This window comes from Novosphingobium sp. ST904 (assembly GCF_001298105.1).
Lineage (GTDB): Bacteria > Pseudomonadota > Alphaproteobacteria > Sphingomonadales > Sphingomonadaceae > Novosphingobium.
In genome coordinates this window covers 1-55,553 of record NZ_LGJH01000140.1, presented here as the reverse complement: position 1 = coordinate 55,553, position 55,553 = coordinate 1, and the positions used below count along the sequence as shown (strand labels likewise).

Below are 55,553 nucleotides of genomic sequence, written 5' to 3'. Positions count from 1 at the left end.
TTCCGCGGCCATCAAGGCCAGCAAGGACGGCAAGATCGAGATTCCCACGCTGGGCGGCGGCACCCTGACCTTCACGCAGGCCGGCCCTACCGTGACCGTGACCGCCGAGGACGGCACGCAGGCAAGCTTCGACGGCGATCCCGTGGCAGGCGGTTCCAGCATCGCGATCCCGGTCAACGGTGTGCTGAAGAAGCTCTGATCGGGCCCGCGCCTGTAAAAACCATTTTCCTACACCCCCCGGTCCGGCTTAATTGATCGGCCTTTCCCACCAGCAAGGAGAGGCAGATGCTCGATCGCAAGCCGATTTTCGACGAAGTTCGACAGTTGCTCGGCCGCGGGTTCACCGCCGCCGACGTCATCGCGCTGGACGCCGCGATCGACCGGGGACTGGGCGAGGAACCGCCCGCCGCCGCCGTTCCCACCCTCGGCGCGTCCGGCCGCGCGCTGATCCACAAATGGGAGGGTTGCGCCAGGCGCCGCGCCGATGGCCTTTTCGAAGCCTACCCCGATCCCGGCAGCAGGGACGGCAAGCCCTGGACCATCGGCTGGGGATCGACCGGCACCGATATCGGTCCGGGCACAGTCTGGACGCAGGCTCAGTGTGACGCCCGGTTCGAAAGCGAGATCGAGCGTTACGTCCGCCAGGTCCGCACGGCAATCGGCGGCGCGGCCACCACGCCCAACCAGTTCAATGCGCTGGTCTCTTTCCACTACAACACCGGGGCCATCGCCAAGGCCACGCTCACCCGCCTGCACAGGGAGGGCCGCTTCGCCGAAGCGGCGGCGCAGTTCGGGAAATGGATCTACAATGACGGCAAGGTGCTGGAAGGCCTGAAACGCAGGCGCGAGGACGAAGCGAAGCTTTACGCCCTCGCCTGAAGGATACCGCGCTTACTGGGCGATGGAGGGCACGCCGTCCTTGCGCACACCTTCGCCCACGTCGGCACGACTGCGGGGATTGGCCACGGCGGCGGCGATCAGGCGTTCCTGATCCTCGGCGGCAAGACGCTCCCACCCGGTGCGGCCGAGCTTTTCCATGGGGCGGAAGCGCACCTTGTACTGCATCCGCGGCGAGCCTTCGACCCAGTAACCAAGGTAGACGTAGGATAGCCCCATCTCGGTGGCACGCTGGATATGATCGAGGATGATGTAGGTCCCCAGCCCCTGCCGCGCTTCGTGATGGGGATCGTAGAAGCTGTAGATCATCGACAGACCGTCGCACTGGCGGTCGGTCAGGCAGGCGCCGACGAGACGGCCCGGCGTAACGCCGTCCACCGAAGGTTCGCGATACTCGATGACGTAGCTGGTGACGGGGGTATGTTCGACCATGTCCGCAAAGTCGACTTCGTCCATCGAGGTCATCCCGCCTTCGGGATGGCGCACCGAGAGATAGTTCTGGAGCAGTTCGAACTGTTCGCTGGTGGACCATGGCCGGCAGACCGTGGCGACCAGATCGCCGTTGCGCTTCATCAGGCGCTTCTGCGTGCTGGAGGCGACGAATTCATCCGCGACCACCCGCACCGAGACGCAAGCGTTGCAATCGAGGCAGGACGGACGATAGGCCACCGTCTGGCTGCGGCGGAAGCCGATGCGGCCCAGCGCGTCGTTCAGCGAATCGGCGTGAGGGCCCTTGAGTTCGGTGAACACTTTCCGTTCGCTGCGGCCCGGCAGATAGGGGCACGGGGCCGGGCTGGTCACGAAGAACCGGGGAAAACGAACGGGTGCCGTCACGGACGAAGGTTATCCTCTAGACTGATGGAAAGCCGCCCCTCCCGGGGGATTCTCCGCGTTAGCCCTGAATATGCATAGCCGATGGGGCTGTTGAAAGCGTTTTAACCACGAATCCGGTTCAGCCTCGCCTGAATCGTGACCAAGTGGGTTCCGTTTTCGTCAGGTTGTCCCGGATCGGTTCTTTCCAGCCTGAGACCGTTAGCAGATATGGCCCACACAGTTAACACTGCCGCTTGTCCGAAAAAAGCAAAAGGCGGCGGAGGGAATGCCCCTCCGCGCTTTTACGTTGATCCGGACGAATGCCGTTCGAGCCGATAACTACTCGGTCTCGACCTGCTTCACTTCGTAGCCTTCACGCCGCAGCCCCGCGACGAGCGCGTCGAGCTGCGCCTTGTCACGCGCCTCGCACTCGATCTCGGTCACCAGGCCCTTGGCGGGCAGGTGCGTGAAGATGCGCTGGTGGAACACCTCGATGATGTTGACGTTATGCTCGTGGAACACCTTGGCGACCTTGAACAGCGCGCCGGCACGGTCCTGAAGGCCGATCCGCAGGCGGGCAAGCCGGCCGGATCGGGCAAGGTCGCGCAGCAGCACGTTCGCCAGCAGACGGGTATCAATGTTGCCGCCCGACAGGACGATGCCCACCTTGCGGCCCGCGAACAGTTCGCGGTTGGCCATGACCGCCGCGAGCCCGGTGGCGCCGGCGCCTTCCACCAGCGTCTTCTCGATCTGGAGCAGGAGCGCCAGCGCGCTCTCGATGCCTGATTCGCTTACCAGCAGGAACTCGTCGAGCAGTTCGCGCAGCACCGACGAGGTGAACTGGCCGGGCGCGAAGACCGCGATACCTTCCGCCAGCGTATCGCCGCCGATCGGCAGGCTGGTGCCCTTGAGCAGGTTGTACATCGAGGGATAGAGCTGTGCCTCCACACCGACGAGGCGGATATCCGGCTTGATCGCGCGGGCGGCCGTACCCATCCCGGTGGCAAGGCCGCCGCCGCCGATCGGCAGCACCAGCGTATCGATTTCCGGGACGTCCTCCAGCATTTCAAGCGCGACGGTGCCCTGCCCTGCGGCGACGTGCGGATGGTCGAAGGGGTGGATGAAGGTCAGGCCGAGTTCGGTTTCCAGCTTGCGGGCATGGGCATAAGCCTCATCGAAGCTCTCACCCTCCAGGACCACTTTCCCGCCCACGCTCTCGGTCTGCATGACTTTCACGGTGGGGGTGGTGCGCGGCATCACGTGGTAACCGGCACGCCGAGCCGGGTGCCGTGATAGGACAGGCCCTGCGCATGGTTGCCAGCCGAGGCCGCGATCACGCCTCGCGATTTGCGCTCGTCGTCAAGCAGAAGAAGGGCATTGAGCGCGCCGCGTTCCTTGTAGGCGGCGGTGAACTGGAGGTTTTCGAACTTGAGCCAGATATCGGCGCCGGTGATCGCGCTGAGCGTCTTCGAATAGAGCGTCGGCGTGTGGACGACCTTGCCGATAATGCGCTCGGCCGCCGCACGAATGTCTTCGGCAGTCAGCAGGGCCTCTTGAGGCTCCGCGGCGATCTTGAGCAATGGCTGTTCCATGGCGCCGCGCCTAACGGAAAGCGGGACAAATGGAAAGCAAAGCGTTCGGAAAAATTCCCGGCCGCGATCAACCGGGTAATATTATTGTCCGGAATGCCGCTACCGAAGACATGCCCAGATCGCAACGCCGCTCGCCGTTGACGCCGTGCAGGCGCATGTTCCACCCCGGAACGAACAGATTCGATCCCGCTTGCGGTTTGCTTTCGTGCAAAAACCGCTAGAACCCTTGCCATGAGCGAAAAACGCAAGGTTTCCTTCATCGGGCTGGGTGTGATGGGCGGCGCGATCGCGCGGCATATCGCGCTGGCCGGGCACGAACTCACCATCTTCAACCGCTCGCCCGAGCGGGCGCGCAAGTGGTCCGAAGACAATCCGGGCCTTGCCCATCGCATTGCCGCCAACCCTGCCCATGCGGCGCAGGACGCCGACGTGGTGATAACCTGCGTGGGCAACGACGACGATCTCTCGGAAGTCGTGCTCGGCCCGAACGGCGTGTTCCGCATGCTCAAGAAAGGCGGCGTGTTCATCGATCACACCACCGTCTCGGCACGCATCGCCCGCCAGATCTCGGTCGAGGCGCGGGACCTGCGCATCCATTGCGTGGACGCACCGATGACCGGATCGCAGATCGGCGCCGAAAAGGGCACGCTCACCCTGATGTGCGGCGGCCGCGATGAAGCCGTCGAAGCCGCGCATCCGGTGATGGAGGCCTATTCCAGCCGCATCGTCCACGTCGGCAAGGCGGGCTCCGGCCAGATCGCCAAGATGGCCAACCAGATCTGCATCGCGGGCAATGTCGCCGCGCTGGCCGAAGCCGTGCGCTTCGCGCAGGCCTCCCATCTCGACATGGACAAGGTCTACGAGGCGATTTCCGGCGGCGCGGCGCAGTCCTGGCAGATGGACAATCGCTGGCACTCGATGAACGCCGACGATTTCGATTTCGGCTTCGCGATCGACTGGATGCGCAAGGATCTCGGCCTCAGCCTTGATGAGGGACGCGGGCTCGGCGTCTCGCTTCCCGTTGCCGCGCTGATCGACCAGTTCTTCGCCGACATCCAGGCACAGGGCGGCGGCCGCCTCGATACCAGCGCCATCATCAAGCGCCTCCCGAAGAAGGGCAGCAAGTGAATTCACGGAACGGCGCAGCCTTCGCGCTGCTGCTCGCCTCCACGGCCATCGCCGCATCCCCGGTGCTGGCCTCGAAAGCCCATGCCGACGTTCTCGTCGATAACGTCGATGGCGTCACGCCCGACGGCAAGGGCGGCGTGGAGCGCTTCGCAGGCTTCCTGATCGCCAATGACGGCCGCATCGCCGAAGTCTACCGCCATGGCGACAAGCGGCCCAAGAAGGTCGACTATCAGGTGGACGGCAAGGGCCGCGTGATCGTGCCCGGCATGATAGATGCGCACGGCCATGTCATGGGCACCGGCTTCGCGAAGATGACGCTGGACCTCTCGGCCACGAAATCGCTCGACGAGGCGCTTTCCCGCGTCGCCGCCTGGGCCGCGGCGCACCCGGATGCGCCGTGGATCCTCGGCAGCGGGTGGAACCAGGTGCAATGGGGCCTCGACCGCATGCCCACCGCCGCCGAACTCGACCGGGTGACGGGCGGCAGGCCCGCCTGGCTGACCCGCGTGGACGGCCATGCTGGCTGGGCCAACGGTGCCGCCATCTCGGCCGCCGGCATCACCGCGACGACAGCCACCCCGCCCGGCGGCGAAATCCTGCGCATCGCCGGGGGCAAGCAGCCCTCCGGCGTCTTCGTGGACGGCGCCATGCCGCTGATCGAGACGAAGCTGCCCAAGCCCCGCCCCGAGGACCGCGACACCGCCCTGGGCGAAGCGCAGCTTGCACTGCTCGCTCAGGGAGTCACCGCGATCGCGGACATGGGCACTTCGATCGAGGACTGGCAGGCCATGCGCCGTGCCGCCGATTCGGGGCACCTGCGCATCCGCATCGTCAGCTATGCCGACGGCATCGACAATATGGCGCTGATCGGCGGCCCCCGCCCCACGCCGTGGCTCTATGAAGACCGGCTGAAGATGAACGGGGTGAAGCTCTATCTCGACGGTGCGCTGGGTTCGCGAGGGGCCTGGCTCAAGCGGCCCTACGCCGATGCGCCGAACAACAAGGGCCTTCCGCGCCTGAACGAGACCCAGCTCGGCAATCTCATGAGCCGCGCGGCGATGGACCACTTCCAGGTCGCCGTTCACGCCATCGGCGACCAGGCCAACGCCACCGTGCTCGATTCGATCCAGGACCTGTCGGCGACCTACAAGGGCGACCGGCGCTGGCGCATCGAACATGCCCAGATCGTGGACCCTGCGGATATCGCCCGCTTCGGAAAATTCGGCACGATAGCTTCCATGCAACCCCAGCATGAAGCTTCGGACCGCACGATGGCGGAAGCCCGGCTCGGGCCTGACCGCCTTGCCGGCGCCTATGCGTGGAAATCGATCGCGGCAGCGGGGGCAACGCTGGCCTTCGGTTCCGACACGCCGGTGGAGCCTTCGCAGCCTTTCGTCGGCCTTGCCGTTGCCATCACCCGCCAGGGGGCAGACGGGCAGCCCTTCAACGGCTGGCAGCCGCAGGAAGCGCTCAGCCGCGAAGCCGCGCTCAATGCCTATACAACCGGGGCAGCCTACGCGATGTTCGCGGAGGATCGCCTGGGGCGCATCGCCAAGGGATACCGGGCCGATTTTCTGTTCGTCGATGCAGACCCGATGCTGGCCACGCCCGAGAAGCTTCGTGCTACCCGCGTGCTTGAAACGTGGATCGGCGGTCAGTTGGCATGGTCGGCGTCCAAGGACCGCGTGATCCCGGCCAAGGACGAGGCGGAAAAGTGAACCGCGCCGCGTAAGCCGGCAAGGGGATCGGATCCCCTTGCCTCAGGCGTTCAGGATATTGCCGGAGGTTCAGGCGACCGGCGTGCCGCTCTCGGCAGGGGCTTCTGCCTCTTCCGGGGTCTTTTCGCGCGCGTCGCGCTTTTCGGTGAACCACATGAACAGCAGCGTGCCTTCGTAGAGCGCCAGCAGCGGCACCGCGAGCAGGAGCTGCGAAACGACGTCCGGCGGGGTCGCCACGGCCGCGATGATGAAGATGGCGACAACGGCATAGCGACGCGCACTGACGCACTGCGCGCGGGTTATGATCCCGGCGCGGTTAAGCAGCATCAGCAGCACCGGCAGCAGGAAGCTGATGCCGAAGGCGAGGATGAACTGCATGACGAGCGCGAGATAATCGCCGGTGCCGGGCAGCGCTTCCAGCTTGAGGCCGCCCTTCTGCCCCTCGAAACCGAGGAAGAAGTGGAACGCGGTGGGCATGACCACGTAGTAGGCCAGCGCGGCGCCCATCGTGAAGAGGATCGGCGTCGCCACCAGGAACGGCAGGAACGCCTTCTTTTCCTTGGCGTAGAGGCCGGGCGCCACGAAAGCCCAGATCTGGTTGGCGATGACCGGGAAACTGACGAAGAAGGCCGCGAACAGCGCGATCTTCACCTCGACGAAGAAGGCTTCGTAGAGTTTGGTGTAGATCAGCTTGCCCTGCCCCGGCGGGAACGCTTCGGTCAGCGGCCGGACGAGGAACGAGAAGATGTCGCCGGAAAAGTAGAAGCAGATGCCGAACGCTACCGCAAAGGCGAGGAAAGCCCGCAGCAGACGGGCCCGCAGTTCGATCAGGTGATCGAGCAGTGGAGCCTGCGAATCGTCGATATCGGAAATGCGGAATGGCTGCATGGCGCGCTTCTATCAGGGGGGCGGCGGCGGGAGGTGGAATTCGGCCTTCCCGCTGGAAGAGACGGTTTCGGGCTTGGCGGGGTCGCCCTTGTCGGCCCCCGCATCCGTAACCGGGCCATCCGCAACCGGCTTGTCTTCGGCAAGCTGCGGGATCGAAGGCGAAGCAGTGGGAGCCTGCATGTCGTTGATATCCGGCAAGACCGGATTCGCCTTCATGATGGCTTCGTTCTGTTCACGCCACTTGCGTTCCATGTCCTCCAGTTCGGCCTCGCGCACCATGGCGTCGATGCCTGCACGGAAGTGGCCGGAAATCTTGCGCATCTTGCCGATCCAGCGGCCAGCCGTGCGCATTGCCAGGGGCATGTCCTTCGGCCCGATGACAACGACCGCCACGATGACGATCAGAAGCAGCTCTGAAGCACCTACGTCGAACATCGCGAGAGCGGGTCCGGCGCGTTCTTACGACTGCTCGGTCTTGTTCTCGGCATTCGCCGGAGCAACCGGAGCGTCGGGCTGCTGAGCCGTGATCTGCGGGGCCGGAGCGGACGGCGTCTTACTCGCCTCTTCCTCGTTCATGCCCTGCTTGAAGCTCTTGATGCCCTTGCCGAAGTCACCCATGATTTCCGACACGCGGCCGCGTCCGAACAGCACGAGCACGATCACCAGGACGATCATCCAGTGCCAGATCGAGAAGCTACCCATAACCTCAACTCCAAAAACCGTGCGACCGATTCCGATCGCATAGGGTCCATCTAGGCACTTTGGCGCGAACTTGCCAGTCCGTCATTGATCTGACCAAGTGCAGTCGCTCAGCGGTCATCTTCCGGGGAGAGGTCCACGTCGTCGCAGTCCTCTGCGGCATCGGCCGCCGCTTCCTCGTCCTCGCCGGGCACCTTGCCGGGGCGCAGCGCGGTTTCGATCATCTCGTCATCCACAGGATCGAGCAGGCCCGCCGCGCGCAGTTCCTCCAAGCCCGGCAGTTCCCGCAAGGAGCCGAGCCCGAAATGCGCCAGGAAATCCGGCGTCGTCGCGTAGATCACCGGACGCCCCGGCACCTCGCGGCGGCCGGCAACGCGCACCCAGCCCGCCTCCATCAGCACGTCGAGCGTGCCCTTGGCCGTCTGCACGCCGCGAATCGCCTCGATCTCGGCGCGGCTGACCGGCTCGTGATAGGCGACGATCGCCAGCACCTCGGTGGCGGCGCGGGAAAGGCGGCGCACGTCCTCCTTCTCGCGGCGCAGCAGATGGGCAAGATCGGGCGCGGTCTCGAAATGCCAGCGCTTGCCGCGTTCCACCAGGAGCACGCCGCGCCCCTGGTAATGCGCCTGAAGTTGGACGAGCGCGGAGCGGACCTCCGCCTGTCCGAGGTGGTTCGATATCTGCTCGACCGTCAGCGGCTGCTCGGCGGCGAACAGCGTCGCCTCCACCGCGCGGAGTAGGTCATCCATGGATTGTGTCATCTTACTTGCAGGCCTTGAGGCGAAGCGGCCCGAAGGTCCGTTCCTGCGCGATCTCGGCCCTGCCGGTACGCGCCAGTTCGAGCGCGGCCACGAAGCTGGAGGCCAGTGCGGAGCGGCGCAGTTGCGGGTTGGCCCAGCTTTCGCTCGCAGGGGGAAGGAAATCGCGCAGGTCCATCCACTCCAGCGATACGCCCAGCATCGAGGATACGCGGGCAATCGCGCTGTCCAGCGTCATGACCATGCGTTCGCGAACCATGTGGACCACCGGCTGGCTGCGCACCTTCACATCGCCATAAGCGCGCACGAGGTCATACCAAGAGCACTGCCAGGCCGACTTGCGCTCCACCCTGAGACCTTCCGGCGCGCCGCGCACGAAGACATCGCGGCCAAGGCGATCGCGCCCCATCAGGCGTGCTGCCGCCTCGCGCATCGCACCCAGGCGTTGCAGTCGCAGCTGCAGGCGCAAGGCCAGTTCTTCCGGCCCCGGATCGGCCTGCTCCTCTTTGGGGAGCAGCAGCGCGGACTTGAGGTAGGCAAGCCAGGCCGCCATCACCAGATAGTCCGCCGCCAGTTCCAGCCGCAGCGCTTCGGCCTGCTCGATATAATCGAGGTAGGCCGCGACCAGTTCGAGGATCGAGATACGGCGCAAGTCCACTTTCTGCCGCCGCGCAAGGTCGAGCAGCAGGTCGAGCGGCCCTTCCCAGCCGTCGATCTCCAGATAGAGCGCTTCCTTGCGGGCTTCGGCCCGTTCCTCTCCATCCCAACCGGCATCGGCACCGGAAACGTCGAGGGAAAGCTGCGAAGGCGCGTCCATGCTCAGGCCGCCTGCGCCAGCAAGGCATCGCGCCGGGCGAGAAGTTCGGCGTGAGTGCCCGTCGGCGTCGCACCGGCGACCGAGGCCAGCGCACGCTCCATCCGCTCTGCCGCCTGCACCGGCATAGCCGGCACGCGATTGGCGATGCCGACCATGTCGTCCATCTTCGCCCAGCAGTTGAGCGCCAGGTCGCAGCCCGCGGCGATCGCGCGCTCGGCCAGTTCGGGCACGCTGCCGGACAGCGCCTGCATGTCGAGGTCGTCGCTCATCAGCAGGCCGGTGAAGCCGATGCGCCCGCGAATGATCTCCCGGATCACCACGGGAGACAATGTCGCCGGATTTTCCGCATCCCAGGCCGTGTAGCGCACATGCGCGGTCATTCCGAACGCCGCGTCCTTCAGTATGCGGAACGGCGCGATGTCGCGTTCCAGTTCCTCTTCGCCGGCTTCGACGGTCGGCAGTTCCTTGTGACTGTCCGCCATGGCGCGGCCGTGGCCGGGGATATGCTTGACGCAGCCGACGATCCCGGCGCGGGCAAGGCCCTGGAGCGTGGCGCGACCGAACGCGGCGACGCGCATCGGGTCGGCGCCGAAGGAGCGGTCTCCCACGATGTCGTGCGCGCCGGGATGGCGCACGTCGAGCGGCGGATGGCAATCGGCGGTGACGCCCACTTCCGCAAGGTCGAGCCCCAGCGCTTCGGCATTGTCCCGCGCCGCCTCGATCGCACTGGCGGGGGCGAGGTCGTAAAGCCTGTCGAACACCTCGCCCGGCGGATAGGCGCACCATACCGGCGGCTTCATCCGCGCGACGCGGCCGCCTTCCTGGTCGATGGTGATGTAAAGCCGATCGCGCCCGTGGATGGTCCGCAGTTCATCGGTAAGCGCGCGAAGCTGCTCGCGGTCCTGCACGTTGCGGCCGAACAGGATGTAGCCGGCGGGGTCGGCATCGCGAAAGAACGCGCGCTCGTCGGCGCTGAGGGTCAGCCCGGAAAGGCCGAAGATGGCGGGTGTCATAAGCGCGCTTGGTCGCAGGATTCTGCGATTTTCGCAAGAATTCGGGCTTCGGGAAGTGTGGACAGGACAGGGAGAACCCCCTCCCCGGCGCCACCGCCATGGGGAAAGGGGGAGCCCGGAAAGCCAGGGGCTCCCTGCCTTTCCCTGCCTTACTGCTTCACCTGGCAGCTCAGCCCGGCCGATTTCATGCCGCTGCACAGCGCCCGCGCCGCAGCGAGATCGCCCGGTACGGCCTGAAGACGGTAGACCTTGCCGATGTCCGCCTGCCCTTCGACGATGCGGTGGCTGACGCCGGAGAGCGCGGGATATTGCACCTTGAGCGCATTCCAGCCGGCTTCGGCGGTGGGCTTGGAGGTATAGGCGCCGACCTGCACGCCTACACCGCTCACGACCGGTTCCGGCTTCGCCGCGGCGCTGGCAGCCGGCGAAGGCTTGGCGTCGGGCTTGGCGGCGGGCGAAGGCTGCGGGGCGGGCTGACCGTCGAAGCCCGGACCCGGCGCATCGCCCTGGCCGATCTGCGGGATGCGGCTCTGACCTTCGGCGACGGCGTAGCTCGTATCCCCGGTGCCGGCCACGACGTCTCCGCCGGGATTTTCCGGCCGAGTCTTGTAAGGGGTCTTGGGCGCTTCGATCACGCCGCCGCTGGCGACCAGCGGCTGCTCCGAACTCTGGCGCGTAGCCCACCAGATACCGCCGACGATGACGAGAATGGCAACGACCGCCAGCGCGACGAGCAGCAGGGTCTGGCCTGAGCCGCCACCCTGCTGGTCTTCGAATTCCTCATCCTCGCCTTCGAGCCAGGGCAGGCGGACATCCTCGTCGCCCAGTTCCAGCTTACCGGGTTCCAGCTTACCGGGTTCCATCGGGCCGGGTTCGTCGTAACCCGAGATGCTGCCGGAGCGGTTCGCGTTCAGGTCGTCGTGAAACGTGCCCCTGCGATCCTCTCCGCCTTCCTGATTCTGGCCCCAGTTCGCCATGGCTTACATTTCCTCCACTGCCTCGACGCCCAGCAGCGCGAGACCATTGCGGACAAGCTGCCCGATCTGCGCCGCCAGGAAAAGCCGGGCGCTGGTAAGATTACCGTCGGCGGCGTTAACAAAGCGCTTTTCGACGCGGTCGTTGCCGAGATTCCAGTAGCCGTGGAACGCGGCCGCGACGTCGCCGAGGAAGAAGGCGATGCGGTGCGGTTCGCGCGCGGCGGCGGCGGCTTCGACGATGCGCGGGAACTGCGCGGCCAGCTTGACCAGCTCCAGTTCTTCCGCGCCCAGCAGTTCGAGGTGCTCGGACGAAGGCTTGAATCCGCCCTCGGCCTCACCCTTGCGCAGGGTCGAGTGGACGCGGGCATTGGCGTACTGCACGTAGAACACCGGGTTGTCCTTCGAGGCTTCGACCACCTTGGCGAAGTCGAAGTCCATCTGCGCTTCCGGCTTGCGGGTCAGCATGGTGAAGCGCACCACGTCCTTGCCCACTTCGGTGACGACTTCGGCCAGCGTGACGAAGTTGCCCGAACGCTTGGACATCTTCACCGGCTCGCCGTCGCGCAGGAGCTGGACCATCTGCACCAGCTTGATCTCGAACGGCGTGGGTTCTCCATCGGCGCCGGTCATGGCAGCCACGGCGGCCTTGATGCGCTTGACGGTGCCCGCGTGGTCCGCCCCCCAGATGTCCACCAGCGCGTCGGCGCTCTGGGCCTTCTGGAAGTGGTAGGCGAGGTCAGCGCCGAAGTAGGTCCAGGTGCCGTCCGACTTCTTGATCGGGCGGTCCTGATCGTCGCCGAACTGGGTGGACCTGAACAGCGGCAGTTCCACCGCTTCCCAGTCCTCAAGCGTCTTGCCCTTGGGCGCTTCGAGCACGCCGTCGTAGACGAGGCCCTTCGAACGCAGCCATGCCTCGGCCTCGTCCGGCTTGCCCGAGGCCTGAAGCTCGGCTTCCGAGGAGAACAGGTCGTGATGGATGCCCAGCAGCGCGAGGTCCTGCTTGATCATCACCAGCATGGCGGCAACGGCCTTCTCGCGGAACAGCACAAGCCATTCCGATTCGGGCGCGTCCGCGTACTTGTCGCCGAATTCGGCGGCAAGCTGCTGGCCGACCGGGATCAGGTATTCGCCCGGATAGAGCCCCTCGGGGATCGCGCCGACGTCATGGCCCAGCGCTTCACGATAACGCACATGCGCCGAGCGGGCGAGCACCTGCACCTGCGCGCCGGCATCGTTGACGTAGTATTCCTTGATGACCTTGTGGCCCGCGAACTCCAGCAGAGTCGCCAGTGCATCGCCGACGACCGCGCCGCGGCAGTGGCCCATGTGCATCGGACCCGTGGGGTTCGCCGAAACGTATTCCACGTTGACGGTGGCGCCGCCGCCCATGGCCGAGCGGCCATAGTCCGCGCCCATTGCGCCGATCGCACGCAGTTCGGCGATCCAGGTGGCGTCAGAAAGGCGAAGGTTGATGAAACCGGGTCGGCGATCTCCGCCGAAGTCACCGAATCGAGCTTCGACAGCTCCGCCACCAGCGCTTCGGCCAGGTCGCGCGGCTTCATGCCGGCGGGCTTGGAGAGCACCATCGCCGCATTGGTCGAAAGATCGCCGTGCGAAGTATCGCGCGGCGGCTCGACCGTGATCGCGCTTCGCTTCAGGCCGCCGGGCAGCGTGCCTGCTGCTTCGAGCGCATCGAGCGCGGCGTTGAGGTGGCCTGCGAAGGCGGCGTAAAGGGTCTGGTTATCGCTCATCCGCGCGCGGATAGCCGAAGTGCAGCGAAAGGGAAACAGGCTGCACGAGGACGGACGGGTTTACGCGGCACGCCCGATCGGGGCCCGACCCCGGTCAATCCTGCGGAGCCACGCTCGCGCCGCGATGCGCGATAGCGCCTCGCGGGAGCCCCGGCCGCCCCGGAAAGCGCAGGATCAGGAAGCCCCGGCGTTCACGAATGCCTGGACGCGCAGGCGCGGGAACACTTCCTCGATCGGCTTGGTATCGGGCAGGACATAGACATATCCACCCTTCTTCTCGAACAGCGGGCGAACCTTGCCGTAGAAGGCGACCGGGACGTTGATGCACCCGAAAGTGATCCGGTTGTCCTCGATCGTGGGCGACAGCATTCGGTCGCGGCGGTGTTCCTTGTTGGCGGGCGGAATGGTGTGAAGCGCCACCGAGGTCGCATAGTCCACCCACAGCACCCGCTGGCGTCCCGCGGCCCAGCCGAACCGGGCAAGGAACCGCCCGGCAGGCGTGGTCTTCTCGGCAGGCCCGATCTCGGAAAGGGATTTCGCCCCGACGCCGGGCGTGGCGTCGTCGCCCGGGGCGATGCCCACCAGCGCAGGCCCTTCGGAAACCAGTTCGCCCTTGGCATTGAACAGGAAGACCGCAGCGGACTTCTTGTCGACGATGACATAGGGCAGCGAACGGTTGTCGCCGGAGGAGGCCACCCAGTCGGCGACCCGCGCGGTATCCTCGGAACGCGCCATCGGCGGCTTCGGTGCGGGGGCAGCCTTTTTCGCCCGCTTCTTCCCGGCGGTCTTCGCAGAAGTGCCGGTCTTCCCGGCAGGCGCCTTGGCCTTCTTCGCGGCAGTAGTGGCGGAAGCGGGCGCATTCGCCGCCTGCGCGGCCGGGGCAACGGCCAGCGTGGCCAGACCGGCCAGCGCCAGGAACACCTTCATCATCGATCGGGGCACTCGGGAAGAACGGTCGGCGCCAGGAGCGGCGCCGACGCTTGTAGTCGGCCTGTAACCGGCAAGTGTCCGGGGCGAAACCCCGGACGTGCCGTCAGAAGCGGTCCGTCAGTTGCGGGCGCGCTTGCGCTGGGCCTGGGCCATCTGCTGCTCGACGCCATCGACGCGGCCGTTGAGCTGGTCGATGCGCTGGCCGTTGTTCTGGGCCTGGCCCGATGCAGCCTGCGCTTCGGCAAGAGCCTGCTTGGCGGTGCCGTCGGTCTGCTGGAGACGCGAGTCGAGCCCGTCGATGCGCTGGTTCACGGTCGCGATCTGTTCGCGCACGAAGCCCTTGCTGGCGCAGCCGCCCAGACCCATGGCGCCAACCATAACGACGACGGCGGGAGCAAGCTTCAAAAGTGACGGCGACATGGAATTCTCCTGATTGTTAACAATTGTGCAATTGTCCAAGCCCAGCAGCGCTTTTCCGACAACGCGATTCTGGCCGGTCGTGCTTCTGCTCAGGTGAACGGAGGCCCGCGCATTCCGTGGGTTTCGAGTATGAACAAAGGTTCATTTCCAGCCTGAACAACGGTTAATCTCCAACATTAACAGTTGTTCAGATTGCAACCGCAAAATGCCTGAGTCGGCACCGTTCCGACCGCGCGGCGGCGCCCCTTCAAAAGCCGCGCGAAGGCGTGTATTCGCCCGGCCATGCCTTCCACCCAGAATCCCAGGACCTACCGGGTCAAGAGCTTCGGCTGCCAGATGAACGTCTATGACGGCGAACGCATGGCCGAACTGCTCGCCGAACAGGGCATTGCCGCCGCGCCCGAGGGCGAGGATGCCGATCTCGTCGTCCTCAACACCTGCCACATCCGCGAAAAGGCGGCGGAGAAGGTCTATTCCGATATCGGCCGCCTTCGCCGCGCCGACGGGTCCTCGCCGCTGATCGCCGTTGCCGGCTGCGTCGCGCAGGCCGAAGGCAACGAGATCATGAAGCGCGCGCCCGCGGTGAAGATGGTGGTCGGCCCGCAGGCCTATCACCGCCTGCCCGACATGATCCGCGAAGCCGGCGAAGGCCGCCGCGTCACCGATACCGACATGCCGGCGGAAACCAAGTTCGGCGCCCTGCCGAAACGCAGGCGCTCGGGCCCCACCGCCTTCCTCACCGTTCAGGAAGGCTGCGACCGGTTCTGCACGTATTGCGTGGTTCCCTATACCCGCGGCGCCGAAGTCTCGCGCCCGCACGCCGATCTGGTCGACGAGGCGAAGCGGCTGGTAGACGCCGGCGCGCGCGAAATCATGCTGCTGGGCCAGAACGTCAACGCCTGGACCGGCGAGGACGCCAGGGGGCGCCGCGTCGGCCTTGACGGGCTGATCCGCGAACTGGCCGGGATCGCCGATCTCGCCCGCATCCGCTATACCACCAGCCATCCCAACGACATGGCGGACGGGCTGATCGCGGCCCACGCGGAAGTCGAAAAGCTGATGCCCTACCTACACCTGCCGGTACAGGCGGGGAGCGACCGGGTGCTGAAGGCGATGAACCGCAGCCACACCGCCGAAAGCTATCTCAAAGTGCTGGACAAGGTACGTGCGGCGCGGCCGGGCATCGCCCTTTCCGGCGACTTCATCGTCGGTTTCCCCGGCGAGACCGATGCCGAGTTCGAGGATACGCTCAAGCTCGTCGATGCGGTCGGCTATGCCCAGTGCTTCAGCTTCAAGTACAGCCCGCGCGCAGGCACGCCCGCCGCGACGATGGCCGGCCAGGTTCCCGCCGAAGTCATGACCGAACGGATCCTGCGCCTTCAGGCCGCGCTGGGCCGGGACCAGACCGCCTTCAACCAGGCCTCGGTCGGCAAGACCTGCGACGTGCTGGTGGAACGCAAGGGCAAGTTCCCCGGCCAGTGGCTCGGCAAGTCGCCATGGCTGCAGTCGGTCTATTTCGACGGTGATGTCGCGGTAGGCGATCTGGTCACGGTGGAACTGACCGAAGCCGGCTACAACGCGATCTCCGCCAGGCTGCTGAGCCCGGCCCACCCGTGACGGAAGAGCTGGCGGCGGAACAGCGGGCGGCACTGGTTCTCATCCCCGGCCTGTCCTGCGACCGGCACGTCTGGCAGGCGCAGGTCTCGGGCCTTTCCGGGATCGCGGATATCTCCATCGGCGATACCCTGAAGGACGATTCGATCGCCCTGATGGCCAGCCGCGTGCTTGAAGCGGCACCGGCACGGTTCGCCCTGGCCGGGTTCTCGATGGGCGGTTATGTCGCCATGGAAATCTGGCGCCGCGCGCCCGAGCGGGTGCTTCGCCTCGCCCTTGTCGACACCAATGCGCGGGGGGACACCCCGGAACAGGCAGACTTGCGCCGCGCCGCGATCCGCACCGCGCAGACCCGCGGCTTCGAAAGCGTGCTGCGCGGTTCGCTGCGCCAGCTCGTCGCGCCGGAATGCCCCGAAGCGCTGTTCGAGGAGGTCGTGCAGATGGCCCAGCGCGTGGGTTTCGGCACGTACATGGACCAGCAGGCCGCGATCATCGACCGCGCCGATTCGCTGGAGACGCTCGCCACCGTCACCGTGCCCGCCATGGTCATGGTCGGAGCGGCCGATGCCCTCACCCCGCCCCGGCTTGCCGAGGAAATGGTGCAGGCCCTGCCCGGCGCCACTTACGAAGTGATCGCGGGAGCCGGGCACATGGCGCCGATGGAGCAGCCAGACGCCGTCAACGCCGCCTTCCGCCGCTGGCTTATCAGTCGAGCGGCTTGAGCGCGCCTTCCGCGATCAGCGGCTTGCTTACCGGCTCCGCGTCGGCGCTCACTTCCACGCTGGCATTGGTGGGATAGCTTTTGCCGGTGAAGCGCAGCCGCGAGACACCTTCCGCCATGCCGCCACCCGAAACGGTGACGGCCAGATCGCGCCAACCGTGGGACTTGCTCTCCAGCACGCCCACCGGAAGCTGGACGACGCTGGTTTCGCTCACCTTGCGAAGATCGGCGCCCTCGCGCTTCAGCACCACGAGATTGCATCCGCCGGTGCCGCAGAACATCGGCCCGCCGAGATAGACGAGCACCTCGGGCATGCCGTCGCCGTCGAGGTCGGTCTCGGCGGCGGCGTACTGCAACTTGCCGAGGTCGGTGGAGAGCGCATCCTTGTGATTGGCGCGAATCCAGTCCTCCACCGTCATCGTTGCGGGTGCGGTGACATCCTCCGCCGGTTCCGCCGAAGCGGTGGCCTCGGGCGGGGCGGCATCCTTCTTGCAGCCCGCCAGCGAGAGGCCAAGGACCAGAACGGGGGCCAGGACGGGGGCGAGCGCCAGAATCCTGGCGGCGGGAGTTTTCCTGCTCATGCCCGCAAGGCTAGCCGCTTGCCCACCCCTGCCGCAAGATCGCCCTGTCGCAGACGGCGCACGAACGGCACGCATGGAAAGGGCCCCCGGCTTTTGCCGGAGGCCCTCCGCGACCCGCCCGGGTCAAGCCCGGCGGCGGTATTCTTACCAGAAGAAACCATTGTGGATGGTGACGACCCGGCCCGAACGCATGTTCACCATGGCCACGTCATTGCCGTAACGAACCCAGCGATGGCCGGCGCGCGGCGCGGGAAGGCGATAGCGGCCATAGTCGTTCACCCAGTAGCGGCTGCCGTAGTAGGACGGCTGGAAGCGGTGGCCGACGGCGACCGGGCGATAGTGATAGCCGCGCGGGCCGACATAGGCGGGACGGCGGTAATCGCCGCGATGGGCCTGGCGATAGTCGCGCCAGTCTTCGCGCAGTTCGCGGCGGTCGCGGTTGAGCTGGCGCTGCGACTTGTCGGCCGCGCGGTAATCGCCGCGGCGCACGTCGCGATCGACGCGGCGTTCGCTCTGGCGGACATCGCGGGCGCTTTCGCGGACTTCGCGGGCGCTCTGCGCCGAAGCCATGGTCGGCACCGCCGCTGCGGGAATGATGACGCTTGCTGCCAGGGCGGCCATGATGAACTTGCGCATTATGCTTCTCCTTGAACCGAGCGACCCATGATCCCCGAAGGGGCCTGGTCGGTCTGTGAGTTCAGGTTTGCACCCCGCAAGCTGAACGGACTTAAAATGTTGTTTGCAGGAAAATTTCAGGTGTGTCGCAAGCCTGCGACAAATCGCGGGCAGCGCGCCGAAACGGGAGGTTATCCCCCATGAAGCGAGCAATTTTCGAATAGAAGCGCCTTGCAGGAAACGATGCGCGGAGCCATCTTCGAGACAGAACGAAGCATCCTCATTCGAAAGGAGCACATGGCCCGCAAAGCAGCACGTGCCGGCGAACCGGCGCAGTTCAGGCCCGAAGCACACCGCCGGGCGCGTGTCGAAGTCGAGTTCGACGAACAGACTTTGCTGGGGGCCTTGTTCGGCCAGTTCGATTCAAACCTCGTGCAAGTCGAAAACCGGCTCGGCGTCTATATTGCCGCGCGCGGCAACAAGATCCAGATCGAGGGCCCCGAAGATGCCGTCGCCCGCGCGCGCGACACGCTCAAGGGCATGTATCACCGCCTCGAACAGGGTCAGGCGCTCGATTCGGGCGCGGTCGAATCGCTGATCGCGATGTCGGCTGAGCCCACCCTCGAAGGCATAATCTCGGGCGATACCGGCGCCCCGCCGATCATGATTCGCACCCGCCGCAAGACGATCGTGCCGCGCTCCGCGATGCAGATCGAATATATGCGCGCGCTCAACCGGTCGGACGTGATCTTCGCGCTCGGCCCGGCAGGTACGGGCAAGACCTACCTTGCGGTGGCGCAGGCCGTCTCGCAGTTGATGACCGGTTCAGTCCAGCGGCTGATCCTTTCCCGCCCGGCGGTGGAGGCGGGCGAAAAGCTCGGCTTCCTCCCGGGCGACATGAAGGACAAGGTCGATCCCTACCTGCGCCCGCTTTACGACGCGCTTTACGACTGCATGCCGCCCGAACAGGTGGAGCGCCGTCTGGCAAGCGGCGAGATCGAGATCGCGCCGATCGCCTTCATGCGCGGCCGCACGCTGGCCGATGCCTTCGTCATTCTCGACGAAGCGCAGAACACCACGCGCGAGCAGATGAAGATGTTCCTCACCCGCTTCGGCCAGAACAGCCGCATGGTCGTCTGCGGCGATCCCCGGCAGGTGGACATCCCCGGCGGTGACCGCATGAGCGGCCTGGCCGACGCGGTGAGCCGGCTTGAAGGCGTCGAAGGCATCGATGTGACGCGCTTCACCGTGCAGGACGTCGTGCGCCACCCGATCGTGGGCCGGATCGTCGAGGCTTACGAAGGGCCTTACGTCGATCCCTCGGCACAGAAGCCGGAGTAGCGCCGAGCGGCATTTTGCGCCAAGGGGCCAGGGATGGATCTCGAAATCGATATCGAAGCGCCCTGGCCCCCTGCGACCGACTGGGCCGACCTTGCCGAAGCCGCGCTGGAAGCGCTGGTGGAAGTAGCCCCGGAGCTTGAAAATCCGCGGCTTCTCGCCAGCCTGCTGTTCACATCGGACGAGGAAGTCCACGTCCTGAACCGCGAATGGCGGGCCAAGGACAAGCCCACCAACGTGCTTTCCTTCCCCATGCTCGAACGCGCCGACCTGCTGGCCCTCGCACCGGACGGCCGCCCGAAATGCTGGGCGATCTCGCCCTCGCCTTCGAGACCTGCGCGCGTGAGGCGCAGGAGAAAGGCGTGCCGGTGGAACACCATGCCAGCCACCTCATCATCCACGGCCTGCTGCACCTTGCGGGGCACGATCACGAGATTTCGGACGATGATGCCGAGGCAATGGAGGCCCTCGAAACAAAGGCTCTTGCCCTCATCGGCATTGCCGACCCATATGGCGACAGATCTTAACCTGTAGGGGTATCATAAAACGATGGCCGACAATGGCCGCCATACCGAGTCCGGCTCGGGAGATGGGGACAGTACAGGCACGCTCTGGCGTGTCTTCAGGCGACTTTTCCAGAACGACGGCGATCAGTCGCTTCGCGCACAGATCGAGGACGTCATCAACGAGCACGAAGGCGACGCCGACGATAGCGGTCCCGCCAACGGCGATCTATCCCAGCTTGAACGGCAGATGCTCCGCAATCTGCTCCACTTCAGCGAGCACGATGCCGACGACGTCGCCGTGCCGCGCAGCGAGATCGTGGCGATTCCAGCCTCGGCAAGCTGGGCCGAAGTGGTCGAGGCATTTGCCGAACATGGCCACAGCCGCATGCCGGTCTATGGCGAATCGCTCGACGCGATAAAGGGCATGATCCACATCAAGGACGTGTTCCCGATCCTCGCCCGCGGCGAACAGCCGCCCGAGGACTGGTCGGCCCTGCTGCGCCAGCCGCTCTACGTGCCGCAGTCCCGCGGCGCGCTCGACGTGCTGGTGGACATGCGGGCCCAGCGCACGCACCTCGCCGTCGTCATCGACGAGTATACCGGCACCGACGGTATCATCACCATCGAGGACCTCGTCGAGGAAATCGTGGGCAATATCGAGGACGAGCACGACGACGCCCCCGAGGAGTTGCTAATTTCGCAAGAGAGCGGTATCTGGGACGCCGATGCCCGCGTCGAACTCGATGACGTTGCGGAGCGGATCGACCCGCGCCTGGCCGAAGTCGAGGAAGCCGTGGATACCCTGGGCGGACTTGCTTTCGTGCTGGCCGGACAGGTTCCGCAGGTCGGCACCGTCCTGGAGCATGACAGCGGCTGGCGCATAGAAGTCACCGACGGCGACGAGCGACGCGTCACGCGGCTTCGCCTCCATCCTCCGGCCACGGAATCGGCCGAAGAGACAGATTAACCCATGGTGCCGCCCTGCCGGCGGCTCCAGACCCCGAGTGAAAAGACAAGCCATTGCCTGTACGTCGTCTCCCACCTCTGCGCGCGCTTGAAGCCTTCGTCCGCGTCGTCCGCCTCGGTTCGGCCAAGGCGGCGGCCAACGAACTGGCACTCTCGCCTTCCGCCCTCTCGCGCCGCGTCGCCGCGCTGGAGGACTTCACCGGCAAGCGCCTGTTCACGCGCCAGCACCAGTCGATGAAGCTGACCGACGAAGGCATGGCCTTCTACAACGTGGTCGGCCCCAAGCTGGAAGAACTGGCCGAAGCGGTGGAATCGCAGATCGACCGTGGCCAGGTGCTGCGCCTTCATCTCGGCGTGCCTTCGCTGTTTGGCGGCCAACGCCTGTTCCCGCGCCTGCCGGAACTGCGCAAGCTGCACCCGCGCCTGCACATCGACATCGACACCGGCGCCCATCTGGAAGACCGCGTAGGCGACACGCTGGACGCCGCGATCATCCTCTCGCCCGAGCCGGACCCGGCCTATTACCGCATCCAGCTTGACCACAACAAGGTCTACGCCATCACCTCCAAGGAGATGGCGCAGGAGATCGGCAACGTCCCGGACGAGGCGATCCTGTCCAAGCAGACGTTCCTGATCCATCAGGATCTCCCGCAGAGCCTCGACGCGTGGAAGAACGCGATCGGCCTGTCCAAGCTGGAACCGGCATCGGTGGACCGTTTCGACTCCGGCCAGCTCGTGCTCGAAGCGGCGGCGCAAGGCCTCGGCATCGCCATCATGCACGACGACCACTTCCGCCGCAGCCACGACAATCGCCTGGCGCGGCTGTTCGATATCGATGTGGAAAGCCCCTACCGCTACTGGTTCGTCTGCAAGCCCAAGGCCCTGGAATCGCGCCCAGTGCGCATCTTCCACGAATGGCTGCTGCAAGCGGGCCTCTGACGCCCGAATACCATTCCCCCGGATCGCCGCGCGGTCTATGTTGCAAGCGACTTTATCGCGACATCCGGGGGCCTTGCATGAAATCCGCTTTCCTTACCGCTGCCACGGCGGCCGTCATTGCATCGACGCGCCGGCATGGGCCGCGGAGCCTGCCGCACCGGCGGCTGCCACCCCCGTCACCGACCCCGCGCGCATCGCCGCCGCCCGCCAGACGGTGGACTACGTGTTTCCAGCCGGGACTTACGCCCGCCTGATGAACGGCACGCTCGACAAGATGATGGACTCCATCATGGATTCCACCATGAAAATGCCGCTCCGGCAGCTGGCGGGGCTGAGCGGCGTCGATCCCGGGAAGCTTGGTCCCGCCTCCCTCGCCGAGATCATGGAAATCTACGATCCGGCCTTCAAACAGCGCATGCAGATCTCCACGCGCACCATGATGAGCGAGATGATCCCGCTGATGACCCAGGTCGAACCGGACGTTCGCGCCGGGCTGACGCAGGCTTATGCCGGGAAGTACACCGCCGCCCAGCTCGACGAACTCAACACCTTCTTCGCGACGCCGACCGGCAAGGCTTATGCCGCCGATTCCTATCTCATCATGATGTCGCCCGAAGTCATGGAGAAGATGCAGGCCTTCGCTCCCAAGCTGATGGAACAGATGCCGTCCATCGTCGAAAAAGTGAAGGCCGCCAGCGCCGGACTGCCGGCACCGCGCAGCTACGCGGAGCTTTCGAAGAGCGAGAAGGCCCGCCTCGCCAAACTGCTCGGCATATCGGAAACGGAGCTCGAGAAGAGCGAAAAGGCAAAGGCCGCGCAGTAACGAAGGGGTAACGAAAAAGGGCGGCGCCAGCGGCACCGCCCTTTTCACTGTCGGCAAGAGCCCGGAAAGGATCAGCCTTCCGAAACGGTCGCCTTGACGATCTTGCCCGGCTCACGCGGCGGCTCGCCCTTGGGCAGCGCGTCGACGAGTCCCATGCCTTCGACCACCTGGCCCCACACGGTGTACTGCTTGTCGAGGAAGCGTGCATCGTCGAAGCAGATGAAGAACTGGCTGTTGGCCGAGTGCGGATAGCTGGTGCGGGCCATCGAGCAGACGCCGCGCACGTGCGGTTCGGCGTTGAATTCCGCCTGCAGGTCGGGCTTTTCCGAACCGCCCATGCCGGTGCCGTTGGGGCAGCCGCCCTGCGCCATGAAGCCCGGGATCACGCGGTGGAACTTGATACCGTCGTAGAAACCTTCGCCGGTCAGTTCCTTGATGCGCTCGACGTGGCCGGGGGCGAGGTCGGGGCGCAGCTTGATCTTGACGTCGCCGCCTTCGCCGTTGCCGGTGTCGAGAGTGAGCGTCAGGTATTCGTCAGCCATTGCCTATCTCCTTCTGCCGGCGCGAGCTGCGCGCCGGTCGGGCATTGGCGCCCGATATAGGGAATGGCGCGGCAATGTCACGTCAGGACATGGTAGTTTGGCCTCGGCCCGGCAAATCGAATGCGCGCTGTTGCAATTGCGAAAATGGCGCGTAGACCGGCCAGCATGACGGAAACGGACCTCGAAGAAGAGCTGAAGGATCGCGCCCATGAAGCGCAGGACGCTCCTCCCGAAGCGCCGTCCGAAAGCCTCGACGACGACAACCGCCTGAAGGCCGAATTCGTCCGCAGCGTGAAGGACGCGCTGGACGACGAGGATTTCGAGCGCGTCTACGATCTCGTCGAACCGCTCCACCCCGCCGACATCGCCGACTTGTTCGAGCTGGTCGACGAGAACGAGCGTCTCGGTCTGCCCGGGCCATCCGCGACCTGATGGGCGTGGAGGTCATCGCGGAGCTGAACGACTGGGTGCGCGAGGCGCTGATGGAGGCGCTGCCCGCCGAAGTCGTCGCCGAGATCGCCGAACAGCTCGACACCGACGACGCGGTCGCCATGCTGGAGGATCTCGACGAGGAGGACCAGCAGGCCGTCCTGGCCGAGATGGAGCCGGAAGACCGCGCCGCCATCGAAAACGCGCTGTCCTATCCGGAAGAATCCGCCGGCCGCCTGATGAGCCGCGATTTCGTGGCCGTCCACGAATCGATGACCTCGGCGACCTCATCGATTTCCTGCGCGAACACCGCGAGCTGCCGACGGAGTTCTGGGAAGTGTTCATCGTCGATCCGATGCACCGCCCGATCGGTACTTGCGCGCTCTCCTGGATACTTCGCACCCCCCGCAACATCCCGCTCTACGACGTGATGGCGCGCGACCAGACCCTGATCCCGGCCGACATGGATCAGGAGGAAGTCGCGCTGCGCTTCCAGAAATATGCGCTGATCTCCGCCGCCGTGGTCGACGAGGCCGGGCGGCTGATCGGCCAGGTCACGGTCGACGACATCGTCCACATCATTCAGGAAGAAGCGGGCGAGGATACCCTGCTGCTGTCCGGCGCGGGCGACGGCGACATCAACGAGCCGATCCGCGATGCCTATTCGGCGCGCGTGCGCTGGCTGATCGCCAACCTGCTCACCGCCACTCTCGCCTCGTCGGTCATCGCGATGTTCGAAGGGACGATCTCGAAGATGGTCGCGCTGGCCACGCTCATGCCGATCGTGGCGGGCCTCGGCGGCAATGCCGGTACGCAGACGCTGGCCGTCACCGTCCGCGCGCTGGCCACCAACCAGCTTACCGCGTCCAACGCCTGGCGCGCGGTGCGGCGCGAGATGTCCATCGCGCTGCTGAATGGCTGCACGATCGCGGTGGTCATCGGCATCGTCGTCAGCCTGATCTTCGGCAATGTCACGCTGGGCCTGGTCATTGCGCTGGCGATGATGACCAATATCCTGATCGCCGGCATGGCGGGCGTGTTCGTGCCGCTGACATTGGAACGGCTCAAGGCGGACCCGGCCATCGCCTCGTCCATCTTCGTGACGATGACAACGGACTCGATGGGCTTCCTCGTCTTCCTCGGGCTGGCGACGGTTTCCGGTCTGGTGGGTTAAACCTCCAGTACCTATCTAGCGCCCATGCCGCTGCACATGACCAAGATCGCCTTTTCCGCCGAGAGCCCGGCGGACCTGCGCGCCTGGCTGGAGAGCCACGAAGCGATCGGTGAAGCCCGCCTGACCACCCGCTACCTGCCCAAGCGGCAGGAAGAGATGGTCGGCGGCTCGCTCTACTGGATCTACGAACATGCGCTGATCGGACGCTCGCCCATCCTCGGGTTCGAGCAACGCGAGGACGGGCGCTGGCACATCCGCCTCGCCCCCACCCTGATCCCGGTCGTCACCCAGCCCAAGCGCGCCCATCAGGGATGGCGCTATCTTGCCGAGGAACAGGCCCCGCGCGACCTTGGCGAGGGCGAGAGCGCCGGCGATGCCATGCCCCCTGCGCTCGCCCGCGAACTGGCCAAGCTGGGACTGGTCTGACAGGGACGGGTGCAAAAGGCCTGTCCCGCGCCAAAGCGGGGCATTCCTGATGTTCAGTGACGGAAGAACAGGGTCACCGAGGCGACGTGGTTCACTCGCGTCCGGCCCCGGCTCTGGTCTATCACCTGGTTGAGATAGCCCAGTTCCACGGTAGTCGCATCCTTCACGCCCAGTTCCACGCCGACGAAGGAGCGGAGCTGGTCGAAGCCGCCGCGCGCGCCCCAGTCCGTGTCGTTGAGCGCAAGGAAGCCTTCCGCATAGACCAGCGCGTTCACGGCATTGCTTCCGGGCTGCAGCGGCTTTTCGTAACGCAGCATCTCGCGCAGGCGCCAGCCGGTATCGCCGCCGTCCGAACGCCAGCGCTGCTCCAGCCGCGTACGCGAGGTGAGTTCGCCGCCCAGCGGCCTGCCCATGAACCAGTTGAGCTGCTGGAAGCTGCGCTCCTCGTTCACGTCCCTGCCGCCGTCCACCGGCACCACGACATGGGCATAGCCCTGATAGAGCGTGACGGAAGGAGAAAGCTTCAGGCCCACCGCCCCGCGCAGCAGGAGCTGGTCCAGCCGCGAGGCTCCATCACCCATGCGCGGCTGAAGCTCGGCGAAGTAGACGACATCGCCCGAGATCGGCCCCATCGCCGTAAGATTTACCCAGACCTGCTCGTCCTCCCGCGTTTCGGCAGCGGCGGCTACCGGCAGGAACGAGGCGAAGGCCATGGCGAAACGGCTGGCGAGGCGGATGGGGGAAGCGCGGCGCATGAAATGTCCAGATCGAGGAAGCGGGTCATGCTCCTCTATGAACCGTCCGTTGCCCGGTCGTGTCCTGCCTGTATTCGCTCGTGGCCGCGCGTTCTTCGGCCAGCCCCCCGATGCCGGCATACGAACGGCATGCCGACACGCGAACGGGCCCGGCGCTCTGGGGACTGGCGCCGGGCCGCGCGGCCGGTCACGCAGGACCGGCCGCCAGTCGATGAGCTTCGCTTAGCGGAGCAGCGACAGCACGTTCTGCTGGCTCTGGTTGGCCTGCGCGATCATCGCAGTGGACGCCTGGCTCAGGATCTGGGCCTTGGCCATCTGCGTGGTCTCGCTCGAATAGTCGGCATCCTCGATCCGCGAGCGCGCGTCCGACAGGTTGGTCACGTTGTTGGTGAGGTTGTTCACCGCCGATTCCAGTCGGTTCTGGCCGGCGCCGAGCGAGGCGCGGGTCTTGTTCACATCCGCCAGCGCGAGATGACGCTGTCGATGGTGTCCGAAGCGGCCGAGGCCGAGGAGACGTCGAGCGCGGAAGCGTCGATATTGGTGCCGTCGATCGCCGAGGAGGTCAGCGTGATCGTCTCGCCCGAATTTGCGCCGGTCTGGATGTCGAAGGTCACGTCGCTGCCCGAAGTGGTCGAGAACAGCGTGTTGCCGTTGAAGGTCGTGTCCGAGAGGATATCGTCGATCTGGCTGGTCAGCGCCGTCACTTCCGACTGCATCGCCGTGCGATCCGAATCCTGGTACGTGCCCGAGGCCGACTGGATCGCCAGTTCGCGAACGCGCTGGAGCATGTTGGAAACTTCGGAAAGCGCACCTTCCGCCGTCTGGGCGAGCGAGATGCCGTCATTGGCATTGCGGATGCCCTGGCTCATGCCGCGGACCTGCGCGGTCATCGAAGTGGAGATGGCAAGGCGGCGGCATCGTCCTTGGCGGAATTGATGCGCTTGCCGGTCGACAGGCGCTCCATGGCGGTGCCGAGCATCTTGTTGGCGGAATTCGACGCATTGGCAGCGCGAATCGCGCTGATGTTGGTGTTGATAACGGACATGTATTGGCTCCCGTTGAGTGTCTCGAGGTGGAAACAGCGTCTGCCGGCCCATCCGGTGCGGCTGTCGGGGCTAAGACCGGCAACGGGACGGCGAATTTAAGCCCGCCTGCGGCACGCTTCATCCCCGAAACCCCCGGACTTCCGCGAAAATTCACTTTCACTAAGGGTCGCTACGGGGCCTTAAATTTCCCAAAGATTCGCCGTTAGGCACGCATATCGAACCCCGGAACTTGTTAATTCCACGGGGACGCGAGACATGGTCGAACCGGTTTTCGACACGGAATTTAATCGCCGGCACGGTCCGCTCGCTCACCGGGCAGTGGCTATTGCCGGATCTTTGCTCGACTGTTCGGCGATCGAACTTCGGGACGGTGCGGACGCATCCATCGGCACGATTTCGGCCATGCCGACTTCGCGCAAGGTGCGGCTGTCGCGCGGCGCCGTGCCGGCGCTCTCACGCGAAGGCGGATCCGAAATCGCGCTGACTTACGCCGACCCCGTGAGCGAGGCGTCGCTCGCCATGCTGCTCGCCGCCATGGCTGCGCCTGACGAACCGATCGCCGCCGATCCCGAGAGCATCTCGGTTTTCGCCCTGGCTGACCGTCTGGCGAACAGCGACATTCCCGTGCTCGTCAACGGGCCGACCGGCACCGGCAAGGAAGTGCTCAGCCGCTTCATCCACAACCGCAGCCCGCGCCGCAGCGGCCCGTTCATCGCGGTGAACTGCGCCGCCATGCCCGAAACCATGCTGGAGGCCATGCTGTTCGGCCACCAGAAGGGCGCCTTCACCGGCGCCACCCAGTCGAGCGAGGGCTTCATGCGCGCCGCGGACGGCGGCACCCTGCTGCTGGACGAGATCGCCGAACTGCCGCTTTCCCTCCAGGCCAAGCTGCTGCGCGCCTTGCAGGAACAGGAAGTGGTGCCGATCGGCTCGACACGCCCGATCAAGGTGGACATTCGCGTGATCGCCTGCGCCAACCGCGACCTGCCGACCGAAGTGGCCGAAGGCCGCTTTCGCGCGGACCTCTATTACCGCCTCAACGTCTTCCCGCTCACCCTGCGCCCCTTGCGCGAGCGGGCGGACGATATCGCCCCGCTCGCCTTCGGCATGACCCTGCGCCATGCGCCAGATCCGGCACGCGTGCCCTGCCTGAACGATGCCGCGCTGGCCCTGCTGCGGCTTCACCCCTGGCCGGGCAACGTGCGCGAACTGGAGAACGTCATGCGCCGCGCCCTGTTGCTGGCACATGGCAAGGGCACGATCACGCCCGCGCACATCGTGTTCGACAGCCCGGCGCGCCTGCTTCCCTTCGCGGCAGGCGGCGGAACCGGCCTTGGCGCAATGCCGGGCGACGGCCCCGAAAGCGACGGCGGCCGCAAACTGTCGAGCATCGTCCAGAACTCCGAGGCCCGCGCCATCGCCGAAACCCTTGAAGCCTGCGGCGGCAACCGCGTGCGCGCGCGCGCGAGCTGGGCATTTCCGAGCGGACCCTGCGCTATCGCCTCGCTTCCCTGCGCGAAGCCGGCATCGAGATCGGCCGCAGCGCGGTGGGAGGCATCCGGTGAGCGCCATCCCCGCCCTTTCCGCCAACGCGGGCGGTATCCAGCAGATCATGGCCATGCGCCAGCAGATCATCCAGCGCAGCGACCTGCTCCAGCAGATTCACGCCGCTCAGGGCGCGGCGCCCACCGCGGTCGGCTCTGCCGGGACGACGGCGGCTCCGGCGCAGGGGTTCGCCGATACGCTGAAGTCCGCGCTCGACGGTGTGAACGCGGTCCAGTCCCGCGCCGACGGCGTGACCGAAGCCTACCAGAAGGGCGAAGTCACCGATGTCGCCAAGGTCATGCTCGCGCGGCAGGAGGCTGGCGTCGCCTTCGAAGCGACCATGCAGGTGCGCAACAAGCTGCTGTCCGCCTACCAGGACATCATGCGGATGGGAGTCTGATCCAGCATGGCCGACCTCGTACCCGCGGCCGCCGATGGCGGCGCCCGGCTTCCCGCCACCACCTCCATGTTCGCGCCATTCACCGATCGTTCCGGCGGCTCGGTGCTGACACGCCTCGGCACATTCACCGCGCAACCGGCGGTGAAGAAGATGCTGCCTGCCTTCATCGGGCTTGCCGCCGTGGGCGGGGCGCTGCTGGCGTGGACCATGCTGGCCCCGTCATCGCAGCGCGTGCTCTACGCTCAGCTCGGCGATGCCGACCGCGCCGGTGTCGCCGCGGCGCTGGACCAGGCGGGGATCGACTACCGGATAGACAACCGGACCGGCGCTCTCACCGTGGGCGAAGGCGATTTCTACAAGGCGCGGATGCTCGTGGCCTCCGACGGCGCACTGGCTACGCCCGAGAGCGGCGACCAGATGCTCGACAAGCTGCCGATGGGCGCCAGCCGCACGCTGGAAGGCGAGCGCCTGCGTTCCGCCCGCGAGCATGACCTGCAACTGACCATCGGCGAGATCGACGGCGTGGAATCCGTGCGCGTCCACGTTGCCGAGGGCGAGAAGTCCGTGTTCGTGCGTGACAACGTGCCGCCCACCGCCTCGGTGATGGTGCGGCTGAAGGCCGGGCGCCAGCTTTCCGAGAGCCAGGTCTCCGCCATCGTCAACCTCGTCGCCGGCTCGGTGCCGGGCCTTTCCCCCGATGCGGTGAAAGTGGTGGACCAGCAACGGCGAATCCTCCTCCAGCCGCACTTACGAACTGGGCCGCCAGGTCTCGGTCGCCAATACCCGGCCTGGCGGAGTCCGGCGGATTTCCGTGGCGGTGGCCATCAAGGCGGACGCCATGAAAGGCGCGCGCGCGCAGGAGGCGCAGGACATCCAGTCGCTGGTGAGCGCGGCCGTGGGCGCCGATCCGCAGCGCGGCGATCAGGTCAAGGTCGTCGTGCGGCGGTTCGAGCCGGAAAGCGGCGAGACCCTGCCCTTCTACGAGGCCCCGTGGTTCGCCATGGTCGTGCGCAACGGCGCCGCATTGCTGGCGGTGCTGATGGTCCTGCTGCTTGGCGTTCGTCCGCTGATCGCGGCGATGCGCGGTGAAAAGGCCCCGCCGAAGGGGCGGAAGCGGCGCAAGTCCGGCGCCGCCGCCGACGAGGAAGACCGGGACGATGCCGTCCAGCTCGCCCTCGAACGTGCGCTGGAGCGTCCGCTGGACGCCGTGCCGCTCGCCGGGGCCCTGCCGCACCGCCCGGAAATCCCCGGCGCCGACGGGCTCGACATCGACTTGCGCCGGGCCGACCTGCTTTCCCGCCAGGTCAACCTCGCCCAGCGCCTCGTTTCCGAAAAGCCCGACAGCGCGGTGGCCGCGCTGCGCCAGATGATCAACGAGCCTGCCCCTGACGGCGAGCCGGGATCGGCAGCACCCGGGCGGGCGAAAGCGGCCTGATGAGCGAACCTCCCACCCCGCCCCCCGCCACGTCAGACCTGCCCGCCGCCGACAATGCCGCGATCATGATGATGCTGCTCGACGAGGACCAGACAAGCCGCATCCTCTCCGAACTCGAACCGGAAGAATTGCGCCGTCTTGGCGAGAAGATGTGCGCGCTCGGCGAGATCGGGCCGGACGTGATCGCGGAGGCCATCGCCGGATTCGTCTCCCGGACCGAGGCGCTCGGCCTCGTCGCGCATGACCGGGTGGGGCAAGTGCGCGGCATGTTCGCCAGAGCGGTGGGCGAGGTGAAGGCGGACAACATGATGCGCCGCATCCTGCCCGGCGCCGCGCCGCATTCGACCCTCGAACTCGCACGCTGGCTCACGCCTGAATCGCTGGTTCCGCTGGTGCGCGGCGAACATCCGCAGGCCATCGCCGTGCTGCTGGTGCAGCTCGATCCCGAAGTGGCCGCCGCCGTCCTTCATGCCCTGCCCGCCGAATCCCAGCCCGAGATCGTCCACCGCATCGCCACGCTCGGCCCGGTTTCGCCGCAGGCCATCATGATGCTGGAGGAACTGCTTGCCCGCCGCATCACCGAATGCCACGGCCAGCGCCCGCTCACCATCGGCGGCGCGCGCGAGGCCGCCGAGATCATCAACGGTGTCGGCAAGGTCGTGGAAAAGCGCGTGCTGGGCGAACTGACCCGCCGCGACAAGCTGCTGGCCCGGCGCATCGAGGACGAGATGTTCAAGTTCGAGCATCTCTTCGTGCTTGATCCCAAGTCCATGGGCACGCTGCTGCGCGACGTGCCCAACGATTCGCTGATCGATGCATTGAAAGGCGTGAGCGAGGACGAGCGCGAGCACTTCTTCCGCGCCATGTCGAGCCGCGCCGCGGACGGCGTGAAGGACGAGATCGTCGCGCGGGGGCGGACACGCCTGGCCGACGTGGTTGCCGCGCAGAAGGAGATCGTGGCCATCGCCCGCCGCCTTGCCGCGGACGGCGCGATAGCCTTCGGGTCGGGAGACGACGACTATGTCTGACCTCGCCTTCTCCCGCCGGACCGAACCGGGCCGGGCCTCCGCAAGGCTGCTCGATACGCTGGCCCGGCCGCCCCGTCATCAGGTTCCCGGAATCCAGCCCGAGGGTTTCAAGGCGGATGCCCGCTTCGGCAGCAAGGCGCAGGCCCCTTCCCCGCACGAACCGGATCCGGCCCCTGCTGCCCCGGAAAGCGAAAGCGGCGATCCCGTTGCGGAGGCCTTCAGCCATGGCTTCGCGGTGGGCCACGAACAGGCCTCGCACGAAGCCCGGCTTCGTGCCGAAACCGACGACGCCGCGCGGGAAAAGCTCTCTCTCGCATTCGCGCGTCTCGACGAGGTGCTGGAGGAGGAACTGCGCCTGCGCCTGCGAGACACGGTGTCCGCCCTGTGCGAATCCGCCATCGCGCCGCTGGCGATCGATCCCGATGCCCTCCTGCGCAGGGTGAGCGTGGCGGTTTCCATGCTGACTCGCGCCGAGGACGAGCGGCTCGTTCGGCTCCACCCCGAAGACCTCAGGCTTGTCTCCTCCCCCCTTTCGGCGGAATGGCAGGTCCAGCCCGATACCACGCTCGAACGCGGAACAGTTCGTGTCGAAACGGCGACCGGCGGCGTCGAGGACGGCCCCGCCAACTGGCGCCGCGCCATCGCCGAGGCGCTTCACCGGTGCTGAAGCTCTGGGAACCGATCCTCGCCGATCTCGCAGCGGAACCGCTGGACCTAGCACCCCGTCGCTTCGGCCTTGTCGCCGCCTGCGACGGCGGGCTTCTTGAAGTGAGCGGCCTTTCCGTGCCGGTGGGGGCGATGTGCCGCGTCTCCCACGCGCCGGGCAAGTCGCTCGCCGCCGAAGTGATCGGCTTTCGCAACGGGCGGACGATGATGATGCTGCTCGGCGACATGATCCTGCTGCGGCCCGGCGCGCGGGTCTGGGCGGAAGGGCGGCCCGGACTGCTGCCGGTGGGGGAATCCTTCCTCGGCCGCGCGGTGGATGGCGAAGGGTTGCCGATCGACGGCGGCTTTCCGATCCACAGCCGCCTGGAATGGCCGTCCGGCGGCGTGCGCACCTCGGCGCTCGACCGCAGCCCGGTGCGCCTGCCTTTCGACACCGGCGTGCGCGCGCTCAATGCGCTCACCACATTCGGCGTCGGCCAGCGTATCGGCGTGATGGCAGGCTCCGGCGTCGGGAAATCGGTGCTGATCGACATGATCGCGCGCGGCGCATCGGCCGAAGTCGTGGTGGTCGGCCTGATCGGCGAACGCGCGCGCGAGGTCTCGGATTTCGTGGAACGGCACATGCAGGCGGAGAAGAAGGACAAGACCGTCGTCGTCGCCGTGCCCGCCGACCATGCCCCCAACCTGCGCCTGCGCGGCGCGATGCTGGCAACCGCGATGGCGGAGCATTTCCGCGCGCGCGGACGGCGGGTGCTGCTCATCATGGACAGCCTCACCCGCGTCGCCCATGCCGCGCGCGAGATTGGCCTGTTGCTCGGCGAACCGGGCGCGGCACGCGGCTATCCGCCCTCGGCGCTGGCCACGATCACCAAGCTGGTGGAGCGCGCGGGCAATTCCGCCGCATCGGGCGGCTCGGTGACGGGGCTCTACACCGTGCTGGCCGATGGCGACAATCAGGACGATCCGGTGGTCGACACCGCACGCTCGATCCTCGACGGGCACATCGTGCTTTCGCGCGATCTTGCCCAGCGCGGCCAATATCCCGCCGTGGACATTGCCGCCTCGCTCAGCCGCGTGATGAACGACATCGTTCCCGCCGGGCACCAGCAGCTTGCCCGCCAGTTCCGCGCGCTCATCGCCGGATACGAGGCCAACCGCGACCTCGTACTGATGGGCGCCTATCGCGCCGGAGCCGATCCGCAGCTCGACCGCGCCATCGCCATGCACGACCGGCTGACGGACTTCCTCAGCCAACCGCAGGGCGAGATCGTCGATCTTGCCGCCAGCGCCGACGCGCTGGCCGTCTTGCTCGGTACCTGATCCGGTGCAGGAAGAGCGCAAGCGATTGCTTCGGCTGCGCAGGCTCGAAAGAATCCGCGCCATCGCCAGGCAGTCTGCCGCGATCGAGGCGGCGCATGCGGAAAGCACGCTGTCGAAACTGCGCGACCTTGCCGACCGCACCCGGCAGATGGCGAACGATTACGGCAGCCGCCGCGAAATGGCGGACGGCGCGGCCCTGCATCAGGTCGGGCGCTTCGTCAGCGGCTTGCAGGCGATCTCGCGCTCCACTGACGGCGACGCCCTGCGCGCCCGGTCTATCGCCGATGCCAAGCAACAGCTTCTTGCCGAGGCCGAACGCCGCCGCGCCGCCATCGAGGAACGCGCCGCCCTGCAGGAACGCACGATCGCCAAGGGCGGAGAGACTCCCGTTCTGGGCGGCCGGAAGGCGACTGGCACGGGTCTTGAATAGAGATGCCCATGCTCGACACGAGGACCCCGCAACGCATGATCCAGTTCTCCGCCCCGGCCCCTGCAGCCACCCCGGCATCGCCATCCACGGTGGCACCGGGAGCGGCCGGAGCCCTGGCAAAGGCTCCTGAAAACCGCCAGTTCTCCGAGGTTCTCGGGGCGACCGAAGATGCCGCCGCGCCTGCCGGGGCGGACGTGCCGGACCTCGCCCTCGCGGCCGCCGCAGACGGCAAGATCGGCAAGCGACCCGGCAAGATCCTGCCGGAAGCGATGGAGCCCGCCTCCGCCCTTCCGGATCCGGCCGAAGCACCGGCAAGCGACATGCCCGAACCGCTGGCCGCGCCGCTTCCGGACACAGGCGGAGCCGCCGCTGCCATGCTTCCCGTCATCCTCCCGATCGCAGCTTTCACGGCTGCGCGATCCCCGCGATCCCCATCACGGCGAGCAGGGCGCCCAAGGACGGTGCCGCGCCGATGGCGCCGCAGCATCCCACGGCATCGGCCGTGGTTCCGGCAGCGGCACAGCCCGCACCTGCTGCCGCGAAGGGACTGGCCGCCGCCCTATCCACGCCAGCCGCCGACGCCGCGCAGTTCCGGCTGATCGCCATCACGGCAGGCGAGGCCGGCAGCGGCGATGCTCCGCCGCCGGCGCAGCCTTTCCCGGTGAGCACCACGCTGCTCGGCCGGGTGCAGGAACAGGCCCCGAAGATCGCGAACGCTGTGCCACCCGCCGCCGCCGTGACCGAGGCGCCCACCTCGCCCTCCGCTGCGATGCCCGGTCCCGCGAACGCCATCGCTTCGGCGACCGATCCCGAACCGCCTCTTGCTTCCTCAACCCGGCAATCTGCCGAAGCGGACATGGAATCGGCGGTGGAAGTGCCGAAAACCGGGGCGACCTCGCTTTCTCGGGAGCAGTTTCCGGCACCGCTCGCAATCACCGTCACTGGCACCGGCACCGTTCCTTCCGCCGATACCGGCAGTCCGCGCAGCGCCTCCGCCGCGCCTGTCGCGGCAGGTCCGCAGGACTTCGCCGCGCTCGTCGGCAGACTGGCGCAAGCGCGTGAGGCCGCCGATCCACAGCGTGTCCGCGCCGCGCTCAGCCATGCGCAGTTCGGCGCGGTATCGCTGGAATTCCGGCACGAGGATCGTGGGCTGTCGGTGACCATGGCAAGCACCTCGGCGGGCTTCACCGGCTCGGTTCAGGCCGCGTCGCGGCAACCCTTGCAGGCGGGCAGACCGGCGACCCGCCACGCGACACCGGACAGCAGACCGCCCAGAACGCCCCGCAAAACCCGGCATTTGCAGGCGGTTCCGGCGGACAGACCCCGGACCAGCGCCAACAGGCTTCGGCCGCCGATGCCCGCGCGGGGCAGGAGCAGTCCCGCAGGCATGGCGCTCACCACGAACAGCGGCCGGGCGAAGCGCCGGAACAGCGGAGCGACGATGGCGGACGCGGCGGAATTTATGCCTGATCCGGCCGAACGGGGGGATAACGCGTGAACGAGAAGGCAGCACAGGACGCGCCGGCCGCGAAGAAGGGCAAGCTTGGGCTCATTCTCGTGGCGCTCGCCATGCTGGTGGTGGGGGGAGGCGGGGTTCTCGCGTTTGTGATGTCCGGCGTAATCGGCGGAAATCATGCGGAAAATCGCGAGGACAACCAGCCCAAGCTGATCCGCAAGGGCGAGGATGACCCCTATATGCCCAAGACCGAGGGCGAGGGAGAAGGCGCCGCCGTGCCCGAAGTGGAAGGCGATGGCGGCGATCCCTATCGCACCGCCTACTTCACGTTTTCCGACGATTTCACCTCGAATCTCAAGGATTCGGATGCGCTCGTGCAGCTCAGCCTGGCCTGCTCGACCCGGCGTGACGGGCGCGTGCTGATGTGGCTCAAGAAGCATGAACTGGCGATCCGATCCGCCCTGCTGGAGATCCTCGCCGATACGCCCGAGGATGACGTCTACACCCTCCCCGGCAAGGACCGGCTGGAGAAACGGATGACGGCCGCCATAAATAACGTATTGATTCAAAAGGAAGGTTTCGGCGGCATCGACGGCGTCTACTTCCGCACCTTCATCATCCAGTGAGGGCGCGGTGACAGGGGGCAGAACGACACCTAAACGCACCACAGCGCGGCACAGCGGCGAGCTGGTGGCATCCGGCCCGGCGCTGGCCGAACTGGTGCCCGCGCTGGTCCTGATCGGCGAGCGTCTCACCCGCGCACTGGCCATCGGCCTGGCCAGGCTGTCAGGCACCGATGCGCCGATCGTGCGCGCGGGGATGCCGATGGACGCCACGCTTTCCTCCCTCCAGGGCGAGATCGAGGGGCTGGCCGCGCATACGCTGATGGTGCTCGGCCCCGCCGCGCTTCCGCTGCTGGCGACGTTCGAGGCCGCCCCGGTGTTCCGCCTCGTCGACCGGGCTTTCGGCGGCCCCGGCGAAGTGCCCGCGCCGCTGCCAGACAGTTTTCCGCTGTCCGCCGAACTGCTGCTCGCCCATATCGAAAGCTGCGTGGCCGAGGCGCTGACTTTTGCCTTCGGGGCGCGGGACGATCACCGCGTGCGCCCGCTGCGCCGCGACACCAGCCTGCGCCAGCTCGATCCCTTCGCGTCCGGCGCCGACCTGCTCACCCTTTCGCTCGATATCGAGGAGCCGGAAATGCCGCCCTGGTCGCTGCTGCTCGCCATTCCCGTGGCGACGCTGGCGGAAGCGGTGGCAGCGCCGCGCAGGGAGGCGAAAGGCGGGCCGCGCCGCTTCGCCGCGCCCGAGCCGACCGACGAACCCTTCGCCTCGATGCCGCTGGAAGTGACCGCGGTGCTGGTCGACATGCGCCTCTCCATGGCCCGTCTTTCCGCGCTGCGCACCGGCGACGTGCTGCCGGTGGCGGTGGCGCGCAGCGTCCCCCTGCAAGTCGGCGGCCGCACCCTTGCCAGCGGCACCATCGGCGAACTCGACGACCGCGTCGCGGTCCAGATCACGCACGCGTTCTGACAGAAGGACATCCCAGCCCGATGAACATCCATCCCCGCGGCCTCGACTTCCTGCGCGATGTCGACGTGCGCCTGACCGTGGAACTGGGCCGCACCCAGATGAAGCTGAAGGACGTGCTCGCGCTCGGCCCGGAAAGCGTCGTCGTGCTTGACCGGCTGACCGACGAACTGCTCGACGTGCTGGTCAACGGCAAGCCCATCGCGCGCGGCGAGGTGGTTTCGCACAACGGCCGCTTCGGTCTCAGGATCGTCGAGATCGTCGGGCAGGAAGCGGAAGCGGGGGGCGGGGCGGCTGACGACGCGCTTTCCCCCGCTCTGCCCGATGGCGAGGAAGGCCAGTCCTGATGCTCTGGTATGTGCTCAAGCTGATCGTGCTGCTGCCGCTGATCGGCCTGCTGGCATGGGGCTGCCTGCTGCTGGCGCGGCGGATGCAGGAACGCGCGGGGCTGAACGCGGGCACCCGTTCGCTGCGCGTGGTGGAAACCATGATGCTTTCGCCCACCCAGCGCCTTGCCGTGATCGCCTTCCACGACCGCGAGATCCTCGTCGCCGCGACCCGGCACGGCCTGACCCGCCTTGCTGAAGCGCCCGCGCGCGCGGATTTCGATGCGCTCATGGCCGCAAGGACGCCCGAGCCATGAAGCGCGCGCCCGCTTCCTGCCTCCTCTTCGCGTTCGCCCTGCCCGCCGCGCTGATACCCACGGCGAGCCGCGCGCAGGCCGCGATCCCCGGCGCGCTCGACCGGGCGCTGGACTCGCTCGGCGGCAGCGGCGCCGGCGGTCCGGGTCTCAGCATGTCGCTGCAGCTCCTGCTGGTCATGGGGCTGCTGACGATCCTGCCCAGCCTGATCCTGATGATGACCAGCTTCACGCGCATCCTGGTGGTGCTGGCGATCCTGCGGCAGGCGCTCGGGCTCCAGCAGTCTCCGCCCAACCAGGTGCTGATCGGGCTGGCGCTGTTCCTCTCGCTTTTCGTGATGGCGCCCACGCTCGAACGGGTGAACGCCAATGCGGTGGCGCCCTATGCGGCGGGCCGCATCAATGCCGAGCAGGGAATCTCGGCCGGCGGGCGCGAATTCCACGCCTTCATGATCCGCCAGACCCGCGAACGCGACCTTACGATGTTCGCGGACATGGCCAATGCCCCTCCGTTCACGAACACCGTGGACGTGCCCTTCTCGATCCTGCTGCCCGCCTTCGTGACGAGCGAGCTGAAGACCGCGTTCCAGATCGGCTTCATGCTGTTTCTTCCGTTTCTCGTGATCGACCTGGTGGTGTCCTCGGTGCTGATGAGCCTGGGCATGATGATGATGAGCCCGATGGTGGTCTCGCTGCCGTTCAAGCTGCTGCTGTTCGTCATGGTGGACGGCTGGGCCCTGCTGATGGGCTCGCTGGCGGCGAGCTTCGGCTAGGTTTCGCCCGTGGAGGACATCACCGCCCTGCTTGCGCTGGCCGACCGGATGCTCTGGGTGACCGCGCTCGTCGCCGCGCCGGTGCTGATCGCCTCGCTTGCGGTGGGCCTTGCGGTCGGCGTGGTGCAGGCGGCGACATCCGTGAACGAGCAGACGCTGACTTTCGTGCCCAAGCTGGCGATTACCGCCGTGGTGCTGGTGATCTTCGGCGGATCGATGATGACGCTGGTGGGCGAGTTCGCACAGGAAGTCTTCGCCCAGATCGCCCGCACCGGGCAGGCCGAGCAGGTGGCGCGGTGATCCAGCTCGATTTCGGCTTCGGCGCGCTGGAGGCCGAATTCTGGCGGCTCGTCTTCGTGATGACGCGGATCGCGCGGCGCTGGTCGCCGCGCCGCTGTTCGGTATCGCCGGGGTGCCGCCGCAAGTACGGGTGATCGGCGCCGGGGCCATTGCCGTTCTGGTCTGCGCCTGGACCCCGGTGATGCCGCCGCCGGTGCTGCTTTCGGTGGCGGGGATGCTTGCCGTCATGGGGGAGATCCTGGTCGGGCTTTCGCTGGGCTTCGTGCTGCAACTGTCCTTCGCCGCACCGATCCTTGCCGCTGAGCTGATCGGCGGTTCGATGGGCATGAACGTGGCCACCGCCGTCGATCCCAATTCCGGTGCGCAGTCGCCCGCGCTGGGCCAATATTTCGCCGTCGTGCTCTCGCTGGTGTTCCTTGCGCTGGGCGCCCACCTGCAATGGTTCGCGCTGATCGTGGACAGCTACCGCGCGCTGCCGCCGGGCCAGACCTGGCTGGGCGCCGCCCGCTTCGCGCTGATCGGCCGGTTCGCCGCGCACATGTTCGCCACCGCCGTGACCATCGCCCTGCCCGCCTGCCTGATCCTGCTGGTGGTGCAGATCGTGACCGGGGTTCTCGGCCGCTCGGCCCCCTCGCTCAACCTGTTCTCGCTCGGGCTTCCGGCCGGCGTGCTGGGCGGGATCGCCGCGCTGCTGGTGGGCGCGCCGGTGCTGACGGACCTCGTGGTCCGCCTTTCGGCCGATGCCATTGCGCAGACCGCGCAGCTGCTTGCACCATGAGCGAGCAGGAAGGCGAAAAGAGCTTCGCCCCTTCGGAAAAGCGCAAGCGCGAGGCGGCGAAACAGGGCGATGTCATCCGTTCCCGCGAACTGGCGACCGCCGCCTCCGTGGCGATCGGCGCGGTCTGGCTCATGGTGGCGGGGCCGTGGATACTGGACCTGCTGACAGGCGTGCTGCGTGCCGGCTTCACGTGGAACAAGGCCGCGCTGGACGACTTCACCCCCGGCCGGTTCCTGCTTGGCGCGCTTGCCGCGATGCTGCCGCCGATCCTCGTGCTGGGCGCGGCGGTGATCCTCGCCTCGCTCGGCTCGCAGCTCGGCTTCGGCGAGGGGCGCTGGCTGGGCGGCAACCTCGCGCCCAAGGGCTCGCGCATAAACCCGATGTCCGGCCTCAAGCGCATGTTCGGGCCGACCGGGCTGATCGAGATGGCCAAGGGAATCGCCAAGGTCGCCCTGCTGGGCACGATCGCCTGGACATGGGCGGACGCGTGGCTGGAAACCTTCGCGCGGCTGGGGCGCGGCAACCTGTTCGGGGAACTGGCCTATGCCTGGGACGCGCTGGTCCAGTTGCTGCTGTGGCTTTCGGCCGGCCTTTTCGTGATCGCCCTGGTGGACCTGCCGGTGCAACTCGTGCGGCGAATGCTGCGCCTGAAGATGACGCTTCAGGAAGTGCGTGATGAAGCCAAGGAAAGCGAAGGCTCGCCCGAGAAGAAAGGCGCGATCCGCGAACGCCAGCGCAAGATCGCCATGGGCGGGCTGGTGCCGGCGATGAAGGAGGCGCAGTTCATCGTCACCAACCCTTCGCATTTCGCGGTGGCGCTTGCCTACGATCCGGCGAAGGCGCCCCGCGCCCCGTCGTCATCGCCAAGGGCCGCGACGAGCGGGCGCTGGCCATGCGCGAAATGGCGCCCGAGTTTGCCGTGCCCGTGCTCAGCTACCCGGCGCTTGCCCGCTCGGTCTACTTCACCACGCGCGAGAAGCAGATGATCCGCGAGGACCACTATGTCGCCGTCGCCGCGATCCTGGCCTTCGTGCTGGCGGTGAAGCGCGGCGAGCACCGCCATGCGCCGGACGTCTCGGTGCCGGTGACGGTGCGCTTCGATGCCGAAGGGCGGCTCGATCCGAAGCAGGACTGAAAAATATTCCTTAACAAATTTCCAGGGCCGCCGTTCTCCCACCCATGGCTACGACCACTTCCACTTCGCTGACCACGTCCTCGCTGGTGACCGCGCTCGGCGGCGGCAGCGGCGTGGACATGGCGGCGCTGGCGAACAACCTCGCCGCGGCCCAGTTCGCCAATCGCAGCGACCGGCTGACGGCGCGGTCCGACAAGCTGACCACGCAGATCTCCACCGCGTCGAACATCAAGTCGATGATGCTCTCGCTCAGCACGTCGCTGGGCACGCTGGTGCGCTCGGGAGACCTTTCGCGCAGCCCCACCGTCGCCAACAGCGCCGTCGCCGCGGGCACGCTGACCGGCAGCGCGATCCCCAGGGGCACCTACTCGCTCGAAGTGACCCAGCTTGCGAGCGGGCAGCAACTGGCCGGCAAGGCTTTCGCGGCATCGACCGCGGCAGTGGGCGCCGGCACGCTGACCTTGCGCTTCGGCACCGTGGCCGGCGGCGGCTTCACCGCGGATACCGCCCATGCCGCCGTGGACGTGACGATCGCGGCCGGGGCGACGCTGGCGGACGTGGCCAAGGCGATCAATGCCGCAAATTCCGGCGTCAGCGCCTATGTCGCCCAGACCGTGGACGGCGCCCAGCTTGTGCTCAAGGGACAGGAAGGCGCGGCCAACGGCTTCGTGCTGGAGACGACCTCCGGCCTTTCCGACCTGGCCTGGAACCCCTCTTCCACCAACGGCCAGCTTCTGGCGAGCGCCAAGGATGCCGCCTTCAAGATCGACGGGCTGCAGATGACGGCGAAGTCCAACACCGTGTCCGACGCCATCCCCGGCGTGAAACTGCAATTGAAGGCCGCCAACATCGGCGCGCCCACCACGGTCAGTTTCGCCGATCCGACCACTTCCATCGCCGGCGCCATGCAGGACCTGACCGATGCGCTGAACGAGGTGATGTCGGCGCTGAACACGGCCACCGCGATCGGCGGCGACCTTGCGGCGGACAGCGGCGCGCGGGCGCTCAAGCGCGCGCTCTCGGGCTTTGCGGGGACGACGATCATGCCGAACGCCACCGGCATGGCGAAGACGCTGGCGGACCTGGGCCTCAAGACCCAGCGCGACGGCACTTTCGCGCTCGACACCGACCGCCTGAACGCCACCATCGCCGCCGATCCCGAAGGCGTGGCGGCGATGTTCACCAACGGGCTCTACGGGGTCTACGCCAGCTACGACAAGATCTACCGCGCCGCCAGCTCCGCCACCGACGGCGGTTCGCTGGGCGGCTCGATCAGCCGCTATACCAAGCAGCTCACCCAGATCGCCGAGGACAAGACCGACCTTGCCGAGCAGCAGGAAAAGCTGCGCGCCCGGCTCGCCACGCAGTTCACCGTCTCCGAAACGCGCATCGGCGTATCGAAATCGACGCTGACGATGCTGCAGAACCAGATCGCCCAGTGGAACAAGAGCAGCTGAAATGCGACGACAGCTTTCTCCGGTGGAAGCCTATCGCCGGGTAGACTTCGACGCCCGCGTCACCGGCGCCGGCCCCGCCGAACTGGTGCACTTGTGCTACGAACACCTGGTGGCCGCGCTGGGCACCGCCGTCCATGCCGACCGGGGCGGCGACAACGGGCTCAAGAGCCGCTCCCTCACCCGCGCGCTGACGGCGATCACCGCCCTGCAGCTTGGCGTATCGGGCGAGGACGGCGTGGCGGCCGCGCTCAACCAGCTTTACGAAGCGGCGCGGCGCACCGTGCTGGACAGCGCCGTGTCGTTCGATGCGCGCCGGATCGAAATGCTGCGCAGCGACTTCGCCGAAATCGGACGCGCGCTGATGGGCCACCACTGAGCGGCTATCTCACCGAAACAACGCGGTTTAACAGATCGATTCCGATCTACTGCGGCAAATGAAATAGATCTTTTGTAAACTATAGGTCGATTTCGGAGCATGTACCGCAAGCACTGAACAACGCCTGCGAATATCTCCCTAGGCACATGCCGAAAAGGGAGAATTGCCGTGGAGCGTATTTCCAATCTCATCCTGATCGACAACGACATGCGTCGCAGGGCGGCGATCAGTCATGCCCTTTCCGTCGAAACATTCACGTCGAACCGTTCGAGAATATTTCCGAGCTTTCGCATTCCTGGCCGCGCTCGGGCGTCATCCTGATCCATGACGGGGCCGGCGCGATCGACGATCTGGTGGAGAACATGGCCCGCCACGGCGAATGGTTCCCGATCATCGCCTTCAGCGAACAACCCAGCGCCAACCGCATCGTCGAAGCCATTCTCGATGGCGCGATCGACTATATCGCATGGCCCATCGCGGCGGACGAACTGAACGCCACGCTGGCCCGCGCGATCGAACGGGCGGAACATGTCGGCAATGCCAAGCTGCGCGAAGTCATGGCCCGCGCCCGGATAGACCGCCTGACCCGCCGCGAACGCGAAGTGCTGGGCGGCGTCGCCAGCGGACTGTCCAACCGCCTGATCGGCGAAAAGCTGTCCATCAGCCCGCGCACGGTGGAAATCCACCGCGCCAACATGCTCAACAAGCTGGGCGCCAATCACACCTCGGATGCAATCCGCATCGCGATCGAGGCCGCGCTGGTGAATTGACCGGCGCGGCCCCCGGTCCGACCGGACCTTGACAGCGCCGGGCGGCGGGCCGGCATCGTTTGCCCCCAACCTCCTGCCGGAACTGCCCAAAACCCCTAGGCGCAATCCTACCAATGCTTAGGCAGCGCCATGGCAGAAGAATCGGGCCGGCTCGCACTCCACCCGATAGCTGCCGGCCCCGCATGACCTGCCCGTCCGGCCGCAAATCCCCTCCCGGCCGGACACCTTGCGGGAAACGCCAACGGACTGAACCGGGCCCGGAAGCGGGCTCCAGAACTGACGGCGCATCCGGTTACCGCGCAGCTTCCCGGAGCCGCGGCCGGATGCGCCGCCTCATTCGTGTCGCTTCATCCGTGCCGCCTCATCCGTGCAGTTCAGCCGCGCGCTCCTCGCAATGTCAGTGAAGGCGCATCCCGCCGGAAAGGCCGATTGGCGGCACTTCCTTCTCGATCCGTTCGGAATCCGCCAGCAGCATCGAGACATAGGCCCCCAGCAGCGCCAGCGAGAGCGTTGCCGCCTCGCAGATCATCTCTTCCGAACCATCCGCCATGACCAGCGTGGCCAGGCACGTTCCGCTGGTTCCGCGCGACAGCATGAAAGTGGCGCATCCGCCCATCAGCGTCAGCACCGCGCTTTCGGGCGCGCCGCAAGACAGCATCGCTTCCACCGCCGCCGGATCGAAGTCCCGCTTCGCGCCGGTATGGGGATCGTGCAGGAGCAGCAGGATCGCCTCGCGAATGCGATCCGGTTCTTCCACGGGTGCGCTTCCCGCGCAGTCGTGCAGGAAATCGCGCATCCGCGCGTTCCACACTTCGGTACTGCAAACGACCTGGTTCAAGGGACTCGCCACCATTGCTGCTGCCTGTGATGCGCCAAAGTCCCCATGAGCGGCGCGCTGTCAATCCGCACATTCCGCGCGACTTCACGCCTCGTCCCGCGTTGCGACAGGCTCACCGCGAAACGTGAAGCGCGCTCAGGCCGCCGCAACCGCCTCCAGCCGCTCGGCCACCCAGTCAGGCTCGGTCAGCATGAGGTCGTGTCCGGTGTCGATATCCCACACCCGGCCTTCGGAACGCTCGGTCAGCAGCGCCATGTCGCGGCCCGGAATGGTGGAGGTGCAGATCAGGTGGCTTTCCGGGATCGCCCGCATCGCCGCCTCGTTGCGGAAGGCAATCTTCTGTTCAAAGCATTTCCACGGCTGCGCGGTCAGCCTTGCGTCGGTCCAGGCGCCGAGCTGCGGGTCGGTCACGCCGAAGAACGCCGCAAAGCCGGGCATCGGCGCCATGACCATGGCCACGCCGTTCACATCGTGCAGGCCCTGCTTCGCCATGTGGATTTGTTCATGGGCGTGCTCGTAAAGCGATTCCCCGTCGCGCGGGTAGGCCGCATCGAGATAGACGCGGTGGCCCACCCGCGCGGGCTTGCGATCCGCCGCCCCGGTGATGACCATGCCGCCGTAGCTGTGGCCCACGAGGATGGCATCGGTCAGGTCCTCGTACTCCAGCAGCCCGGCCACGTCGTCGATATGGGTATCGAGATCGATGGCGCCGCTCAGGACGTGGGCACGATCGGCCAGCCCGCTGAGGGTGGGGGTGTGGACTTCGTGGCCCGCCGCGCGCAGCCGCTGCGCCACCGGCTTGTAGCACCACCCGCCATGACCGCCGCCATGGACCAGCACGAATATGGCCATCGTTCCCCTCCCTCTTGGTTTGGGCGAAGGAAGCGCCGTGGCGGGCGGGCGGTCAATCGCGGCATATTCGCCCGCGCGATGAATGAGCGGGTGGCATACTGGCCCGGCATATGGGAACCTGCCGGGTGAGGTTCAGCCTGAACGAACGGGGAGGCCGGCTCCGGGCTGGCGCCTTGTCCTCATCCCCGCGCCGCGAACCAGGGCACCATGCGGGCGATGGCATCCTCCACCAGCGCGGTGGAAACGGCGAAGCTGAAGCGGATGAAGCGGTGGCCGTCCACGGGGTCGAAGTCGATCCCCGGCGCCGTGGCCACGCCGGTGTCGCGCAGCAATTGCTGGCAGAAGGCCAGACTGTCGTTCGTCAGGTGGCCGATGTCGGCATAGATGTAGAAGGCGCCGTCGGGCGGGGCGATCCGGTCCAGCCCGAGGCTCGGCAGCGCGGCCAGCAGCAGCTCGCGGTTGCGGGCATAGTTCTCGACATGGCCTTCCAGTTCCGCCGTCTCGTCCATGGCGATGAGGCCCGCGTGCTGGGCCAGGACCGAGGGGGTGAGGCTCCGGCGAAAGCGGGACCGGCTCCTGGGGCTCTACCGACGAAGACGCCGCGCGGATGCTCGACCTCTATGTGGAGCGGGGCGGCAATTTCCTCGACACGGCCGACTTCTACGGCGGGATGGGCGGTTCGGAAACCTTGCTCGGCCGGCTCATGGGCGCGCGGCGGGAACGGCTGGTGGTGGCCACCAAGTATTCGCTGACCACGAGCCCGGGCGATCCCAATGCATCGGGCAATTCGCGGCGCAACATGGTGCGCTCGGTCGAAGCCTCGCTCAACCGCATGAAGACCGGGTGGATCGACCTGCTCTACCTCCACATGTGGGACTTCCGCACGCCGGTGGACGAAGTGCTGCGCGCCTTCGACGATCTCGTTCGCAGCGGCAAGGTGCTCTATATCGGCCTGTCCGACACGCCCGCCTGGCAGGCCAGCCGGATGCAGGCCATCGCCGAACTGCGGGGCTGGAGCCAGTTCTGCGCGCTCCAGATCCAGCACAGCCTGATCGAGCGCACGGTGGAGCGCGAACTCGTGCCGATGGCGCGGGAAATGGGCATGGGCCTGTGCCCGTGGTCCCCGCTCGGCGGCGGCGTGCTGACGGGCAAATATACCGCGAGCGACCTTGCCCCGCCGCAGGGCGAAAACCTCGTCACGCGCAAGGCGATCAATGCCGCGACCGGGCGCCTGTCGGATCGCAACCTCGCCATCGCACGCACGGTGCAGGAGGTGGCGGAAGAGATCGGCGCCACGCCCGCGCAAGTCGCACTGGCCTGGCTGCTGGCGAACCCGGACGTGGATGCCCCGGTGCTGGGCGCCCGCACCCCCGCGCAGCTGGAGGACAACCTCGGCGCGCTCACCCTCGATCTTGGCGAGGAGCAGCTTGCCCGGCTCGATGCGGCCAGCCGCGTGCCCAGGGTCTTCCCGATGGACGTGCTGAGCGGCCCCGCCGAGGCGATGATGAACGGCGGGGTAACCGTCGAGCGGCGCGACTGACCCCGTTTCGCACCGCCGGGGCGCCGAAGCGTGATTTGCCTCACACCGGACCGAGCGCGATGCTGTCATAACCGCCGCGTCCGAATCGCAGGCGGCAACGCCCGGGACCAGGACACTGCCGCAAGCCAGCCGAACCGTGATGCGACCCCACGGCAAGGCCCTTTCGGCAGGCACTTCGCATAACTTGGCGGCAGTCCGGCCCACCTGGCCGAACCCGTTCCCTTGGGGACTGCCGCCAGCTTTGTACGGTTTCCATCCGGCACGGCCGGATCGCGGCGCCGGCCCACGCTCGCCAAGGGCTCGATAATCCCGGGGGGGAAATTATCGGCTGGGGGTGATCTCTTCGAGATCAGGCGATTGAAGGGGGCCGGCGCCGCGCCAGTACCGGAACGGTGCCTCAGCCCGGATTGACGCTGGCGATGCCGGGCCGCTCCGCGCCCATTCCCGAAAAGCCGATGCAGTAGCCGCCGTCCACCGGCAGGACCACGCCGGTCACATAGGCCGCCTCGTCGCTGGCGAGATAGAGCGCGGCCTGCGCAATGTCCCTGGCCAATCCCCACCGGCCCATCGGGATCCCGGCAAGGACCGGAAATTCGGCAGGCGGTTCGGCATGGGTACGCGATGCTTCCACCAGCCCGGTCCACATCGTGCCCGGCGCGATCGCGTTCACGCGGATGCCCTGGTCCGAATAGTCCAGCGCGGCGACCTTGGTAAGCTGGTTCACACCCGCCTTGGCCGCTCCGTAGACCGAGTGATGCTTCCACCCGATCACCGCCGAGGCCGAACTCGTGTTCACGATCGCCCCACCGCCGGTCTTCAGCATCGCGGTGATGCCGTGTTTCATGCCGAGGAACGTGCCGCGCAGATTGGTGGCGTGAACCCGGTCCCATGTCTCCAGCGACTGCGTGTGCAGCGGCGCCATCGGCCCGCCGAACCCGGCATTGTTGCACAGCACGTCGAGCCGCCCGAAGCGCTCCTCTGCCGCCGCGATCATCGCCGCCACTTGCGCCTCGTCGGAAACGTCGCACTGCACGCCCATCGTGTCGCCGCCGAGCGCGGCCGCCACTTCGTCCTGCCTGCCCGAGATATCGGCGAGCACCAGCCTCGCCCCCTCGGCATGGAACAGTTCGGCCATCGCCCGGCCCATGCCGGACGCCGCGCCGGTGACGATGCAGACTTTATCCTGAAGCCTTCCAGCCATAGTCGTTCTCCCTCAGGCGCCGAATTTCTCAGGCACTCGTATCGATGGTCGGGCGGATGGTGATTTCCGAGATGTTGGTGCGGCGCGGCATGGCGAGGATGAAGACCACGGCCTCGCCGATATCGCGCGGCTTCACCGCGCCCTCCTTGCTGACATGCGCCTTGATCGCGCTGCGCCACTGCGGATCGGAGATCGAATCCGCCACTTCCGTCTCGGTTGCGCCGGGCATCAGCGTGGTGACGCGGATGTTCCTGCCGCCCAGTTCCTGCCGCATCCCGTCCGTCATGAAATTGACCGCGTGCTTGCTGGCCGAATAGGCGCTGGTCATCGGCCCGCCCTTGCGCCCCGCGAGCGAGGAGATGGTGATGATATCGCCCACGCCCTGCTCCAGCATGTGCGGCACGGCGGCGGCGCTGGTGTAGACGGTGCCCATCAGGTTGATGTCGATCACCCGGCGGTAGATCGCGGTATCGCAATTCTCGATCCCGCCCGCTTCCATGATCCCGGCCGAGTTGACGAGGATATCGATCCGCCCGAACGCCGCGACCGTCTTCTCCACCGCGCCGCGCGCGTCCTCTTCCACGGTCATGTCACCCGGGATGGCAATCGCCCTGCCGCCTGCGGCCTCGATCCGGGAGACCAGCCCGGCGAGCCGTTCGGCCCGGCGGGCGCAGACCACCACGGCGGCCCCGGCCTCTGCCATGCAAAGCGCCGCCGCCTCCCCGATCCCCGACGACGCGCCGGTAACGAGCGCGACCTTTCCTGCAAGCTGGCCCGACATCCTTCTCCACTCCACCGCGCGCACCTTGCGGCCGCTTCGTATCCATTGGCTGGAGATCATCTGGCCCTAAGTCAACGGGAAATGCTGAACATATGTTCAAATCGCTGCTGCGAGGTTCTGGAAATGTATCCAAGTCACAGGAAACACGGCGCCCCCAAGGACCGCCCGGGACGCGTGGAGAAATCTCGAGATGGAGGGGTGCCGGCGTTCAGCGAGCCGATGGTTTGGCATTGAGGGCAGGAACGGGCGGATTGGCGACTGTCGGGTTCTGGGTGTGCATCGTAAATTGCTGCCGCAGGACCGAGCATCCAACTCTTCGTCATTCCCGCGAAGGCGGGAAGCCAGTCAGCACAACGCTTCGAAACCGAAATCGCTGGCGAGATCGCGCCACTCGGGATTTCGCTCCTCGACCAGCCGGAGCTTCCAGCCCCGGTTCCTTTCTTGATCCGCTTCTCTCTCTCTGGATCGCGTGTTCCATCGTCGCGTGCGCTTCGAACCACACCAGAAGCTTGGTTCCATAGCAATAGCTGAAGCCGCCGAAGTACTCGCTGCGGTGTTGGGCGATGCGCTGGATCAGGTTCGACGTGGTGCCGGTGTAGAGCGTGCCGTTACAAGCCGACGCGAGAATGTAGACGCCGGGCGCGAAGGTATCCTTCATGGCAAGGTTGCTACTGGATTCCCGCCTGCGCGGGAATGACGAAGGGGGTGAACATTCGGCAAGCTGGCCCGGTGCGCGAAAAGCACATGTTTGCCGATATGGCACGACTGGGGTGTTCGCCGTCAGCTGCCGCATGACCAACTTGGGCGCCTTTCGGAAGGGCAGCTTCATCGGAAGCCTCCGCCCCCTGCTTCACGCAATCGCGAGCACGCTGCGATGGATGAAACGGACGAGATCCGCCTGCCCCCGCGCTCCGGTCTTGGCGTAGATGCGCTTTGAATAGGTCCGCGCGGATTCCACCGTCAGCCCCACTTCCGGCCCCGCCTCGGCGATCGACAGTCCCCGGCTCAGGGCCAGCGCCAGCCGCGCTTCGCTGGCGGTAAGGTCGAACAGTTGCGCGAGCTGGCCGCAGCGGTTGGCCGAGGACCAGTGATCGGCATGGAGATAGCACAGGATCGCCGGCGCCGCCCGCGTCGTGCCCATGCGGCGACCGGAAGGGACGAGCAGCAGGTCCAGCCATGGCTCGCGGCAGAGCACCAGTGCACGGGGGCGAGCCTGCGGGTCCTGCGCGAGTTCGGCCACCGCTTCGGCAAGCTGCCGCCGCAGGCGGGGATCGCGGGCGCCCAGCCGGCCGTCCCGGCCGCGCGTCAACCCGTCCGCCCCCTGCAGCATCTTCGCGCCGAGACGGTCGGCATCGAGCACCTTGCCATCCCCGTCCAGCGTGACCCAGCCGAAGTTCATCCGCCGCACGGCCTCGCGCTCGATCTCCGCGCCCATGCGTTCGCGCTCCAGCGCCACGAAGCTGCCCAGCGCGGCGCGCAAGTGCGGGGCGAGGTCTTCGAGCAGCAGGTCCACCCCGGAGGCGAACTCCCCGCAGCGCCGGGTGATCGTGATCCAGCCGTTGACCCCGCCCGGTTCGGCGAAACGGATCATCCGCATATGGTTCATGCCCGAAGGAACGAGCAGCTGGTCGAGATAGGCATCGTGGCCGGGGTCGCCGTAGCGCAGCAGCTCGTTCAGGGCGTAAGTCCGCCCCTCCTGCATCGCGTGATAGGGCATGGGATCGCGAAGATAGAGGCTTTCGCGGTAGAGCCGCGAGATCGGCGGCGGCGAAGGCTGGCCGGAATAGAGGTGGATCACCCGCGCCTCCGGCGTGCCCTGCGGCAGGGGCCGGAACACGAGGCTGGCATAGTCCGCTGCAACCCGCGTGCGCAGGGCATCGAGGAAGCGCCGCCAGGGCGGGTCTTCCACCAGTCCCTCGATCAGCGGCACCAGCAGCGCCGCGTCCTCTCCTTGCAGCATTTTCGTGATCCCCAAATGGGAATTTGCCTTGGCCGGGGGCTACCTCACAACGGTGCCCGGAAACAACGAGCGGCGCCGAACCATCACCCTGGCGGTACGGAAAGGACGCTGCCTGAGAGGATGAACCCATGCCCGTGGCCATGAAAGTGCAGCCCGCAGCCTTCCTGCGAACCACCCTGCCGCTCGGCATCCAGATGGCGCAGGACTACGATTCGGGGCGCTACCACTCGATCTGGCTGCCCGATCACATGGTGAGCTTCTGGCCCGATTCGATCTGGACGCCGGAATTCACCGACCTCGCCAAGGCCTCCCCCAGCCCGCACCGCCATCTCGACGGTCTGGCAGTGGCGGCGGCAACGGCGGTGCTGACGCAGAACACGCCGCTGGCGACCACGGTGGTCGACACCGTGCGCCGCCACCCCTCGCTGCTGGCGCAGACCGCGCTGACGATCAGCCACTTGTCGAAAGGCCGTTTCATCCTCGGCCTGGGATCGGGCGAGCTGGAAAACACGGTTCCCTACGGCTTCGATTTCGACAAGCCGGTGGGGCGGCTGGAAGAGGCGATCAAGGTCATCAAGCTGCTGTGGCATTCGGACGGCCCGGTCGATTTCGAAGGACAGTTCTTCCACCTCCACCACGCCCGGCTGGACACCGAGTTCTACGAGGGCAAGGCGCCGCCGATCTGGCTGGGCGCGGCGGGGCCGAGGATGCTGTCCATCACCGGGCGCGAGGCGGACGGCTGGTGGCCCGCGGGTTCGTGGACGCCGGAAGACTATGCCGCCAAGCTCAAGGTCATCCTTGACGCGGGCGATGCAGCCGGGCGCGACATGAGCCACTTCACCCCCGCCATCACGCAGATGTGCCTGATCGGCGAACCCGAAGAGATCGACGAGATGCTGCGCGCGCCGATGGTGAAGTCGATCATCCTGATGATGACCGCGAAAGACCTTGCGCAGTTCGGCTACGACCATCCCATGGGCCCCGACTGGCGCGGCATCATGGACTTCGATCCCGTGCGCCTCAGCCGCGACAAGATGGTGAGGTTCTGCGACGAGATGGACCCCCAGGCCATCCGCGACGTGCTGCCCACCGGCACGCCCAGGGAAGTGGCGCTCAAGATCAAGGGCTTCGCCGATGCCGGGATGCGCGTCTACAAGCTGATGGAATACGGGGCGATGGGCGGCATGAAATTCTCCGCCACCAGCGCCGCCAAGGTCCGGGAAACCGAAGACGAAATCGCGAAGCTGGTGGAGGGCTGAGATGGCCGAACTCGACGCGCAGCAATTGCTGCTTGAAGCGCAGCAACGCACCGGCCTTTCGGACTGGGCCGACCACGGTTTTCCCCAGCGCTTCGCCCTCGCCGTGGAACATATCAATACCATCGCCATGGACGCTGCGGGCCGCGCGGCGGCGGCGGAGAACGTGCTCTGGCTGCTGACCGACCGCCTGCGCTTCTTCGAGGACCGCCAGCGCTTCCCGCTCGCCGAGGAAACGATCGACCGCCCGATGTTCGTCAGCGGCGAACCGCGCTCCGGCACGACACTGATGCACGCCCTCCTCGCCGTCGATCCCGCGGCACGGGCGCTGCGGTTCTGGGAGGTCATGCACCCCTCGCCGCCGCCGGGGACGGTCGATGGCACCGATCCCCGCATCGCGGCCGCCGATGCCGAATGGCGCGAGATCAACGCGAAGATGCCGCGCTGGCTGCACTGCCACCCCTATAACGACATGCTGGGCGAAGGCCTGCCCGAAGACGAGCGGACCTGGGCCTTCGATTTCCGGGTGATGACGCCCACGGCTTGGTGGCGCGTGCCGATGCAGAACCTCTCCTTCGGCCTGCCCACCGATCCGCCCGCTCAGTACCGCATCCACAAGGCCATGCTGCAGGCGCTGCAATACCGGCGCCCGGCACGCCACTGGGTGCTCAAGGGGTTCCACACCACCCGGCTCGATGCCTTCTTCGATGCCTATCCGGATGCCTCGCTGGTCTGGCTCCACCGCGATCCGGTGATGGTGGCCGCCAGTTCGACGATGATGATGGCGGACATCATGGACGGCGTGGTCGGCAAGATCGATCTGGTGAAGGAAGCCCGCGCCCATCTGGAGCGCGTGCGCTGGTCGATCGGCAATACGATGGCCCATCCGCTGGCAAGCGATCCGCGCATCCGCCATGTGCGCTACCGCGATTTCGTGGCCGATCCCGTCAGCGTGATCCGCGATTACTACGCCTTTACCGGCCGTGCCTTCACGCCCGAAGCGGAAGGCGCGATGCGGCGCTATCTGGCGGAAAACAAGGGCGACCGCCACGGCAAGTTCCATTACTCCACCCAGGTACTGGTCGATGCCGGATACGACCTTGAAGCCCTGAACGAGGAGTTCGCCCCCTTCCGGGAGCGCTTCGGCGTCGAAATCGAAAGGCGCCATTGATGCACCCCCGCGTCAGCCTGCACCAGGTCGCCATGGTCGATCGCTCGACCGCCGGGTTCATCGACTTCTGCTGCACCATCGGCGTGCAGATGCGACGCTGGTTTCCCCGCGCCTGCTTCAGCCGGAAGACATCCATGCTGCGCACGAAGCAGTGCAGCGCGGCAGGGTGACGGTGGGCTGCATCAACCACCCCTTCGCGCTCCACCCCGATCTCGAACGCGATTCAGGGATGGCCACGCCCGCACTGATGCGCGTGATCGACCTTGCGGCGCAGCTCCGCGCGCCGTCGATCTATCTCATCACCGGCGGGCGCGGCGCGCTGTCATGGGAACAGGCGGCGCAGCGCTTCGCCGCCCTGCTGGCGCCCTGCCGCGAACACGCCGCCGCCAGCGGCGTCTCCCTGCTGGTGGAAAACGCCTCCCCGCTCACGGTGGACATCCACATCGCCCATACCCTGCCCGATGCCCGGCATCTTGCGCAGGCCGCCGGTATCGGCCTCTGCGTCGATCTCCACGCCTGCTGGAGCGAGGCCATGCTGCGCGAAAAGCTGGCCGAGGCCCTGCCCCTCGCCGGCCTGGTGCAAGTGAGCGACCATGTCCCCGGCGACCGCACCACCCCCTGCCGCGCGGTGCCGGGCGATGGCGCGGTACCGCTGGCGGCGATCCTGCGCGACGTGCTGGAACTCGGCTACACCGGCCTGTTCGACCTCGAACTGCTCGGCCCCCGCATCGAGGCCGAAGGCGCGGCAAAAGCCTGCACGCGCGCGGCACGAAACCTTTCCGACCTCCTCACCCGACTGGGAGCCTGACGATGGCCTTTGGCGACGCAACCGACGATCCCGCGCTCAAGGCCGCGTGGGACAGCTTCTGCGAGCAGTTGAAACAGGCCGGACAATCCGCCTTCAAGGACGCGAACCCGGCCAACCCGCTTCAGCGCGCGGATGCCTTCCGCTTCCTCACGCAGAACCTCGGACAGGCCTTCGACCTCGCGCTGGAAACCCGCGACCCGGCCTTTCCGCAGATCCACCCCTTCACCACGCCGACGATGAAGCTGGGCGGCGACCTGGCGGACTTCACTTATCGCCAGGCGTGGATTTCCGGGGAACACGTCTACCGCCTCTCGGGCCGCCGCGGCACGGCGCGCTGGCTCAACATCACGGTGCAAGGCCCGCGCCCCGACACGATCCCCGGCACCGACTGGCCCAGCCTGCACGAACCCTTCGGCGACATCCCGGAAGCCAACTTGTTCGGCCACCAGATCGAAACCGGGGCGGACGGCACCTTCGCAGTGACCATCGGCGGGCCGCCACGGGACAGGAACTGGCTCCCCACCACGCCCGGCTCGCGCAAGCTGTTCATCCGCGAGGCCTTCGACGCCTGGGGCGAAACCCCCACCACCCTCACCATCGAGCGGATCGGCATGGCCACGCCCCGCCCCCTGCCCTCGCCCGCACAGATGGGCGAGGCGATGAACTGGGCCGGAGATTTCGTCACCGGCCTGATGCGCGACTGGCCCGAACACGCCTGGCGCACCTCGCGCGGGGTATGCGATCCTGCCAGCCTCAACATGTTCCCGGCAGACAAGGCCGCCAACGACACCAGCGACGCCAAACGCGGCCGCATGGCCGCGCACATGGTCTGGCGCCTCGAACCGGACGAGGCGCTGATCGTGGAGATGGACTGGCATCCCGGCTTCTGGCTGTTCGGCATGGGCGGCGCGCTGATGGGATCGATGGACTTCCTCCACCGCCCCGTCAGCTACACGCCCGCGCGCACGAAAGTGGACGGCGACGGCATCGTCCGCCTGATTCTCTCCCACGAAGACCCCGGCCTCCATAACTGGCTGGACACGCAGGGCTTTTCGGACGGAAACCTCACATACCGCAACCTGATGAGCCAGCAGCCCGCCACGTTCCGCACCCGCCTGGTCAAGGCCATCGAACTGGCCGATCACCTCCCGCCGGGAACCGCCCGCACCTCGCCCGACCAACGCGCCGAACTGCTCCGCCAGCGCTACCGCGCCATCAAACTGCGCTATGGAATATAGGGATTTGCGAGCAGAAAGCCGGAGATCGCACGATCGATAAGAAAGCCCCTTGCACGCGCCCCCACTCCCCGGTAAAGGCGCCCCCTGCCCCGGCGCCGGATTGCACCCGGCCCGACCAAGGCATGCCGCTTTAGCTCAGTTGGTAGAGCACATCATTCGTAATGATGGGGTCACGTGTTCGAGTCACGTAAGCGGCACCACTCCCCTGTTCACAGACGTTCGCCAACGTCCCTTGAACCCCCAGAAAATCAGCGATATCTAGTAAGCAGTGTCTGCCTGCGTTCGCGCGCGTTCGCTGACAGATACCCCCAGAACGGGGTATCATTGGGGGTATTCCGCTCAGGCCTCTCAATGGATACCCCCAGAACCATGAATCGGGGGATTCGAATGGCGCTTACCGATGTTACTGTCCGAAATGCCAAGCCGCGCGAGAAAGCCTACAAGTTGGCAGACAGTGGCGGGCTATTTCTGTTTGTAAGCCCGGCAGGCGGAAAGCTGTGGCGCCTCAAGTTTCGAGTAGCAGGAAAGGAAAAACTGCTCTCGCTCGGTGATTATCCGAGAATTGGCTTGGCTGACGCGCGAAAAGCGCGTGACGACGCAAATGCTAAATTGGCGACAGGCACAGATCCTGCCCATGAGCACAAAATGGCTAAGATTGCTGCCAAGATCAGTGCGGGAAATACCTTTCAATCGGTGGCCGAAGATTTCATTGCAGTAAAATTGGTCGCCGAAAACAAGGCCGAGGCCACAATTGACAAGGCGCGATGGTACCTTTCCCACCTCACTCCCGCTCTTGGTAACCGTCCGATTTCAGAAATTGAGCCGGCTGAGCTGCTTGCAGTGCTGAAGATACTAGAAAGAAAAGGCCACCGCGAAACGGCACGCCGAACTCGTGCATTAGGCTCAGGACTCACTGATCAGAGCCAGAAGAGGACAGTTGCAGCCAAGGCGAGTGCGGAAAAGAAGACGGTGGGGCAGCGGTCATATCGTGTAGCG

At 66.6% G+C, this 55,553-nt stretch carries 54 protein-coding genes, 1 tRNA gene and 12 pseudogenes (1 of these 67 running past the window's edge); 43 read left to right on the top strand and 24 right to left on the bottom strand.

Annotation, left to right across the window (positions count from 1 at the left end; all coding sequences use genetic code 11):
• On the top strand, window positions 1-199 hold the 3' portion of the coding sequence (locus tag ADT71_RS11610; RefSeq protein WP_231635824.1) for a fasciclin domain-containing protein. The gene continues 200 nt to the left of window position 1, outside the view; the window shows 199 of its 399 coding nt (coding positions 201-399); its start codon lies beyond the left edge, outside the window; the stop codon is at window positions 197-199.
• A gap of 86 nt (window positions 200-285) precedes the next feature.
• Window positions 286-879 (top strand): lysozyme, encoded by a 594-nt coding sequence (locus ADT71_RS11605; RefSeq protein ID WP_054436978.1) that lies wholly within the window; start codon window positions 286-288, stop codon window positions 877-879.
• Window positions 880-891: 12 nt separating this feature from the next.
• On the opposite strand, the gene ADT71_RS11600 is transcribed toward ADT71_RS11605, so the two are convergent.
• Entirely contained in the window at window positions 892-1,731 is an 840-nt protein-coding gene (locus ADT71_RS11600) for an arginyltransferase (protein WP_054436976.1), read from the bottom strand.
• Window positions 1,732-2,049: 318 nt separating this feature from the next.
• Window positions 2,050-3,302: pseudogene (locus tag ADT71_RS11595) on the bottom strand (threonine ammonia-lyase).
• A 231-nt stretch (window positions 3,303-3,533) separates the two neighbouring features.
• Here ADT71_RS11595 and ADT71_RS11590 point away from each other — a divergent pair.
• Window positions 3,534-4,430 (top strand): NAD(P)-dependent oxidoreductase, encoded by an 897-nt coding sequence (locus ADT71_RS11590; RefSeq protein WP_054436973.1) that lies wholly within the window; start codon window positions 3,534-3,536, stop codon window positions 4,428-4,430.
• A gap of 26 nt (window positions 4,431-4,456) precedes the next feature.
• Entirely contained in the window at window positions 4,457-6,148 is a 1,692-nt protein-coding gene (locus ADT71_RS11585; protein WP_369818237.1) for an amidohydrolase, read from the top strand.
• A gap of 69 nt (window positions 6,149-6,217) precedes the next feature.
• Here the strand turns inward: ADT71_RS11585 and tatC are convergent, their stop codons facing one another.
• The 10 genes and pseudogenes from tatC to ADT71_RS11535 form a co-directional block, all read right to left on the bottom strand.
• On the bottom strand, window positions 6,218-7,036 hold the full coding sequence (gene tatC, locus ADT71_RS11580; RefSeq protein WP_054436971.1) for a twin-arginine translocase subunit TatC: 819 nt from the start codon (window positions 7,034-7,036) through the stop codon (window positions 6,218-6,220).
• A gap of 12 nt (window positions 7,037-7,048) precedes the next feature.
• The gene (gene tatB / locus ADT71_RS11575) at window positions 7,049-7,471 is read right to left on the bottom strand and encodes a Sec-independent protein translocase protein TatB (protein WP_054436969.1); all 423 of its coding nucleotides are present in this window, start codon (window positions 7,469-7,471) and stop codon (window positions 7,049-7,051) included.
• A gap of 24 nt (window positions 7,472-7,495) precedes the next feature.
• Window positions 7,496-7,738, bottom strand: a complete 243-nt coding sequence (locus ADT71_RS11570; RefSeq protein ID WP_054436967.1) for a twin-arginine translocase TatA/TatE family subunit — start codon at window positions 7,736-7,738, stop codon at window positions 7,496-7,498.
• 107 nt (window positions 7,739-7,845) lie between these two features.
• Window positions 7,846-8,496: an SMC-Scp complex subunit ScpB gene (scpB, locus tag ADT71_RS11565; RefSeq protein WP_054436965.1), complete on the bottom strand. Its 651-nt coding sequence runs from the start codon at window positions 8,494-8,496 to the stop codon at window positions 7,846-7,848.
• 1 nt (window position 8,497) lies between these two features.
• Complete coding sequence (locus tag ADT71_RS11560) at window positions 8,498-9,310, bottom strand: ScpA family protein (RefSeq protein WP_054436963.1); 813 nt, start codon at window positions 9,308-9,310, stop codon at window positions 8,498-8,500.
• A gap of 2 nt (window positions 9,311-9,312) precedes the next feature.
• On the bottom strand, window positions 9,313-10,323 hold the full coding sequence (nagZ, locus tag ADT71_RS11555) for a beta-N-acetylhexosaminidase (protein ID WP_054436961.1): 1,011 nt from the start codon (window positions 10,321-10,323) through the stop codon (window positions 9,313-9,315).
• Window positions 10,324-10,472: 149 nt separating this feature from the next.
• Window positions 10,473-11,300, bottom strand: coding sequence for an SPOR domain-containing protein (locus ADT71_RS11550; protein WP_054436960.1), 828 nt, complete (start codon window positions 11,298-11,300; stop codon window positions 10,473-10,475).
• A 3-nt stretch (window positions 11,301-11,303) separates the two neighbouring features.
• Window positions 11,304-13,051, bottom strand: a pseudogene (gene argS / locus ADT71_RS11545) (arginine--tRNA ligase).
• Between the two features lie 174 nt (window positions 13,052-13,225).
• Complete coding sequence (locus ADT71_RS11540) at window positions 13,226-13,981, bottom strand: hypothetical protein (RefSeq protein WP_054436958.1); 756 nt, start codon at window positions 13,979-13,981, stop codon at window positions 13,226-13,228.
• Between the two features lie 117 nt (window positions 13,982-14,098).
• Complete coding sequence (locus tag ADT71_RS11535; protein WP_054436956.1) at window positions 14,099-14,401, bottom strand: hypothetical protein; 303 nt, start codon at window positions 14,399-14,401, stop codon at window positions 14,099-14,101.
• A gap of 282 nt (window positions 14,402-14,683) precedes the next feature.
• Between ADT71_RS11535 and miaB the strand changes: the two genes are divergently transcribed.
• Together miaB and ADT71_RS11525 are read left to right on the top strand one after the other, a co-directional pair.
• Entirely contained in the window at window positions 14,684-16,018 is a 1,335-nt protein-coding gene (miaB, locus tag ADT71_RS11530) for a tRNA (N6-isopentenyl adenosine(37)-C2)-methylthiotransferase MiaB (protein WP_054436955.1), read from the top strand.
• Window positions 16,015-16,737 carry an alpha/beta fold hydrolase gene (locus ADT71_RS11525; RefSeq protein WP_231635823.1) on the top strand — a complete coding sequence of 241 codons (723 nt, stop codon included), beginning with the start codon at window positions 16,015-16,017 and terminating at the stop codon, window positions 16,735-16,737. Before miaB ends, ADT71_RS11525 begins: the two co-directional genes overlap by 4 nt.
• Here the strand turns inward: ADT71_RS11525 and ADT71_RS11520 are convergent.
• Window positions 16,721-17,317, bottom strand: coding sequence for a hypothetical protein (locus tag ADT71_RS11520; protein WP_054436952.1), 597 nt, complete (start codon window positions 17,315-17,317; stop codon window positions 16,721-16,723). The two genes, ADT71_RS11525 and ADT71_RS11520, sit on opposite strands and share 17 nt — an antisense overlap.
• Before the next feature lie 144 nt (window positions 17,318-17,461).
• The gene (locus ADT71_RS11515) at window positions 17,462-17,953 is read right to left on the bottom strand and encodes an RcnB family protein (RefSeq protein ID WP_054436949.1); all 492 of its coding nucleotides are present in this window, start codon (window positions 17,951-17,953) and stop codon (window positions 17,462-17,464) included.
• Window positions 17,954-18,229: 276 nt separating this feature from the next.
• Between ADT71_RS11515 and ADT71_RS11510 the strand changes: the two genes are divergently transcribed.
• From ADT71_RS11510 to ADT71_RS11490, 5 genes and pseudogenes are all read left to right on the top strand, one after another.
• Window positions 18,230-19,273 carry a PhoH family protein gene (locus ADT71_RS11510; protein ID WP_054437017.1) on the top strand — a complete coding sequence of 348 codons (1,044 nt, stop codon included), beginning with the start codon at window positions 18,230-18,232 and terminating at the stop codon, window positions 19,271-19,273.
• Window positions 19,274-19,306: 33 nt separating this feature from the next.
• Window positions 19,307-19,797 (top strand): annotated as a pseudogene (gene ybeY / locus ADT71_RS11505) (rRNA maturation RNase YbeY).
• Window positions 19,798-19,819: 22 nt separating this feature from the next.
• Entirely contained in the window at window positions 19,820-20,743 is a 924-nt protein-coding gene (locus tag ADT71_RS11500; RefSeq protein ID WP_054436947.1) for a hemolysin family protein, read from the top strand.
• Between the two features lie 53 nt (window positions 20,744-20,796).
• Window positions 20,797-21,681: a LysR substrate-binding domain-containing protein gene (locus tag ADT71_RS11495; RefSeq protein WP_054436945.1), complete on the top strand. Its 885-nt coding sequence runs from the start codon at window positions 20,797-20,799 to the stop codon at window positions 21,679-21,681.
• A 73-nt stretch (window positions 21,682-21,754) separates the two neighbouring features.
• Complete coding sequence (locus ADT71_RS11490; protein ID WP_231635822.1) at window positions 21,755-22,504, top strand: DUF2059 domain-containing protein; 750 nt, start codon at window positions 21,755-21,757, stop codon at window positions 22,502-22,504.
• Between the two features lie 71 nt (window positions 22,505-22,575).
• Here the strand turns inward: ADT71_RS11490 and ADT71_RS11485 are convergent, their stop codons facing one another.
• Window positions 22,576-23,046, bottom strand: coding sequence for a peptidylprolyl isomerase (locus tag ADT71_RS11485; protein ID WP_054436943.1), 471 nt, complete (start codon window positions 23,044-23,046; stop codon window positions 22,576-22,578).
• A gap of 165 nt (window positions 23,047-23,211) precedes the next feature.
• Here ADT71_RS11485 and mgtE point away from each other — a divergent pair.
• Both mgtE and ADT71_RS11475 read left to right on the top strand, forming a co-directional pair.
• Window positions 23,212-24,649 (top strand): annotated as a pseudogene (mgtE, locus tag ADT71_RS11480) (magnesium transporter).
• 24 nt (window positions 24,650-24,673) lie between these two features.
• Window positions 24,674-25,075: a DUF1489 family protein gene (locus ADT71_RS11475; RefSeq protein WP_054436941.1), complete on the top strand. Its 402-nt coding sequence runs from the start codon at window positions 24,674-24,676 to the stop codon at window positions 25,073-25,075.
• A 53-nt stretch (window positions 25,076-25,128) separates the two neighbouring features.
• Here the strand turns inward: ADT71_RS11475 and ADT71_RS11470 are convergent, their stop codons facing one another.
• Together ADT71_RS11470 and ADT71_RS11465 are read right to left on the bottom strand one after the other, a co-directional pair.
• Window positions 25,129-25,830, bottom strand: a complete 702-nt coding sequence (locus tag ADT71_RS11470) for a DUF2490 domain-containing protein (RefSeq protein WP_054436938.1) — start codon at window positions 25,828-25,830, stop codon at window positions 25,129-25,131.
• Window positions 25,831-26,052: 222 nt separating this feature from the next.
• A pseudogene (locus ADT71_RS11465) lies at window positions 26,053-26,875 on the bottom strand (flagellin).
• A gap of 256 nt (window positions 26,876-27,131) precedes the next feature.
• Between ADT71_RS11465 and ADT71_RS30285 the strand changes: the two are divergent.
• The 22 genes and pseudogenes from ADT71_RS30285 to ADT71_RS11360 all read left to right on the top strand — a co-directional run bounded on the left by ADT71_RS30285 (window position 27,132) and on the right by ADT71_RS11360 (window position 42,912).
• A pseudogene (locus ADT71_RS30285) lies at window positions 27,132-28,441 on the top strand (sigma-54 interaction domain-containing protein).
• Window positions 28,438-28,821 (top strand): flagellar hook-basal body complex protein FliE, encoded by a 384-nt coding sequence (gene fliE / locus ADT71_RS11450; RefSeq protein WP_054436933.1) that lies wholly within the window; start codon window positions 28,438-28,440, stop codon window positions 28,819-28,821. Before ADT71_RS30285 ends, fliE begins: the two are co-directional and overlap by 4 nt.
• A gap of 6 nt (window positions 28,822-28,827) precedes the next feature.
• Window positions 28,828-29,496 (top strand): annotated as a pseudogene (locus ADT71_RS35670) (flagellar M-ring protein FliF); the annotation flags it as partial.
• A gap of 79 nt (window positions 29,497-29,575) precedes the next feature.
• Window positions 29,576-29,710: pseudogene (locus ADT71_RS35665) on the top strand (flagellar M-ring protein FliF C-terminal domain-containing protein); the annotation flags it as partial.
• A 150-nt stretch (window positions 29,711-29,860) separates the two neighbouring features.
• A complete protein-coding gene (locus ADT71_RS35660) occupies window positions 29,861-30,256 on the top strand; it encodes a hypothetical protein (RefSeq protein ID WP_347812949.1) in 396 nt (131 codons plus the stop codon).
• Complete coding sequence (fliG, locus tag ADT71_RS11440; RefSeq protein ID WP_054436931.1) at window positions 30,256-31,284, top strand: flagellar motor switch protein FliG; 1,029 nt, start codon at window positions 30,256-30,258, stop codon at window positions 31,282-31,284. The genes ADT71_RS35660 and fliG overlap by 1 nt, the downstream gene beginning before the upstream one ends.
• Window positions 31,277-31,951 carry a FliH/SctL family protein gene (locus tag ADT71_RS33555; protein ID WP_054436928.1) on the top strand — a complete coding sequence of 225 codons (675 nt, stop codon included), beginning with the start codon at window positions 31,277-31,279 and terminating at the stop codon, window positions 31,949-31,951. The genes fliG and ADT71_RS33555 overlap by 8 nt, the downstream gene beginning before the upstream one ends.
• Window positions 31,945-33,270: a FliI/YscN family ATPase gene (locus tag ADT71_RS11430; RefSeq protein WP_054436926.1), complete on the top strand. Its 1,326-nt coding sequence runs from the start codon at window positions 31,945-31,947 to the stop codon at window positions 33,268-33,270. Before ADT71_RS33555 ends, ADT71_RS11430 begins: the two co-directional genes overlap by 7 nt.
• Before the next feature lie 25 nt (window positions 33,271-33,295).
• Window positions 33,296-33,700, top strand: coding sequence for a hypothetical protein (locus tag ADT71_RS11425; protein WP_231635821.1), 405 nt, complete (start codon window positions 33,296-33,298; stop codon window positions 33,698-33,700).
• Window positions 33,701-34,172: 472 nt separating this feature from the next.
• Window positions 34,173-35,198 (top strand): hypothetical protein, encoded by a 1,026-nt coding sequence (locus ADT71_RS11415; RefSeq protein WP_156336566.1) that lies wholly within the window; start codon window positions 34,173-34,175, stop codon window positions 35,196-35,198.
• Window positions 35,195-35,782 (top strand): flagellar basal body-associated protein FliL, encoded by a 588-nt coding sequence (gene fliL / locus ADT71_RS11410; RefSeq protein WP_054436919.1) that lies wholly within the window; start codon window positions 35,195-35,197, stop codon window positions 35,780-35,782. The genes ADT71_RS11415 and fliL overlap by 4 nt, the downstream gene beginning before the upstream one ends.
• 64 nt (window positions 35,783-35,846) lie before the next feature.
• On the top strand, window positions 35,847-36,686 hold the full coding sequence (locus ADT71_RS11405; RefSeq protein WP_231635820.1) for a FliM/FliN family flagellar motor switch protein: 840 nt from the start codon (window positions 35,847-35,849) through the stop codon (window positions 36,684-36,686).
• A 20-nt stretch (window positions 36,687-36,706) separates the two neighbouring features.
• Window positions 36,707-37,030, top strand: coding sequence for a flagellar motor switch protein FliN (gene fliN / locus ADT71_RS11400; RefSeq protein WP_054436914.1), 324 nt, complete (start codon window positions 36,707-36,709; stop codon window positions 37,028-37,030).
• The gene (locus tag ADT71_RS11395; protein WP_054436912.1) at window positions 37,030-37,326 is read left to right on the top strand and encodes a flagellar biosynthetic protein FliO; all 297 of its coding nucleotides are present in this window, start codon (window positions 37,030-37,032) and stop codon (window positions 37,324-37,326) included. Before fliN ends, ADT71_RS11395 begins: the two co-directional genes overlap by 1 nt.
• Window positions 37,323-38,096 (top strand): flagellar type III secretion system pore protein FliP, encoded by a 774-nt coding sequence (gene fliP / locus ADT71_RS11390; RefSeq protein WP_054436909.1) that lies wholly within the window; start codon window positions 37,323-37,325, stop codon window positions 38,094-38,096. Before ADT71_RS11395 ends, fliP begins: the two co-directional genes overlap by 4 nt.
• A gap of 9 nt (window positions 38,097-38,105) precedes the next feature.
• Window positions 38,106-38,396, top strand: a complete 291-nt coding sequence (locus tag ADT71_RS11385; protein ID WP_054436907.1) for a flagellar biosynthetic protein FliQ — start codon at window positions 38,106-38,108, stop codon at window positions 38,394-38,396.
• Entirely contained in the window at window positions 38,393-38,530 is a 138-nt protein-coding gene (locus tag ADT71_RS35655; protein WP_369818234.1) for a hypothetical protein, read from the top strand. Before ADT71_RS11385 ends, ADT71_RS35655 begins: the two co-directional genes overlap by 4 nt.
• Window positions 38,527-39,174: a flagellar biosynthetic protein FliR gene (locus tag ADT71_RS11380; RefSeq protein ID WP_369818233.1), complete on the top strand. Its 648-nt coding sequence runs from the start codon at window positions 38,527-38,529 to the stop codon at window positions 39,172-39,174. Before ADT71_RS35655 ends, ADT71_RS11380 begins: the two co-directional genes overlap by 4 nt.
• Window positions 39,171-40,309 (top strand): annotated as a pseudogene (locus ADT71_RS11375) (flagellar biosynthesis protein FlhB). Before ADT71_RS11380 ends, ADT71_RS11375 begins: the two are co-directional and overlap by 4 nt.
• 44 nt (window positions 40,310-40,353) lie before the next feature.
• Window positions 40,354-41,766, top strand: a complete 1,413-nt coding sequence (gene fliD / locus ADT71_RS11370; RefSeq protein WP_054436905.1) for a flagellar filament capping protein FliD — start codon at window positions 40,354-40,356, stop codon at window positions 41,764-41,766.
• Between the two features lies 1 nt (window position 41,767).
• Window positions 41,768-42,142, top strand: a complete 375-nt coding sequence (locus tag ADT71_RS11365; RefSeq protein ID WP_054436903.1) for a flagellar protein FliS — start codon at window positions 41,768-41,770, stop codon at window positions 42,140-42,142.
• 362 nt (window positions 42,143-42,504) lie between these two features.
• Window positions 42,505-42,912 carry a response regulator transcription factor gene (locus ADT71_RS11360; RefSeq protein ID WP_231635827.1) on the top strand — a complete coding sequence of 136 codons (408 nt, stop codon included), beginning with the start codon at window positions 42,505-42,507 and terminating at the stop codon, window positions 42,910-42,912.
• Window positions 42,913-43,309: 397 nt separating this feature from the next.
• On the opposite strand, the gene ADT71_RS11355 is transcribed toward ADT71_RS11360, so the two are convergent.
• From ADT71_RS11355 to ADT71_RS11345, 3 genes and pseudogenes are all read right to left on the bottom strand, one after another.
• Window positions 43,310-43,750 carry a hypothetical protein gene (locus tag ADT71_RS11355; protein WP_231635819.1) on the bottom strand — a complete coding sequence of 147 codons (441 nt, stop codon included), beginning with the start codon at window positions 43,748-43,750 and terminating at the stop codon, window positions 43,310-43,312.
• 135 nt (window positions 43,751-43,885) lie between these two features.
• Window positions 43,886-44,602 carry an alpha/beta fold hydrolase gene (locus ADT71_RS11350; RefSeq protein ID WP_054436901.1) on the bottom strand — a complete coding sequence of 239 codons (717 nt, stop codon included), beginning with the start codon at window positions 44,600-44,602 and terminating at the stop codon, window positions 43,886-43,888.
• A gap of 179 nt (window positions 44,603-44,781) precedes the next feature.
• A pseudogene (locus ADT71_RS11345) lies at window positions 44,782-45,153 on the bottom strand (aminotransferase class I/II-fold pyridoxal phosphate-dependent enzyme); the annotation flags it as partial.
• A gap of 14 nt (window positions 45,154-45,167) precedes the next feature.
• Between ADT71_RS11345 and ADT71_RS11340 the strand changes: the two are divergent.
• Window positions 45,168-46,142, top strand: a pseudogene (locus ADT71_RS11340) (aldo/keto reductase); the annotation flags it as partial.
• A 397-nt stretch (window positions 46,143-46,539) separates the two neighbouring features.
• Here the strand turns inward: ADT71_RS11340 and ADT71_RS11335 are convergent.
• From ADT71_RS11335 to ADT71_RS11320, 4 genes are all read right to left on the bottom strand, one after another.
• Window positions 46,540-47,343 carry an SDR family NAD(P)-dependent oxidoreductase gene (locus ADT71_RS11335; protein WP_054436898.1) on the bottom strand — a complete coding sequence of 268 codons (804 nt, stop codon included), beginning with the start codon at window positions 47,341-47,343 and terminating at the stop codon, window positions 46,540-46,542.
• Between the two features lie 28 nt (window positions 47,344-47,371).
• Window positions 47,372-48,124 carry an SDR family oxidoreductase gene (locus ADT71_RS11330; RefSeq protein WP_054437013.1) on the bottom strand — a complete coding sequence of 251 codons (753 nt, stop codon included), beginning with the start codon at window positions 48,122-48,124 and terminating at the stop codon, window positions 47,372-47,374.
• Window positions 48,125-48,443: 319 nt separating this feature from the next.
• Window positions 48,444-48,782, bottom strand: coding sequence for a GIY-YIG nuclease family protein (locus ADT71_RS11325; RefSeq protein ID WP_347812948.1), 339 nt, complete (start codon window positions 48,780-48,782; stop codon window positions 48,444-48,446).
• A gap of 192 nt (window positions 48,783-48,974) precedes the next feature.
• Window positions 48,975-50,084: a hypothetical protein gene (locus tag ADT71_RS11320; RefSeq protein WP_054436897.1), complete on the bottom strand. Its 1,110-nt coding sequence runs from the start codon at window positions 50,082-50,084 to the stop codon at window positions 48,975-48,977.
• Window positions 50,085-50,212: 128 nt separating this feature from the next.
• On the opposite strand from ADT71_RS11320, the gene ADT71_RS11315 reads away from it, so the two are divergent.
• From ADT71_RS11315 to ADT71_RS33545, 7 genes and pseudogenes are all read left to right on the top strand, one after another.
• A complete protein-coding gene (locus ADT71_RS11315) occupies window positions 50,213-51,343 on the top strand; it encodes an LLM class flavin-dependent oxidoreductase (RefSeq protein WP_231635818.1) in 1,131 nt (376 codons plus the stop codon).
• Between the two features lies 1 nt (window position 51,344).
• Window positions 51,345-52,511, top strand: a complete 1,167-nt coding sequence (locus ADT71_RS11310) for a sulfotransferase (RefSeq protein ID WP_054436895.1) — start codon at window positions 51,345-51,347, stop codon at window positions 52,509-52,511.
• Window positions 52,511-52,681 carry a hypothetical protein gene (locus tag ADT71_RS33550; RefSeq protein ID WP_231635817.1) on the top strand — a complete coding sequence of 57 codons (171 nt, stop codon included), beginning with the start codon at window positions 52,511-52,513 and terminating at the stop codon, window positions 52,679-52,681. The genes ADT71_RS11310 and ADT71_RS33550 overlap by 1 nt, the downstream gene beginning before the upstream one ends.
• A complete protein-coding gene (locus tag ADT71_RS11305) occupies window positions 52,663-53,319 on the top strand; it encodes a sugar phosphate isomerase/epimerase (RefSeq protein WP_231635816.1) in 657 nt (218 codons plus the stop codon). The genes ADT71_RS33550 and ADT71_RS11305 overlap by 19 nt, the downstream gene beginning before the upstream one ends.
• Before the next feature lie 2 nt (window positions 53,320-53,321).
• Complete coding sequence (locus tag ADT71_RS11300) at window positions 53,322-54,557, top strand: DUF1214 domain-containing protein (RefSeq protein ID WP_054436892.1); 1,236 nt, start codon at window positions 53,322-53,324, stop codon at window positions 54,555-54,557.
• Window positions 54,558-54,681: 124 nt separating this feature from the next.
• Window positions 54,682-54,757: transfer RNA gene (locus ADT71_RS11295), tRNA-Thr, on the top strand.
• A gap of 151 nt (window positions 54,758-54,908) precedes the next feature.
• Window positions 54,909-55,190: pseudogene (locus tag ADT71_RS33545) on the top strand (Arm DNA-binding domain-containing protein); the annotation flags it as partial.
• Window positions 55,191-55,553 lie beyond the last annotated feature (363 nt).

Excerpts from the sequence above, each read along its gene's own strand:
- ADT71_RS35660 (WP_347812949.1), top strand. The coding sequence starts at position 29,861 with ATGGTCCTGCTGCTTGGCGTTCGTCCGCTGATCGCGGCGATGCGCGGT.
- ADT71_RS11475 (WP_054436941.1), top strand. The coding sequence starts at position 24,674 with ATGCCGCTGCACATGACCAAGATCGCCTTTTCCGCCGAGAGCCCGGCG.
- tatC (WP_054436971.1), bottom strand. The coding sequence starts at position 7,036 with ATGCAGCCATTCCGCATTTCCGATATCGACGATTCGCAGGCTCCACTG.
- ADT71_RS11395 (WP_054436912.1), top strand. The coding sequence starts at position 37,030 with ATGCTCTGGTATGTGCTCAAGCTGATCGTGCTGCTGCCGCTGATCGGC.
- fliG (WP_054436931.1), top strand. The coding sequence starts at position 30,256 with ATGAGCGAACCTCCCACCCCGCCCCCCGCCACGTCAGACCTGCCCGCC.
- ADT71_RS11485 (WP_054436943.1), bottom strand. The coding sequence starts at position 23,046 with ATGGCTGACGAATACCTGACGCTCACTCTCGACACCGGCAACGGCGAA.
- ADT71_RS11515 (WP_054436949.1), bottom strand. The coding sequence starts at position 17,953 with ATGCGCAAGTTCATCATGGCCGCCCTGGCAGCAAGCGTCATCATTCCC.
- ADT71_RS11320 (WP_054436897.1), bottom strand. The coding sequence starts at position 50,084 with ATGCTGCAAGGAGAGGACGCGGCGCTGCTGGTGCCGCTGATCGAGGGA.
- ADT71_RS11330 (WP_054437013.1), bottom strand. The coding sequence starts at position 48,124 with ATGTCGGGCCAGCTTGCAGGAAAGGTCGCGCTCGTTACCGGCGCGTCG.
- ADT71_RS11365 (WP_054436903.1), top strand. The coding sequence starts at position 41,768 with ATGCGACGACAGCTTTCTCCGGTGGAAGCCTATCGCCGGGTAGACTTC.
- ADT71_RS33555 (WP_054436928.1), top strand. The coding sequence starts at position 31,277 with ATGTCTGACCTCGCCTTCTCCCGCCGGACCGAACCGGGCCGGGCCTCC.
- fliN (WP_054436914.1), top strand. The coding sequence starts at position 36,707 with ATGAACATCCATCCCCGCGGCCTCGACTTCCTGCGCGATGTCGACGTG.
- fliD (WP_054436905.1), top strand. The coding sequence starts at position 40,354 with ATGGCTACGACCACTTCCACTTCGCTGACCACGTCCTCGCTGGTGACC.
- fliP (WP_054436909.1), top strand. The coding sequence starts at position 37,323 with ATGAAGCGCGCGCCCGCTTCCTGCCTCCTCTTCGCGTTCGCCCTGCCC.
- ADT71_RS11300 (WP_054436892.1), top strand. The coding sequence starts at position 53,322 with ATGGCCTTTGGCGACGCAACCGACGATCCCGCGCTCAAGGCCGCGTGG.
- ADT71_RS11560 (WP_054436963.1), bottom strand. The coding sequence starts at position 9,310 with ATGGACGCGCCTTCGCAGCTTTCCCTCGACGTTTCCGGTGCCGATGCC.
- ADT71_RS33550 (WP_231635817.1), top strand. The coding sequence starts at position 52,511 with ATGCACCCCCGCGTCAGCCTGCACCAGGTCGCCATGGTCGATCGCTCG.
- ADT71_RS11540 (WP_054436958.1), bottom strand. The coding sequence starts at position 13,981 with ATGATGAAGGTGTTCCTGGCGCTGGCCGGTCTGGCCACGCTGGCCGTT.
- ADT71_RS11415 (WP_156336566.1), top strand. The coding sequence starts at position 34,173 with ATGGCGCCGCAGCATCCCACGGCATCGGCCGTGGTTCCGGCAGCGGCA.
- nagZ (WP_054436961.1), bottom strand. The coding sequence starts at position 10,323 with ATGACACCCGCCATCTTCGGCCTTTCCGGGCTGACCCTCAGCGCCGAC.
- ADT71_RS11590 (WP_054436973.1), top strand. The coding sequence starts at position 3,534 with ATGAGCGAAAAACGCAAGGTTTCCTTCATCGGGCTGGGTGTGATGGGC.
- tatB (WP_054436969.1), bottom strand. The coding sequence starts at position 7,471 with ATGTTCGACGTAGGTGCTTCAGAGCTGCTTCTGATCGTCATCGTGGCG.
- ADT71_RS11535 (WP_054436956.1), bottom strand. The coding sequence starts at position 14,401 with ATGTCGCCGTCACTTTTGAAGCTTGCTCCCGCCGTCGTCGTTATGGTT.
- ADT71_RS11500 (WP_054436947.1), top strand. The coding sequence starts at position 19,820 with ATGGCCGACAATGGCCGCCATACCGAGTCCGGCTCGGGAGATGGGGAC.
- ADT71_RS11520 (WP_054436952.1), bottom strand. The coding sequence starts at position 17,317 with ATGAGCAGGAAAACTCCCGCCGCCAGGATTCTGGCGCTCGCCCCCGTC.
- ADT71_RS11605 (WP_054436978.1), top strand. The coding sequence starts at position 286 with ATGCTCGATCGCAAGCCGATTTTCGACGAAGTTCGACAGTTGCTCGGC.
- ADT71_RS11470 (WP_054436938.1), bottom strand. The coding sequence starts at position 25,830 with ATGCGCCGCGCTTCCCCCATCCGCCTCGCCAGCCGTTTCGCCATGGCC.
- ADT71_RS11360 (WP_231635827.1), top strand. The coding sequence starts at position 42,505 with ATGGCCCGCCACGGCGAATGGTTCCCGATCATCGCCTTCAGCGAACAA.
- ADT71_RS11550 (WP_054436960.1), bottom strand. The coding sequence starts at position 11,300 with ATGGCGAACTGGGGCCAGAATCAGGAAGGCGGAGAGGATCGCAGGGGC.
- miaB (WP_054436955.1), top strand. The coding sequence starts at position 14,684 with ATGCCTTCCACCCAGAATCCCAGGACCTACCGGGTCAAGAGCTTCGGC.
- ADT71_RS11510 (WP_054437017.1), top strand. The coding sequence starts at position 18,230 with ATGGCCCGCAAAGCAGCACGTGCCGGCGAACCGGCGCAGTTCAGGCCC.
- ADT71_RS11350 (WP_054436901.1), bottom strand. The coding sequence starts at position 44,602 with ATGGCCATATTCGTGCTGGTCCATGGCGGCGGTCATGGCGGGTGGTGC.
- ADT71_RS11325 (WP_347812948.1), bottom strand. The coding sequence starts at position 48,782 with ATGAAGGATACCTTCGCGCCCGGCGTCTACATTCTCGCGTCGGCTTGT.
- ADT71_RS11310 (WP_054436895.1), top strand. The coding sequence starts at position 51,345 with ATGGCCGAACTCGACGCGCAGCAATTGCTGCTTGAAGCGCAGCAACGC.
- ADT71_RS11335 (WP_054436898.1), bottom strand. The coding sequence starts at position 47,343 with ATGGCTGGAAGGCTTCAGGATAAAGTCTGCATCGTCACCGGCGCGGCG.
- ADT71_RS11570 (WP_054436967.1), bottom strand. The coding sequence starts at position 7,738 with ATGGGTAGCTTCTCGATCTGGCACTGGATGATCGTCCTGGTGATCGTG.
- ADT71_RS11315 (WP_231635818.1), top strand. The coding sequence starts at position 50,213 with ATGCCCGTGGCCATGAAAGTGCAGCCCGCAGCCTTCCTGCGAACCACC.
- scpB (WP_054436965.1), bottom strand. The coding sequence starts at position 8,496 with ATGACACAATCCATGGATGACCTACTCCGCGCGGTGGAGGCGACGCTG.